General features: G+C 68.8%; 51 protein-coding genes and 1 pseudogene (2 of these 52 running past the window's edge). 25 read left to right on the forward strand and 27 right to left on the reverse strand.

Annotation, left to right across the window (positions count from 1 at the left end):
• Positions 1-391 carry the beginning of a DMT family transporter gene (locus tag ACXYX3_RS25120; RefSeq protein WP_458609445.1) on the reverse strand. Its footprint begins 536 nt before the window's first position, so only the first 391 of its 927 coding nucleotides appear in the window; it begins with the start codon at positions 389-391; its stop codon lies off the left edge, out of view.
• Between the two features lie 102 nt (positions 392-493).
• Here ACXYX3_RS25120 and ACXYX3_RS25125 point away from each other — a divergent pair, with 102 nt between their 5' ends.
• Complete coding sequence (locus tag ACXYX3_RS25125) at positions 494-832, forward strand: aminopeptidase (RefSeq protein WP_458609446.1); 339 nt, start codon at positions 494-496, stop codon at positions 830-832.
• A 7-nt stretch (positions 833-839) separates the two neighbouring features.
• Here ACXYX3_RS25125 and ACXYX3_RS25130 read toward each other — a convergent pair whose 3' ends face one another.
• Entirely contained in the window at positions 840-1,145 is a 306-nt protein-coding gene (locus ACXYX3_RS25130) for a hypothetical protein (RefSeq protein WP_458609447.1), read from the reverse strand.
• A gap of 47 nt (positions 1,146-1,192) precedes the next feature.
• Positions 1,193-1,981, reverse strand: a complete 789-nt coding sequence (locus ACXYX3_RS25135) for a hypothetical protein (RefSeq protein ID WP_458609448.1) — start codon at positions 1,979-1,981, stop codon at positions 1,193-1,195.
• 10 nt (positions 1,982-1,991) lie between these two features.
• Between ACXYX3_RS25135 and ACXYX3_RS25140 the strand changes: the two genes are divergently transcribed.
• Positions 1,992-3,911, forward strand: coding sequence for a potassium transporter Kup (locus tag ACXYX3_RS25140; protein ID WP_458612222.1), 1,920 nt, complete (start codon positions 1,992-1,994; stop codon positions 3,909-3,911).
• On the opposite strand, the gene ACXYX3_RS25145 is transcribed toward ACXYX3_RS25140, so the two are convergent.
• The 6 genes from ACXYX3_RS25145 to ACXYX3_RS25170 are packed head-to-tail and all read right to left on the reverse strand — an operon-like array spanning position 3,894 to position 13,909.
• The gene (locus tag ACXYX3_RS25145) at positions 3,894-6,266 is read right to left on the reverse strand and encodes a glycoside hydrolase family 65 protein (protein ID WP_458612223.1); all 2,373 of its coding nucleotides are present in this window, start codon (positions 6,264-6,266) and stop codon (positions 3,894-3,896) included. The genes ACXYX3_RS25140 and ACXYX3_RS25145 overlap by 18 nt on opposite strands.
• Positions 6,266-6,970 (reverse strand): beta-phosphoglucomutase family hydrolase, encoded by a 705-nt coding sequence (locus ACXYX3_RS25150; RefSeq protein ID WP_458609449.1) that lies wholly within the window; start codon positions 6,968-6,970, stop codon positions 6,266-6,268. The genes ACXYX3_RS25145 and ACXYX3_RS25150 overlap by 1 nt, the downstream gene beginning before the upstream one ends.
• A 9-nt stretch (positions 6,971-6,979) precedes the next feature.
• Positions 6,980-8,512 (reverse strand): NAD-dependent succinate-semialdehyde dehydrogenase, encoded by a 1,533-nt coding sequence (locus ACXYX3_RS25155; protein WP_458609450.1) that lies wholly within the window; start codon positions 8,510-8,512, stop codon positions 6,980-6,982.
• On the reverse strand, positions 8,509-11,397 hold the full coding sequence (locus ACXYX3_RS25160) for an FAD-binding and (Fe-S)-binding domain-containing protein (protein ID WP_458609451.1): 2,889 nt from the start codon (positions 11,395-11,397) through the stop codon (positions 8,509-8,511). The genes ACXYX3_RS25155 and ACXYX3_RS25160 overlap by 4 nt, the downstream gene beginning before the upstream one ends.
• Entirely contained in the window at positions 11,394-12,713 is a 1,320-nt protein-coding gene (locus ACXYX3_RS25165) for an aspartate aminotransferase family protein (protein ID WP_458612224.1), read from the reverse strand. Before ACXYX3_RS25165 ends, ACXYX3_RS25160 begins: the two co-directional genes overlap by 4 nt.
• Positions 12,714-12,745: 32 nt before the next feature.
• Positions 12,746-13,909: a phosphotransferase gene (locus tag ACXYX3_RS25170; RefSeq protein ID WP_458609452.1), complete on the reverse strand. Its 1,164-nt coding sequence runs from the start codon at positions 13,907-13,909 to the stop codon at positions 12,746-12,748.
• A 157-nt stretch (positions 13,910-14,066) separates the two neighbouring features.
• Between ACXYX3_RS25170 and ACXYX3_RS25175 the strand changes: the two genes are divergently transcribed.
• The 5 genes from ACXYX3_RS25175 (at position 14,067) to ACXYX3_RS25195 (ending at position 20,005) form a co-directional block, all read left to right on the forward strand.
• On the forward strand, positions 14,067-14,744 hold the full coding sequence (locus ACXYX3_RS25175; protein ID WP_458609453.1) for a GntR family transcriptional regulator: 678 nt from the start codon (positions 14,067-14,069) through the stop codon (positions 14,742-14,744).
• 195 nt (positions 14,745-14,939) lie between these two features.
• Entirely contained in the window at positions 14,940-16,373 is a 1,434-nt protein-coding gene (locus ACXYX3_RS25180; protein ID WP_458609454.1) for a gamma-aminobutyraldehyde dehydrogenase, read from the forward strand.
• A 39-nt stretch (positions 16,374-16,412) separates the two neighbouring features.
• Positions 16,413-16,757, forward strand: a complete 345-nt coding sequence (locus ACXYX3_RS25185; RefSeq protein ID WP_458609455.1) for a hypothetical protein — start codon at positions 16,413-16,415, stop codon at positions 16,755-16,757.
• On the forward strand, positions 16,754-18,493 hold the full coding sequence (locus ACXYX3_RS25190) for a phytoene desaturase family protein (RefSeq protein ID WP_458609456.1): 1,740 nt from the start codon (positions 16,754-16,756) through the stop codon (positions 18,491-18,493). Before ACXYX3_RS25185 ends, ACXYX3_RS25190 begins: the two co-directional genes overlap by 4 nt.
• Positions 18,494-18,520: 27 nt before the next feature.
• The gene (locus ACXYX3_RS25195; RefSeq protein WP_458609457.1) at positions 18,521-20,005 is read left to right on the forward strand and encodes an APC family permease; all 1,485 of its coding nucleotides are present in this window, start codon (positions 18,521-18,523) and stop codon (positions 20,003-20,005) included.
• 15 nt (positions 20,006-20,020) lie between these two features.
• Here the strand turns inward: ACXYX3_RS25195 and ACXYX3_RS25200 are convergent, their stop codons facing one another.
• Together ACXYX3_RS25200 and ACXYX3_RS25205 are read right to left on the reverse strand one after the other, a co-directional pair.
• Positions 20,021-20,881: a rhomboid family intramembrane serine protease gene (locus ACXYX3_RS25200; RefSeq protein WP_458609458.1), complete on the reverse strand. Its 861-nt coding sequence runs from the start codon at positions 20,879-20,881 to the stop codon at positions 20,021-20,023.
• Positions 20,878-21,264, reverse strand: a complete 387-nt coding sequence (locus ACXYX3_RS25205) for a VOC family protein (RefSeq protein WP_458612225.1) — start codon at positions 21,262-21,264, stop codon at positions 20,878-20,880. Before ACXYX3_RS25205 ends, ACXYX3_RS25200 begins: the two co-directional genes overlap by 4 nt.
• 287 nt (positions 21,265-21,551) lie before the next feature.
• Here ACXYX3_RS25205 and ACXYX3_RS25210 point away from each other — a divergent pair, with 287 nt between their 5' ends.
• The 3 genes from ACXYX3_RS25210 to lipE all read left to right on the forward strand — a co-directional run bounded on the left by ACXYX3_RS25210 (position 21,552) and on the right by lipE (position 23,714).
• Complete coding sequence (locus tag ACXYX3_RS25210) at positions 21,552-21,956, forward strand: heme-binding protein (RefSeq protein ID WP_241206725.1); 405 nt, start codon at positions 21,552-21,554, stop codon at positions 21,954-21,956.
• 94 nt (positions 21,957-22,050) lie between these two features.
• Entirely contained in the window at positions 22,051-22,476 is a 426-nt protein-coding gene (locus ACXYX3_RS25215) for a hypothetical protein (RefSeq protein ID WP_458612226.1), read from the forward strand.
• Complete coding sequence (gene lipE / locus ACXYX3_RS25220; protein ID WP_458612227.1) at positions 22,473-23,714, forward strand: lipase LipE; 1,242 nt, start codon at positions 22,473-22,475, stop codon at positions 23,712-23,714. The genes ACXYX3_RS25215 and lipE overlap by 4 nt, the downstream gene beginning before the upstream one ends.
• Here lipE and ACXYX3_RS25225 read toward each other — a convergent pair.
• The 3 genes from ACXYX3_RS25225 to ACXYX3_RS25235 are packed head-to-tail and all read right to left on the reverse strand — an operon-like array spanning position 23,689 to position 26,476.
• Positions 23,689-24,801, reverse strand: coding sequence for an FAD-dependent oxidoreductase (locus tag ACXYX3_RS25225; RefSeq protein ID WP_458609459.1), 1,113 nt, complete (start codon positions 24,799-24,801; stop codon positions 23,689-23,691). The genes lipE and ACXYX3_RS25225 overlap by 26 nt on opposite strands.
• Positions 24,798-25,670: a DUF1295 domain-containing protein gene (locus ACXYX3_RS25230; RefSeq protein WP_458612228.1), complete on the reverse strand. Its 873-nt coding sequence runs from the start codon at positions 25,668-25,670 to the stop codon at positions 24,798-24,800. Before ACXYX3_RS25230 ends, ACXYX3_RS25225 begins: the two co-directional genes overlap by 4 nt.
• Before the next feature lie 14 nt (positions 25,671-25,684).
• Positions 25,685-26,476 carry a glutaminyl-peptide cyclotransferase gene (locus tag ACXYX3_RS25235; RefSeq protein ID WP_458609460.1) on the reverse strand — a complete coding sequence of 264 codons (792 nt, stop codon included), beginning with the start codon at positions 26,474-26,476 and terminating at the stop codon, positions 25,685-25,687.
• A 30-nt stretch (positions 26,477-26,506) separates the two neighbouring features.
• On the opposite strand from ACXYX3_RS25235, the gene ACXYX3_RS25240 reads away from it, so the two are divergent.
• Positions 26,507-27,667, forward strand: coding sequence for a zinc-binding dehydrogenase (locus ACXYX3_RS25240; RefSeq protein ID WP_458609461.1), 1,161 nt, complete (start codon positions 26,507-26,509; stop codon positions 27,665-27,667).
• Here the strand turns inward: ACXYX3_RS25240 and ACXYX3_RS25245 are convergent.
• The 7 genes from ACXYX3_RS25245 to ACXYX3_RS25275 are packed head-to-tail and all read right to left on the reverse strand — an operon-like array spanning position 27,664 to position 33,706.
• Complete coding sequence (locus tag ACXYX3_RS25245; RefSeq protein WP_458609462.1) at positions 27,664-28,098, reverse strand: cupin domain-containing protein; 435 nt, start codon at positions 28,096-28,098, stop codon at positions 27,664-27,666. The genes ACXYX3_RS25240 and ACXYX3_RS25245 overlap by 4 nt on opposite strands.
• A gap of 14 nt (positions 28,099-28,112) precedes the next feature.
• Positions 28,113-29,321 carry an FAD binding domain-containing protein gene (locus ACXYX3_RS25250; protein ID WP_458609463.1) on the reverse strand — a complete coding sequence of 403 codons (1,209 nt, stop codon included), beginning with the start codon at positions 29,319-29,321 and terminating at the stop codon, positions 28,113-28,115.
• A complete protein-coding gene (locus tag ACXYX3_RS25255; protein WP_458609464.1) occupies positions 29,314-30,297 on the reverse strand; it encodes an amidohydrolase family protein in 984 nt (327 codons plus the stop codon). Before ACXYX3_RS25255 ends, ACXYX3_RS25250 begins: the two co-directional genes overlap by 8 nt.
• Positions 30,294-31,040 (reverse strand): ABC transporter ATP-binding protein, encoded by a 747-nt coding sequence (locus ACXYX3_RS25260; RefSeq protein WP_458609465.1) that lies wholly within the window; start codon positions 31,038-31,040, stop codon positions 30,294-30,296. The genes ACXYX3_RS25255 and ACXYX3_RS25260 overlap by 4 nt, the downstream gene beginning before the upstream one ends.
• A 16-nt stretch (positions 31,041-31,056) precedes the next feature.
• Positions 31,057-31,827: an ABC transporter permease gene (locus ACXYX3_RS25265; protein WP_458609466.1), complete on the reverse strand. Its 771-nt coding sequence runs from the start codon at positions 31,825-31,827 to the stop codon at positions 31,057-31,059.
• A complete protein-coding gene (locus ACXYX3_RS25270) occupies positions 31,824-32,660 on the reverse strand; it encodes an ABC transporter permease (protein WP_458609467.1) in 837 nt (278 codons plus the stop codon). The genes ACXYX3_RS25265 and ACXYX3_RS25270 overlap by 4 nt, the downstream gene beginning before the upstream one ends.
• Positions 32,657-33,706: an ABC transporter substrate-binding protein gene (locus tag ACXYX3_RS25275; RefSeq protein ID WP_458609468.1), complete on the reverse strand. Its 1,050-nt coding sequence runs from the start codon at positions 33,704-33,706 to the stop codon at positions 32,657-32,659. Before ACXYX3_RS25275 ends, ACXYX3_RS25270 begins: the two co-directional genes overlap by 4 nt.
• A 99-nt stretch (positions 33,707-33,805) precedes the next feature.
• Between ACXYX3_RS25275 and ACXYX3_RS25280 the strand changes: the two genes are divergently transcribed.
• Positions 33,806-35,443, forward strand: a complete 1,638-nt coding sequence (locus tag ACXYX3_RS25280; protein WP_458609469.1) for a helix-turn-helix domain-containing protein — start codon at positions 33,806-33,808, stop codon at positions 35,441-35,443.
• Positions 35,444-35,449: 6 nt separating this feature from the next.
• On the opposite strand, the gene hrpA is transcribed toward ACXYX3_RS25280, so the two are convergent.
• Entirely contained in the window at positions 35,450-39,358 is a 3,909-nt protein-coding gene (gene hrpA, locus ACXYX3_RS25285) for an ATP-dependent RNA helicase HrpA (RefSeq protein ID WP_458609470.1), read from the reverse strand.
• Between the two features lies 1 nt (position 39,359).
• A complete protein-coding gene (locus tag ACXYX3_RS25290; RefSeq protein ID WP_458609471.1) occupies positions 39,360-39,749 on the reverse strand; it encodes a VOC family protein in 390 nt (129 codons plus the stop codon).
• Positions 39,750-39,852: 103 nt separating this feature from the next.
• Between ACXYX3_RS25290 and ACXYX3_RS25295 the strand changes: the two are divergent.
• Both ACXYX3_RS25295 and ACXYX3_RS25300 read left to right on the forward strand, forming a co-directional pair.
• Positions 39,853-40,481: pseudogene (locus ACXYX3_RS25295) on the forward strand (MspA family porin).
• A 22-nt stretch (positions 40,482-40,503) separates the two neighbouring features.
• Positions 40,504-41,019 carry a hypothetical protein gene (locus ACXYX3_RS25300; protein ID WP_458609472.1) on the forward strand — a complete coding sequence of 172 codons (516 nt, stop codon included), beginning with the start codon at positions 40,504-40,506 and terminating at the stop codon, positions 41,017-41,019.
• Between the two features lie 60 nt (positions 41,020-41,079).
• Here the strand turns inward: ACXYX3_RS25300 and ACXYX3_RS25305 are convergent, their stop codons facing one another.
• Complete coding sequence (locus ACXYX3_RS25305; RefSeq protein WP_458609473.1) at positions 41,080-41,970, reverse strand: mycobacterial-type methylenetetrahydrofolate reductase; 891 nt, start codon at positions 41,968-41,970, stop codon at positions 41,080-41,082.
• A gap of 182 nt (positions 41,971-42,152) precedes the next feature.
• Between ACXYX3_RS25305 and ACXYX3_RS25310 the strand changes: the two genes are divergently transcribed.
• From ACXYX3_RS25310 to ACXYX3_RS25320, 3 genes are read left to right on the forward strand one after another with little or no spacing between them, the layout of a single operon-like run.
• Positions 42,153-43,298 (forward strand): hypothetical protein, encoded by a 1,146-nt coding sequence (locus ACXYX3_RS25310; RefSeq protein WP_458609474.1) that lies wholly within the window; start codon positions 42,153-42,155, stop codon positions 43,296-43,298.
• Between the two features lie 10 nt (positions 43,299-43,308).
• Positions 43,309-44,766 carry a protein adenylyltransferase SelO gene (locus ACXYX3_RS25315; protein ID WP_458609475.1) on the forward strand — a complete coding sequence of 486 codons (1,458 nt, stop codon included), beginning with the start codon at positions 43,309-43,311 and terminating at the stop codon, positions 44,764-44,766.
• A gap of 22 nt (positions 44,767-44,788) precedes the next feature.
• Positions 44,789-46,213, forward strand: coding sequence for a WS/DGAT/MGAT family O-acyltransferase (locus ACXYX3_RS25320; RefSeq protein WP_458609476.1), 1,425 nt, complete (start codon positions 44,789-44,791; stop codon positions 46,211-46,213).
• Between the two features lie 7 nt (positions 46,214-46,220).
• Here ACXYX3_RS25320 and ACXYX3_RS25325 read toward each other — a convergent pair whose 3' ends face one another.
• Positions 46,221-47,708 carry an HNH endonuclease signature motif containing protein gene (locus ACXYX3_RS25325; RefSeq protein WP_458609477.1) on the reverse strand — a complete coding sequence of 496 codons (1,488 nt, stop codon included), beginning with the start codon at positions 47,706-47,708 and terminating at the stop codon, positions 46,221-46,223.
• A gap of 72 nt (positions 47,709-47,780) precedes the next feature.
• Here ACXYX3_RS25325 and ACXYX3_RS25330 point away from each other — a divergent pair, with 72 nt between their 5' ends.
• On the forward strand, positions 47,781-49,169 hold the full coding sequence (locus tag ACXYX3_RS25330) for an aspartate aminotransferase family protein (protein WP_458609478.1): 1,389 nt from the start codon (positions 47,781-47,783) through the stop codon (positions 49,167-49,169).
• On the opposite strand, the gene ACXYX3_RS25335 is transcribed toward ACXYX3_RS25330, so the two are convergent.
• Positions 49,166-49,810, reverse strand: a complete 645-nt coding sequence (locus ACXYX3_RS25335; RefSeq protein ID WP_241204544.1) for a hypothetical protein — start codon at positions 49,808-49,810, stop codon at positions 49,166-49,168. The two genes, ACXYX3_RS25330 and ACXYX3_RS25335, sit on opposite strands and share 4 nt — an antisense overlap.
• A 61-nt stretch (positions 49,811-49,871) precedes the next feature.
• On the opposite strand from ACXYX3_RS25335, the gene ACXYX3_RS25340 reads away from it, so the two are divergent.
• From ACXYX3_RS25340 to ACXYX3_RS25350, 3 genes are all read left to right on the forward strand, one after another.
• Entirely contained in the window at positions 49,872-50,294 is a 423-nt protein-coding gene (locus tag ACXYX3_RS25340) for a hypothetical protein (RefSeq protein WP_241204543.1), read from the forward strand.
• 93 nt (positions 50,295-50,387) lie between these two features.
• Entirely contained in the window at positions 50,388-51,641 is a 1,254-nt protein-coding gene (locus tag ACXYX3_RS25345) for a metal-dependent hydrolase family protein (protein ID WP_458609479.1), read from the forward strand.
• Positions 51,638-52,393, forward strand: a complete 756-nt coding sequence (locus ACXYX3_RS25350) for an SDR family NAD(P)-dependent oxidoreductase (RefSeq protein WP_458609480.1) — start codon at positions 51,638-51,640, stop codon at positions 52,391-52,393. Before ACXYX3_RS25345 ends, ACXYX3_RS25350 begins: the two co-directional genes overlap by 4 nt.
• On the opposite strand, the gene ACXYX3_RS25355 is transcribed toward ACXYX3_RS25350, so the two are convergent.
• Entirely contained in the window at positions 52,344-54,023 is a 1,680-nt protein-coding gene (locus ACXYX3_RS25355; RefSeq protein WP_458609482.1) for a GGDEF domain-containing protein, read from the reverse strand. The two genes, ACXYX3_RS25350 and ACXYX3_RS25355, sit on opposite strands and share 50 nt — an antisense overlap.
• 75 nt (positions 54,024-54,098) lie before the next feature.
• On the opposite strand from ACXYX3_RS25355, the gene ACXYX3_RS25360 reads away from it, so the two are divergent.
• The 4 genes from ACXYX3_RS25360 to ACXYX3_RS25375 form a co-directional block, all read left to right on the forward strand.
• The gene (locus ACXYX3_RS25360; protein ID WP_458609483.1) at positions 54,099-55,109 is read left to right on the forward strand and encodes a CobW family GTP-binding protein; all 1,011 of its coding nucleotides are present in this window, start codon (positions 54,099-54,101) and stop codon (positions 55,107-55,109) included.
• Between the two features lie 16 nt (positions 55,110-55,125).
• Positions 55,126-55,512 carry a DUF2237 family protein gene (locus ACXYX3_RS25365; protein ID WP_458609484.1) on the forward strand — a complete coding sequence of 129 codons (387 nt, stop codon included), beginning with the start codon at positions 55,126-55,128 and terminating at the stop codon, positions 55,510-55,512.
• Entirely contained in the window at positions 55,512-56,162 is a 651-nt protein-coding gene (locus ACXYX3_RS25370; RefSeq protein ID WP_458609485.1) for an MOSC domain-containing protein, read from the forward strand. The genes ACXYX3_RS25365 and ACXYX3_RS25370 overlap by 1 nt, the downstream gene beginning before the upstream one ends.
• A 168-nt stretch (positions 56,163-56,330) precedes the next feature.
• Positions 56,331-57,098, forward strand: the 5' portion of a protein-coding gene (locus tag ACXYX3_RS25375) for a mechanosensitive ion channel family protein (RefSeq protein WP_458609486.1). 414 nt of this gene lie beyond the right edge of the window; the window shows 768 of its 1,182 coding nt (coding positions 1-768); the start codon lies at positions 56,331-56,333; its stop codon lies off the right edge, out of view.

A 57,098-nucleotide genomic window follows, 5' to 3' on the forward strand; every position in this document is an offset into this window, starting at 1 on the left:
CGTAGTCACCGGGGCTGGGTTTGGCGAGCACCACGAACACGGCCAGCGCCGCGGTGAGCAGCAGCGCCCACGCCCACTCCGCCCGGGTCACCCGGCGATGCGCCAGACGGGCCGACAGCGGCAGCGCGAACAGCAGTGCCGACACCAGGATCGGCTGCACGAGGAGCAGCGACCCGTTGGCCAGCGCGAGCGCCTGGAACACATAGCCGGCGACCGCCGCCGCGGTTCCCGCCCACCACAGCGGTCTGCGGATCAGCGTCAGCACCATCACCGAGCTGACGCCGTGCTCGGCCGGCACGTCGAGGGTGGCCCGCTGCCGCACCACGATGCCGATGGCCAGAAACACCGCCGCCAACAACGACAGCAGGACGGTCACACCATGGCCGATCACCCGACTAGGACAGCACATCGGAGGGCCTGCTGCCCACCCGGCTCGGCGCGTGCCGGAGATCGATCTTGTTTCAGCTCCGCGGAACTGGGCACTCCCTGCGCCATGAATCTGCGGAGATTGGTCATGCTCGTCGGCGCGGTGGTCTTGCTCGTCGGAGTCATCGCGCTGCTGGTGCCGGTGTCGGTGCCCGGGCCACAGGGTGACATCGGGTGTGGCAACGCGATCGCCTCGGATCTGTCGCAAGCGCGAGACGTCGACGGGCAGAACCCGGCCAACCTGCCCGTCTTGAACGAGCTCATCCCCCACAAGGATTTCGTCGCCGAGTGCGAATCGGCGCTGTCGTCGCGGCGCTCCTGGTCCATCCCGGTGGCCGTCGTCGGCCTGGTCGTGCTCGCCGGCTCGTTCTTCGTCGGCGGCCGGACCGGTCGCATGCGAACGTAGCCGGCTGCTAGCTGGCGCGCTCGCCCTTGACCACCCGCAGCCGGGGCCGCTCCTGCGGCGCCGGCTGCGCCTGCGGTTCCGGTGCGATCTTGTCGGTGACGGTGGCCGCCACGGAGTCGATCCGGTTGACCGCACGATCGCACAACCCGCGCACCCGATCCCCGGCGGTGTCCACGGCCGAATCGACGTCGTCGGCCGCGCTCAGTAGGTAGGCCCGCATGTTCAGCCGCCACCGCTCCCCGGCGCGCCGCATTCTGCGCTGGAGCCGGTCGTCCACCTCGACTGTGACATTCGGCAGCACTCGAAGCTTCATCTCCCGCGCCTCCCCTGTGTGGATGCCTGTGCCCAGGGTAGCGGGAATCAGCGGGCTGATCTCGCGGCCCTGACGGCCGCCGCGGCCTCCCGGCTCGCGTGCTTGCCGGTCGCGTAGGCGTCTTCTGCGGCGTGCAGCGCCGTTTCGGCTGCGTCAAGCGCCTCTTCGGCGGCGGCGAGGCGGCGCCGCGCGTCCTCGGCCCGCAACCGGGCCGCGGCCAGATCGGACTGCAGCTCCGGCAGAGCGGAGTCGGCGTCCGCCTGCCGGGCCAGCGCCGCTGTGAGCGCCGGCGACGTCACCGGCCGGGCCGGGGCGGCCCGCGGCACGGGTCGGCCCGGGCCACGCGTGGCCGTCACCGCCGTCGCGACGCCGAAGTCACCGAAGCCCGACCACTGCTCGGCCTTGGTCAGCCGACCCAATCGAGAGAGCACGTCCGGGTCGGCGACCGCGGCTTGCAGGGTGGACACGACGTCGTCGCGCATCCCTGGCGACGGCTCGGTGATCCCGGCGGCGGCGAAACCCGCCCGGCTCAGTTCCTCGACGAGGCGGCGCTGCTCGGAGGTCAGGGCGCGGATCGCCTCACCGTCCATCGCCGCGTGCGCATCCCGCAACCGCGCGCGCAGGTCGGCCAGTTGTGTTCGCGCCGTGCCCGTGAGCGCCAGCAGGTTCACCACCCACGCCGCGGCGGTGGGTTTACGGCTCCCGCCGATCTGTTTCGCGGCGGAGCCGTCACCGGCACGCTTGGCGGCCGCCGCCAGCTCTTTCCGGCGCGCGGCGAAGTCCTCGGGGCGCGCCGCATAGAGCGCATCGAGTGCGTCCGCCACCGCGTCAGTCACACTGTCCACTATCACCGAGAACACTGGTCGTCATCCACTCCGCCCGGCCATCGTGGTCGGCGCACTCGGTGTGGTGTTCGGCGACATCGGCACCAGCCCGATCTACACACTCGCCACCGTCTTCGACCCCCACGACCCGCACCCGGTGCCGGTGTCCCGCCCACATGTCTACGGCGTGGTGTCGTTGATCTTCTGGTCGGTGATGATGATCGTGACGTTCACCTACGTCACGCTGGTGATGCGCGCCGACAACCACGGTGAGGGCGGCATCATGGCGCTGATCACGCTGGTCAAGAAGTTCTCGAGGCCCCCCGAGTCGGGGGCGAGGCGAGTGTCCGCGGTGCTGGCCGCGCTGGGAGTGTTCGGCGCGGCGCTGTTCTTCGGCGACAGCATGATCACCCCGGCGATCTCGGTGCTCTCGGCGGTCGAGGGTGTCAAGGTGATCGACCCCGGGTTCGCCGACTTCGTGGTGCCGGTGACGGCGGTCATCATCGTGATCCTGTTCTCCGTGCAGCGGCGCGGCACCGAAACCGTGGGCCGGTTCTTCGGTCCGGTGATGATCGTGTGGTTCGCCGTGATCGGTATGTGCGGCATCCGCGGCATCGCCGCCAACCCCGACATCCTCTGGGCGCTGTCACCGACGCACGCACTGGAGTTCCTGTCCGAGCATTTCCACATCGCGTTCTTCGCGCTCGCGGCGATCGTGCTCGCGGTCACCGGCGCCGAGGCGCTGTACGCCGACATGGGGCACTTCGGCCGCAGAGCCATCACCGTGGGCTGGCTGGGGCTGGTGCTGCCGGCCTGCACCCTGAACTACTTCGGGCAGGGCGCCCTGGTGCTGTCCGACGAACGTGCCGTCGCCGCACCGTTTTTCCTTCTGGTACCGGGGTGGGGTCGCATCCCGATGGTGGTGCTGGCGACCGCGGCAACGGTGATCGCCTCACAGGCGGTGATCACCGGCGCGTTCTCGGTCGCGTCGCAGGCCGCGAAGCTGGGATACCTGCCGCGGCTGCGCATCCACTACACGTCGGCCACCGCGATGGGCCAGGTCTACGTGCCCTGGATCAACGGGATGCTGATGGTGGCGGTGCTGATCCTGGTGTTCGCGTTCCGCAGCTCCTCGGCACTGGCGTACGCGTTCGGGATGGCGGTCACCGGCACGATCACGATCACCACCCTGCTGTTCCTCTACCTCGCCCGGACCCGCGCCGGAGCACCGCTGTGGCTGGTGCTCGGCGGTGGAGCGGTGTTGCTGACCGTCGATCTGATGTTCTTCGCGGCCAACATGACCAAGCTGGTGCACGGGGCGTGGCTGCCGCTGCTGATCGCCGTCGTCGCGTTCGTGGTGATGACGACGTGGCAGCGGGGCCGGGGCATCGTGACCGAGGAACGGCGCCGCGTCGAGGGCCCGATGCAGGAGTTCATCGACGGGCTGGCCACGATGGATCCGCCGCTGGTGAGACTGCCCGGCACGGCGGTCTTCCTGAACAGAGGCGACGACACGGCACCACTGTCCATGCGCGCCAACGTCGAACACAACCACGTGCTGGCGACCCATGTGGTGATCATGACTCTCACCACCGAGCCGGTGCCGCGGGTCCCGGATTCCGATCGGATCACCGTCGACCGGCTCGGCGCGAGTGATGACGGGATCGTGCACGTGGTGGCCCGGTTCGGGTACATGGAACACATCAACGTGCCCAACGCGCTGAGCCTGGTCGAACCCGAGCAGACCGAAGGCCCGCTCGACCTGGCGCACGCGACCTACTTCTTGTCGAAACTCGAACTGTGCGAGGGACATCGGCGATCGATGGCGCGGTGGCGCACCCGGTTGTTCATCGCCACGTCCTACATCACCTCCGACACCGCCGCCTACTTCGGGCTGCCACTGGAGCGGACCGTCGTCATCGGCTCACGCCTCGAGGTCTGATTTCTTCACGTGCCTGCGCATGGGCTCGCGCCCGGGTGGCTGGGTGGGCGTCGGCAACAGCGGGGTGATCGGCTTGACGGACACCGTGGTGGGCGAGTCGGTGTTGATCTCCAGCGGTTCGCCGGCGTGGCTGATGGTCAGGCGATGATGCGGTCCGTCGCGCAGCGTGTAGGTGACCGACGAGTGGTCAGCCTCGACGGTGACGCGAAAGTTGCGCCAGCGCAAGCGGAACGAGAGTCGCTTGATCCCCGAGGGCAAATGCGGGTTGAGGCTCAGCATGCCTTCGTCGTCGCGCAGCCCGCCGAAGCCGCCGACGAGTGCGGTCCAGCTGCCCGCCAGCGACGCCAGATGGAGCCCGTCACCGGTGTTGTGGTGCAGGTTGCGCAGATCGATCAACGCGGCCTCGTAGGCGTAGTCGTGCGCGAGCTCGAGATGGCCGACCTCGGCGCACATCACCGCCTGGGTGCACGCCGACAGCGACGAGTCACGAGTGGTGCGCTTCTCGTAATAGTCGACATTGCGCGCCTTCTGCTCGATGGTGAACGCGTGGCTCTGCCACTGCATGGCCAGCACCAGGTCGGCCTGCTTGACCACTTGCGACGGATAGAGGCGTACGTACGGTTCGTGCAGCAGCAGGGGGTATTCGGCGTTCGCCGAGAAATCCCACTCCCGCAGCGTCGTGAAGCCGTCGCACTGAGGGTGCACGCCGAGCTCGTCGTCATACGGGATGTGCACAGCCTCGGCGGCGTCGCGCCACGCCGCGGTCTCCTCGTTGTCCACGCCGAGTTCGCGGGCGGCGTCGGGGTTTCGGTGGCACGCGTTCGCCGCGATGCGCAGGTTGTTCGCCGCCATCAGGTTGGTGAACACGTTGTCACGCACCACCGCGGTGTACTCGTCGGGGCCGGTGACGCCGTCGATCCGCCAGAGCCCGTTGCGATCGTGATGCCCCAGTGACAACCACAGCCGCGCGGTCTCCACGAGAACCGCCAGCCCGCACTCCTTTTCCAGCGAGTCGTCACCGGTGACCACCCGGTAGCGGTCGAACGCCATCGCGATGTCGGCGTTGACGTGGAATGCGGCGGTACCGGCGGGCCAGTAGGCGGAGCACTCCTCGCCGGCGATGGTGCGCCACGGGAAGCTGGCGCCTTTCAGGTCGAGTTCGGCAGCGCGGTCACGGGCCAGACCCAGCGTCGAGGAGCGCCAACGCAGTGCATCGGCGGCGGCGTGGGGCGCGGTGTAGGTGAGCACCGGCAGCACGAATCCCTCTGTGTCCCAGAAGGCGTGGCCGTCGTAACCGGTCCCGGTGAGGCCCTTGCCCGCGATCGCGCGACGTTCGGCGCGGGCACTGGCCTGTATCACGTGGAACAGCCCGAACCGCACCGCCTGCTGGCAATCGGCGTCACCGTCGACCTCGACGTCCGCGCTGTCCCAGAAGTCGTCGAGGTACTCGCGCTGGGAGGCGAGCAGACCGTCCCAGCCGGTGTAGCGAGCTCCGGCGATGGCCGCGGCCACCTGATCGCGCAGTGCGGGCCGGGACCTGATGCTCGACCAGCCGTACGCGAGATACTTGACCAGGCGCAGCTTTTCCCCGGGCTGCAGTCCGCAGACCACGGTGGTACGGGCCCAGTCCCCTCCGGCGTCACCGCTGATGTCGACGCGGCCGGGGGCGTCGACGACGTGGTCCATCGCCGCGGCCATCATCAGGTTGCTGGTCCGGGTGCGGTGGATCAGGACCGCACCGTTGTCGCTGACCTCGTGCTGGATCGCCTCGAGCGGCTTCCTCAGCACCGACGCGACCCGCGGATCGTCGGAGGGCTCGGGCTGGTCCTCGTTGGCCACCAGCTCGGACTGCAGGGTGACACGCACCGGATCGTCGACCGCCTCGACGATGTACTCGATCGCGGCCAGCCCACGCTGCGCCAGTGACACCAGCCGCACCGAGGTCACGCGAATGTGCTTACCCGCGGGCGATTTCCACTCGACGTCCCGGGTCAGGGTGCCCGCCCGCATGTCGAGCACCCGCTCGTGGGACAGCAGGTGGCCGTAGCGGACGTCGAACGGTTCGTCCTCGACCAGCAGGCGGATCAGCTTCCCGTTGGTCACGTCGACGATCGACTGACCGTCCTCGGGATAGCCGAACCCGGCTTCGGCGTAGGGCAGTGGCCGTGTCTCGTAGAACCCGTTGAGGTACGTGCCGGGCAGCCCGAAGGGTTCGCCCTCGTCGAGGTTGCCGCGTAAGCCGATGTGGCCGTTGGACAGGGCGAAGATCGACTCCGTCTGCGGCAGCAGATCGAACACGAGCTGGGTTTCGCGGATCTGCCACGGCTCGACCGGGAAGGCCTCGTCGGTGATCATCATCGGTCGAGCAACTCCTCGAGGTCGGTGACCACCGTGTCGGCACCGTGCTCGCGCAGTTCGTCGGCCTGCCCCACCCGGTCGACGCCGATGACGACGCCGAAGTGTCCGGCGCGGCCCGCGGCCACACCCGACTGAGCGTCCTCGAACACCGCGGCCTCGGCCGGTGAGACGCCGAGCAGCTCGGCGGCCCGCAGGAAGCTGTCGGGTGCGGGCTTGCCGGGCAGATGTTCCTCCCGCAGCGTCACGCCGTCGACGCGCACCTCGACGTACTGCGCCAGGCCGGTGATCTGCAGGACCTGCTCGGTGTTGGCGCTCGAGGACACCACGGCGCGGCGCAACCCGGCCTCCGCGACGGCCTCCAGGTACCGCCGCGAGCCGTCGAACACCTCGACCCCGTCCTTCTCCAGCGTCTGCTGGAAGGCGGTGTTCTTCTTGTCGCCGAGGGCACGCACGCAGTCGTCGTCCACGTCGATGTGTCGGCTCTGCAGGAACGAGCGCACCCCGTCCCCACGCGGTTTGCCGTCGACGTAGTCGTCGTAATCGGAGCCCACGTCGAACGGGGTGAAGTCGTCGCCGTCGCGCTGCCGGAGGAACTCGTCGAACATCGCCTTCCATGCCCGCTTGTGCACGCTGGCGGTGTCGGTGAGCACGCCGTCGAGATCGAACAGGCAGGCACGGATCTGATCGGGTAAGCCGAACACCCTCCCTTTCTACCCAGACGGACGATTTTCCACGCCGCCCGTGGCCGGCACGACGGTAGGTATGTCCGCCCTCCCCCGGCGCCGGGGGACCGACAGGTACTTGTACTCGAGGAATTCGTCGATCCCCACCTTGCCGCCCTCGCGTCCCAGGCCGGACTGCTTGACACCTCCGAAGGGTGCGGCAGGGTTGGACACCACTCCGGTGTTGACGCCGACCATGCCGACGTCGAGACGTTCGCTCAGGTCGAAGGCGCGATCGATGTCCTGGGTGAACACGTATCCGACGAGACCCCAGTCGGTGTCGTTGGCCCGGGCGATCACGTCGTCCTCGTCATCGAACGGGATGACGGGTGCGACCGGACCGAACACCTCTGTGGTCATCAGTTCGGAATCGGGCGGCACGTTCGCGAGCACTGTGGGTGGATAGAAGTATCCCGGTCCGTCGGGAAGGTGACCCCCGGTCAAGGCGGTGGCACCGCGGGCGAGCGCGTCGTCGACGAGGTGCTGGACTTTGGCCCGGCCCCCGGCGTCGATGAGCGGCCCGACGTCGGTGCCGTCCTCGAGGCCGTTGCCCACGTGCAGTTCGGCCATCCTCGCTGCGAGTCGCGCGCCGAAATCCTCGGCGAGAGAACGGTGGACGTACAAGCGGTTCGCCGCGGTGCACGCCTCCCCCATGTTGCGCATCTTGGCCGCCATCGCGCCGTCCACCGCGGTGTCGATGTCGGCGTCGGCGCAGACGATGAACGGTGCGTTGCCGCCCAGTTCCATCGACGATCGCATCACCGTGTCGGCGGCCTGGCGCAGCAGGACCTTGCCGACCCCGGTGGACCCGGTGAAGCTGATCTTGCGGGCTTTTCCGCTGCTCATCCAGCGCTGCACCACCGCCGCTGCATCGGTGGTGGTGACGACGTTGAGCACCCCCTCGGGCAGACCGCTCTGCTGCAGGATCGCCGCCAGAGCCAACGAGGTCAGCGGAGTCTGCGGCGCGGGTTTGAGGACCATCGTGCAGCCGGCGGCCACGGCGGGCGCGATCTTTCGGGTGCCCATCGCCAACGGGAAGTTCCATGGCGTGATGAGCAGACACGGTCCCACCGGTTCCCGCGTGACGATGATGCGGTTCGCACCGTCACCGGTCGTGGTGTGGTCGCCGGAGATCCGGACTGCTTCTTCGGAGAACCACCGCAGGAACTCTGCGGCGTAGGCCACCTCGCCTCTTGCCTCCGCGAGTGGCTTACCCATCTCGCAGGTCATCACCTCGGCCAGCCAGTCCTGCCTGGACATCACCAGATCGTATGCGCGCTTGAGGATTTCGCTGCGGACGCGCGGGGCGGTGCGAGCCCATGCGCCCTGCGCCGCGACTGCGGCCTCCAGCGCCGCGTCAGCGTCCCCGGGCCCGGCGTCGGCAACGCTGGCCAACAGCTCTCCGGTGGCGGGGTTCTCCACCTCGAACACGGTCCCGTCGCTCGCGGCGCGCCATTCCCCACCGATCAGAAGCCCGGTGGGTATCCCTTCGAGACCGGGCTGCAGCGTGGTCGACGTCATCGTTGGTTCTCCAGTGTCGGGTCGAGGATCTGGGCGAGGTGCAGGGAGCTGCGGGTCGTCGGAGCGTTCGCCAACTGCCTGGCCTGCATGTGGCAGCTGAAGCCATCGGTGAGCACCACCGCGTCGCGGTCGGCGCGCAGCGCCGGAGCCAGAGCCAGTTCGGCGACCGCCATGCTGACGTCGTAGTGCCGGCGCTCGAAGCCGAAATTGCCTGCCACCCCGCAACATCCGGTTGCCTCACGTACCGTGTCGACGCCGACAGCGGCAAGAGCGCGGCGCTGGGTGGCCGCGCCGAACACGGCGTATTCGTGACAGTGGGTCTGCAGGGTGACAGCTTCGGGCAGAACCGGTTTCGGCGTCCAGCCGCTCTCGCTCTGCGCAGTGATCTGCTCGGCGAAACTGCGGATACGCCGCGACACCCGTCGGGCGGCGTCACCGGGGACGAGTTCAGGGAGGTCCTTGCGCAGCGCGGCCGCACAGCTCGGCTCGGTGACGACGATCGGCCGGTCGGTGCGGTCGTCGAGGGCGGCCGCGGTGCGCGTCAGGCGTTTCCGGGCGTGGCGCAGTTGTCCGGTGGAGATCCAGGTGAGGCCACAGCACACGTCGGTGCGCACCTCGGCACGGTGGCCGGCGTCCTCGATGACCCGACGCGCCGCTCCGGCGACCTCGGGGCGAAACCCCTTGGTGAACGAATCCACCAGCAGGACCACATCAGCGGAGCCGCCACTCGGCGCGCCGACGTGGGCGAGCAGCTCGCGGCGAGACGCGAAGGTGGGTAGCGGTCTCTGCGCGGTCAGGCCGCCGAGGCGCAGCGCCGGCGATCGCAGCGGGCCGGCCAGGACGGCGTTGACGGCGGGGGCCGTCCGCGATGTGATGGCCAACCACCGCGGTAGCCACCCCAGCGAGTAGTGCGACATCGGGCGGATACGTCCGCGGTAGTGGTGGTCGAGGAATTCCGCCTTGTAGGTGGCCATGTCGACACCGGTCGGGCAGTCGGTGGAGCAGGCTTTGCAGGACAGGCACAGGTCCAGCACGTCGCGGACGTCGGTGGAGGCCCAACCCTGTTCCGTCGTGCGGGCGCCGCGCACCATGTCCTGCAGAACGCGGGCGCGTGCCCGCGTCGAGTCCTTCTCGTCGCCGGTGGCCCGGTAGCTCGGGCACATCACGCCGCCGCTGTGCGAGCGGCACCTGCCCACCCCGATGCAGCGCTGGACGGCCTCGGCGAACGGGCTGGAACCTGGCTCGGCGGAGTCCTCGAGGGTGAAGGTCGTCTGCCAGGGCAGTGCCGGGATGCCGGCCAGTGCGAGCTGCTCGGTGACCGGTTCGGGCGCCACGATCATGCCGGGGTTGAGGATGTTCGTCGGGTCGAACAGATCCTTGAATCGCGCGAACGCCTCCATCATCGTCGGCGAGTACATTTCGGGCAGCAGCTGCGAGCGGGCGCGTCCGTCGCCGTGTTCGCCTGAGAGCGTGCCGCCGTGTTCGACCACCAAGCGGGCTGCGGCGGTGAGGAATTGCGCCATCACCTGCCGCCCTGCCGGGGTGCGTTGATCGAACGTGATGCGGATGTGCATGCAGCCGGCGCCGAAGTGGCCGTACATCACGCCGATCAGCCCGTGTCGTTGGAGCAGGAGCCGGAAATCGGCGAGGTAGTCGGCGAGGTTCTCCGGGGCGACGGCGGAGTCCTCCCAGCCGGGCCACGAGGTCACGGTGGTGCCGTCGGCCAGTTGCAGTCGAGACGACAAGCCGGCTCCGTCCTCTCGGACGCGCCACAACGTCGCACGTTCGGCGGGATCGCGGACTTCCCGGGACTGCCGAGCGCGTCCGTTGACATGGAGTTCGGCAGCGAGGCGCTTCGCGTGGTCGGCGACGGTTTGGTCGTCGTCACCGTCGAGATCGATGTAGAGCCAGGCGCGGCCGGCGGGCAATGCGGCGACGGAAGCGTCGCCGCGCCGCGCTCTCATCGTGGCGACGATCTGTTCGTCGATGCCTTCGATCGCCGCCGGCGAGTACTTCAGGATCGTGGTGACGTCACGGGCGGCGTCGACGATGTCGTCGTAGGCGACGATGAGCAGCAGCGCCGAGGGCGGCACGTCGACCAGGCTGACCGTCGCCCCGACCACGACGGCGCACGCACCCTCGCTTCCCACCAGTGCACGCGCGACGTCGAAGCCGTTCTCCGGCAACAGATGAGCGAGATGGAATCCTGACACCTGCCGGGGGATGCGACCCAGTTCCAGCCGGAATTGAGCCATGTACCGGGCTGCCAGGGTGCGCAGGTCGGCGGAGAGGGCACTGGCTCGCTCAGCGGCGAGGGTGTCCGCCGGATCGGTGGCATGCAACCCGGCGCGGGTGGCCGTCACGCGGGTGCCGTCGGCGAGCACCAGGTCCAACGACACCACGTGGTCGCCGGTACGCCCGTAGCGGACCGAGTGGTTTCCGCAGGCGTCGTTCCCGATCGAGCCCCCCACGGTGGCGCGGTTACGGCTGGACGGGTCCGGTGCGAACGTCAACCGGTTGGAGGTGCTCTGCTGCACGGCCGCCGCCAACTGCGCCACGACGACGCCGGGCTCGACGACGGCGGTTCTGGTGGCGGCGTCGATGGTCACGACACGGTTCATGTGACGCGACAGATCCAAGACGACTCCGCGGCCGACGGCGTTGCCTGCCATCGACGTGCCGCCACCGCGCGCCACCAGGGGGACGCCGAGTTCCGCACAGAGGCCGACGGTCTCGCTGACCTCCGCCGCGTCACGGGGAAAGACGACGGCCGACGGCACCACCCGATAGTTCGAGGCGTCATAGCTGTACTCGGCCAGGCGCCTGCTGCTGGTGTCGACCTCGACGGAACGGGCGCTCAGCCGCTGCACGAGCGTGGAGGTCAATGCAGTTCCTCGGCGAGCACCGCCGCAAGATTCTCCAGCAGACGGTCGGCGTCGGACATCGAGAAAGGCAGTGGCGGGCGGACTTTGAGGACGCTACCGCGCGGTCCCGACGCCGAGATCAGCACGCGGCGCCGACGCATCTGGTTGACCACACGTAACGTCGCGTCTCCGTCCGGGGTGTGGGACTCACGGTCGGTGACGATGTCCACCCCCACGAACAGGCCGGCTCCGCGAACCTCGGCGATCTGCTCGTAGGCGGCAGCCATGGTCGCGATCTCGGCTGCGATGTAGTCACCCACCGTGTCGGCGTTGCGCATCAACTGTTCGTCGTTGATCACGTCCAACACCGCCTGGGCCGCCGCGATCGACACGGAGTTGCCACCGAAGGTGTTGAAATACCGGATGTTACGGCCGAACTCCACGAGCAGTTCGGGCCGGAAGGCGGCGGCGGCGATGGGAATGCCGTTGCCCATCGGTTTACCGGTGGTCACGATGTCGGGGGTGAGGCCGTGACGCTGGAAACCCCACCAGTGCCGGCCCGTGCGGCCGAAGCCGGGTTGCACCTCGTCGGCGATGAACAACGCGCCGGCGCTGTGGATCTCCTCGATGACGGGCTGCAGGAAGCCCGCGGGGTCGGCATAGATCCCGTCGGAGGAGAAGATCATGTCGGCGATGAAGGCCGCCACACCGAACCCGTGACGCTCCAGATCCGCGATCGCCTCGCGCACCTCGCTGCGCATCTGCGCGACCAGATTCTCATTCCCGCCTCGGCGCAGGCGATCCGGTGCGCTGACGGTGCGCACGTGCGGTCCGAGGGGGACGCCGACACCGAGGGACGGTGAGAAGGCCGACACGTCCGAGGTGAGTCCGTGGTAGGCGCCGGAGGTGACGATGATGCCCTGGTTCCCGGTGTGATACCGGGCCACCCGCATCGCGAGATCGTTGGCTTCAGAACCGGTGCAGGTGTACATGACGTGCCCGATCGCGGCGGGCATGGTGGTCAGGAACTGCTCGCTGTATTCCAGTATCGACTGCTGGATGTAGCGGGTGTTGGTGTTCAGCGTCGACAGCTGCCGGTGGATCGCGTCGACGACATAGGGGTGGCAGTGCCCGACGCTGGCCACGTTGTTGTAGACGTCGAGATAGTCGGTGCCGTCGGCGTCGAAGAGCAGCGTCCCTTCCCCGCGCACGATCTCCACGGGGTCTTCGTAGAACAACCGGTAGCCCGGCCCGAGGAGACGATCCCGGGCCTGCACCTGGCCGCGGGTGCGCGGGGGAAGCTCGTCGATGCGCGACCTGTCGAACCCGTTCACCATCGGCTCGGATGCTCGCGGCGTGAACGCCTGTCTCATCGTCGGTGTGCTCCTGTCTGGGTCGGCGACGTGCCGGTGGTCGATAGCAGTTGCTGCACGGCGGGTGTGGCCATCGACAGCGCAGATCGCAGTCTGCTCCAATCTCGCGCCGAATGGGACAACCCGTAGTCACGGCTGCGCGGATCGACCGCCGCCCGCCAGCCGAAGATCAAGGCGCGTAGGAGAAGCCGCGCAGGTCCGGCGATCGCCAGCAGCGCCACGTCGCGCTCGGGCATCGGTCGGACCGCACGGTAGCCGCGGACGATCTCGAGCGCACTGTCCCAGGGCCGCCGGTCGTCGATGCCGATGTGGTTGGCGACCGCAACGGCCAACTCGAACACCACGGGACTGCGTACGACATCACCGAAATCGATGACGCCGACCACGAATTCGTCTGCCGTGGGGTCGACGACCACGTTGAAAGGGCTGAAATCACCGTGGATCATCTGTGTCGCGAGGGTGCCGAGCCGGGGTGCGACCAGAGCGTCGAACTGATCGAAGATCCACGACGCCATCGTCACATCGTCGCGGTCGTTGACCAGCTCCAGTAGCGGCCGCATGTGCATGAAGTTCTTCAGATCCCAGATCAGCGACCGTGATTCACCGGGATGACGGAAGTTGATCAAGCCCGTGTCGAGACGCGCCAGCGTGGCGCCGACTTGCTGGAACTGGGTCGTGCTGGGAGTGACCGACGAGAGAAGTGCGCCGTCGAGATAGCTCATGACCCGCATGATGCGCGACCTCCCGCCCGGATCGATCACGCTGGATTCGACTTGGCCGTGCACTCCGCGGATCAGCCGCTGGGCGCGAATGGGCGGACGACTCTTCTCCAGGTGCAGCATGACCGCGGACTGCAGATTGACGATCTGGGCGGTCTCGGTCGCGGGAGCGATCTTGACCAGGAATCGTCCGACGTCGGTGTCCAGCCGGAACGTGTCGTCCTTCTCGGTGGGGATGCGGGTCAGCTCACCGGCGAGCTGATACTGGCGCTGCAGTTCGGCGTCGACTCGATGCTCCGGGAAGCGCTGCTCCGTGGACTCACCGAGCGCACTCTCCCGTGCGATGCGATCCAGTGCCGCTGAGCCCTTGATCACCTCCACATCCCGCGCAGGCGCCCACACCGGGGCGACGAGGGCCCCGTCGTCGAAAGCGTCCGTCATTGGAATCCTGTTCTCCTGCCGAAGGGGGCCGCAGTCTCAGAGCGCACCGGAATCTGTGGCTGAACTGTAGAACATTAGAGCAGGGCACGTCCAGCCGCCCAGCGTGCCGCGCCGACGAGCGATCAGAATGGCTGTTCAACAGTTGTACGCTGAGGCCATGTCCATCGCCGAACGGATTCAGATCGTCGGGCGCAGTAGTGCGCAGCAGATCGCCGATGGATTGATGGACATGATCCTCGAAGGCGAACTCAAACCCGGTGAGCGCATCCGGGAAGCCGTGGTCGCCGACGCCCTGGGCATCTCTCGCAACACCGTGCGAGAAGCCGTGCGCCTCCTGCAGGGCACCGGGCTGGTGCGCTACACCTTCAACCGCGGCCTGGTGGTGTGGGACCCCTCCGATGAGGAGGTTCTCGACATCTACCGCGCTCGCCTGCACTTGGAGACCGCGGCCGCGGCGTCACTGGGACCCGACACGGATCTCGAGCCGTTGCTCAACGCCATGGAGGCGCTGAAAAGTGCCATGACGACCCACGATCCGCGCATCATCGTGGAGAAGGATCTGGACATCCACCGCGCCATCGTCGGTCTCATGAACAGTCCGCGGCTCGACAAGTTCTACTCCGAATTACTCGGCGATCTCCGCTATTTCCTGCTGGTTCTCTCGCTGGATCACCACGAGTACGAGACCGGATCCGGACTCGAAGACGAACACCAGCGCATCGTGGCGGCCTTCACCTCCCGGGATCCCGTCGCAGCTCGCGACACGATCGCCGAGATCATCACCGAGAACCGTGACGAGGTTCGCGAGATCCTCGCCGCCCGCAGTGCGGGCTGAACCGGACTCGCGTCGGTAGTCGCCGCGCCGGCGCGACGCCCGCGCTGATGACGCCCGTATCACCACCACGATTTTTCTGACCGCTCGTCTTGCGGACACCTGAACCCTGTGCTTAAGTTCTCCATGTCAACTGTTCAACACTTGAGCATGTCCGCTCGGCGGGCCTCCCTCTCTTTGACTTGGAGAAGAACTTCCATGGCCGACGGCCCACTCATGTACGTGGCAGGAGAGCATGTCCCCGCCGCCAGCGGCGCACTCGAAGCCGTGATCAACCCGGCGAACGGCGAACAGATCGCCACCGTGCCACTGGGCGACGCGGCGGATGTCGGTCGCGCGGTCAGCGCGGCCGAGAAGGCGTTCGACGATTGGGCGGCGACCACACCCGGCAAGCGCGCCGAACTCCTGTTGAAGCTGGCCGATCGCCTGGAGGCCCACGCCGAGGAGTTCGCCCAGCTGGAGTCGCAGAACGTCGGCAAGCCGATTTCCGTGGCGCGCGAAGAGATCCCCTTCGGGGTGGACAACATGCGGTTCTTCGCCGGCGCCGCACGCGTGCTGGAGGGCCGCGCCGCGGGTGAGTACTCCCCCACCCACACCAGCATCATCCGGCGCGACCCGCTCGGCGTGGTCGGCAGCGTCGCGCCGTGGAACTTCCCCCTCGTCATGGCGATCTGGAAGATCTGCCCGGCGCTGATGACCGGAAACACGCTGGTGCTCAAGCCCAGTGAGCAGACGCCGCTGACCACGTTGCGCCTCGCCGAATTGGCCGCCGACCTGTTCCCGGCCGGCGTGTTGAACGTCGTCACCGGCCACGGCGACACCGTGGGCGCGGCACTGACCGGTCATCCACGGGTCCGGATGAGCTCGCTGACCGGCGACACCGCCACCGGAAAGGTCGTCGCCCGCACCGGCGCCGACAACCTCAAACGGCTCCATCTGGAACTCGGCGGCAAGGCGCCGGTGCTCGTCTTCGACGACTGTGACGCCGAACTCGCGATCGCGAAGATCTGCGAAGGCGGTTACGGCAATTCCGGTCAGGACTGCATGGCCGCTTCTCGCGTGTACATCGCCGACGGCATCTACGACGAGTTCGTCACCGAACTGACCCGCGCCGTGAGCAAGGTGGCCATGGGTGCGCCCGCGGACGAATCGACCGAGATGGGCCCGGTCATCTCCGAACGCCAGCGCGACCGGGTGGCCGGCTTCGTCGATCGCGCAGTCGCCTCCGGCCCGGCTTCGCTGGCGGTCGGCGGCATCGGCTCAGGCCCCGGATTCTGGTACAAGCCATCCCTTGTCGTCGACGCCGCGCAGGACTCCGAGATCGTCCAGAAGGAAGTCTTCGGCCCGGTGGTCACCACCACCCGGTTCAGTAGCGAAGAGCAAGCCTTCGCCTGGGCCAACGACATCGAGTACGGACTGGCGGCGTCGGTCTTCACCCGCGATGTCGGCCGGGCGATGCGCGCCGCGCGCACGCTGCAATTCGGCACGGTCTGGGTCAACGACCACCTGCCCATCGTCTCGGAGATGCCGCACGGCGGATTCAAGCAGTCCGGGCACGGCAACGACATGTCGATCTACTCCGTCGAGGAGTACACCGAGATCAAGCACATCATGATCAATCTGGCGAGCTGACCGAATACCAAGCTGCACAACGACTTCAGAGGTCCTGCGATGACTGTTCCCAACCGCACGGTAGTAGCGGTGAATCTGTTCTCCATGTTGCCCGGCGTCGACCCGGCCGAGTTCGAGCGGTTCTCCAACGAGCTGGACCGGCCGACGTGCCTCGCCCGCGGTGATCTCGTTCGGCGCTTCGAAGCGTTCCGCGTCAACGATGCACCTGACGGTGCTCCGGCCGACATCCTGGAGGTCATGGAGGTCACCGACTGGGCCGATTGGGAGCAGTTCCGCGACCACCACCCGAGCATGAAACCCGTCATCGCGGGGTTCGACCGACTCGTCGACCCGGCCACCGTCCGCACCTACTTCACTCACGCCATCCCGGGAGAACACCAATGACATCCACCACCGCCCCCGACTACGACGCCATTGTCATCGGCGCGGGCCACAACGGTCTGATCACCGCCGGATACCTGGCCCGTGCGGGCAAGAAGGTCCTGGTCCTGGAGGCCCGCGATGTGGTGGGTGGCGCGTGTACGAGTGAGGAACTCATCGCCGGCGCCACCTGGTCGTCGTGTGCGTTCATCGCCAGCCTGCTGCGCCCGGAGATCATCGCCGATCTGGAACTGGAGCGCTACGGCTTGGAGATGTATCAGACCGCAGCCAGTGAGGTCAGCATCTTCCCGGACGGCAGCCATCTGTTCGTGTGGAAGGACATGGACAAGACCCTCAGGGAGATCGAGAAGTTCTCCGCGCGCGATGCCGCCGCCTTCCTCGAATTCGGTTTGCGTGTCAAGAAATTCGCGTCCATTCTCACGCCGTTCCTGCTCTCGCCGGCTCCCAGCCGCTCGCAGGTGCTGGCCGCCTTCGAGGCCGCCGGCGCCGAGGATCTCTTCAACGAGATGGTGTTGCTCTCGACGAAGGATCTGCTGGACCGGTACTTCGAGAACGAACACATCAAGGGTCTGTTCACCTTCTTCGGCATGATCTCCGTGTGGGGCGGCCCGTCCACCCCCGGCACCGGCTACGTCTACGGCCATCACTCGGTCGGAGAGTTCAAGGGCACGCTCGGCCAGTGGGGTTTCGTCAAGGGAGGCATGGGCGGTATCACCCAGGCCATGGCCCGCAGCGCACAGGCACATGGCGCCGAGATCCGGCTCTCCTCCCCGGTCGAACAGGTCGCGGTCAGCCGAGGCCAAGCCACTGGCGTGAAACTGGCTGACGGACAGATCATTTCGGCGCGCACGGTGATCTCCAACGCCGATCCGCAACGCTCCATGCTGCAGCTGTTACCGGCCGGCACCGTGGACGCCAAACTCACCGCCAAGCTGGCTGACTACGACGCCCGCGGCTCGATGGCTCGCATCCACCTGTTGATCGACGAGCTCCCCGACTACATCGGCTTCCCCGCCGGCGTGCAGGGGCCCCAGCACCAGGCGCAGGCGATCATGGGTGCCTCGATCGAGAACTTCGAGCGCGCCTGGGAGGCCGAGCGGCGCGGTGAGATCCCGGACGACTTCGTGATCGAGGCTGTCATCCAGTCCACGCACGATTCGACCCTGGCTCCCGAGGGCAAGCACACGATGACGCTGGGCGTGCAACAGCTGCCGTTCGAACTGGCCGGCACCGACTGGGACACCATCCGCGAGGACTGGGCGGACCGTGTGCTGGAGGTGCTGTACAAGTACGCGCCCAACCTGCGCGGCCACATCCTCGAGCGGGTCATCATCACCCCGAAGGACCTCGAACGCGACTACGGGCTGACCGGCGGCAACATCTTCCACGGCGCGATGTTCTTCGACCAGCTCTTCAACAACCGGCCCACTCCCGAACTGGCCGACTACCGCACCACGGTTGACAACTACTACCTCTGCGGCTCCGGCACTCACCCCGGCGGCGGAGTGATGGGCGCCAACGGCCACAACGCCGCTCAGGTCGTCATCGCCGACCTGAACGGAACCCCCGCACCGACTGCGCAGCGCGTCGGCCCGGCGCCCAAGGCCGGCGTCATCGACCGCGCCATGGAGACCGTCATGGACACCAAGACCGGCAAGAAGCTCGGCTACACCGTGGCGAGCAGCCCCGCCCTGCGCAAGGTCGTGAAGTTCGCCGCCCGCAGCAAGACCACCCGTTAACCGACCACCTCACCACGAAGGACCGCCATGCTGCACCAGGATGACCCCCAATCGCTGGCCACCCTGAAGGACGCGCCTGACGGGTCGAAGGGTCTGGCCCGCAACCAAATCGGCGTTCTCGGCATCGTGTTCTTCGTGGTGGCCGCCGCCGCCCCGCTGACCGTCGTCGTGGCGTTGTTCCCGGTGATCATCGGCTCCGGCAACGGCGTGGGAATCGCCGGCGCCTTCGTCGCCGTGGCGGTCGTGTTGACCGTCTTCGCGGTCGGCTACGTCGCCATGAGCAAGCACATCACCAACGCCGGCGCCTTCTACGCGTTCATCACCCGGGGTCTCGGCAGACCGATGGGTCTCGGGTCGGCCTCCCTGGCGATCTTCGCCTACAACGCCATCCAGCTCGGAGTCATCGGCGGCTTCGGCTACTACGCAGCCGAATTCACCTCTCGGCACACCGGTGTCGGCGTCCCGTGGTGGGTCTTCTCGGCTCTGGCCATGGGTGCGTCACTGTTCCTCGGCGTCCGCCAGATCCACGCGGGTGCCCGCGTACTGGCGGTGCTGTTGACCCTCGAGACCGGTGTCATCTTGGTGCTCAACATCGGCATCCTCGTGAACTCACCCAATCCCCTCAGTGACTATTCGCTCGAACCGTTCGCTCCCTCGGCGGTGTTCGCCGGTGCGATCGGTGTCGCGCTGATGTTCGCTCATGCCTCGTTCATCGGCTTCGAGGGCACGGCCATCTACGGCGAAGAAGCCAAAGACCCCAAGCGCACCGTCCCGCGCGCCACCTACGCCGCGGTGATCTTCATGGGGGTGTTCTACGCCGTCACCGCATTCCTCATCGTCAACGCCGTGGGCGTCGGGAACATCGTCGAGCTCGCCGGAACCGAAGGCGGCAACCTGGTCTTCGCCGTGAGCGACAGCGTCCTCGGCCGCGCCGGCACAGAGGCCTTTCAGCTCCTGGTCATCACCAGCCTGTTCGCCGCCATCCTGACGTTCCACAACAACGTCGCCCGCTACCTGTACTCACTGGGTCGTCAGGGCGTCATCTGGTCGCGGCTGGGCACGACCCATCCGACACGCAAATCGCCGGCACTGGCCTGTTACGTGCAGATCGCCATGGTCGCTGTCGTCGTCGCCGTCTTCGCGATCTTCCGGCTCGATCCCTACGCCACCCTGTTCACCTGGTGGACCGGCGTCGGCGCCGCCGGCATCATCTTGCTGCAGACGATCGCCAGCATCGCCATCTTCGTGTTCTTCCGCCGGTCGACTGTCGACAAGCGGCCCTGGAACACCTTCATCGCCCCCCTGCTCGGCGTCGCCGGACTGCTGCCGTTCCTCTGGTACGCGATCACGGGCATGGACGTCCTGCTCGGCGGAGGAGGATGGCTGCAGATCACCTTCACCACCATGCTGTTCGCATCCCTGATCATCGGCATCATCGGCGCGTATGTCATCCGCGCGCGCTCCCCGCACCGCTATGCAGAGCTGAACTCCACGCTCGGCGACCGCATCTAGCCGGCCGCCGATCGGCTACAGGCCGAACGTCGCCCGCAGGTCAGCCGTGCGCCACAGCACGACGGCGACGATCAGCACCAGGATCGCGGCGCTCGCGCCCAGCTGCACAGCCGTGCGCTGGGCGCGCGGCGCGTAAGCGTAGGCGGCGGCCACCGCGGCTCCGGTGATCAGCCCGCCGATGTGGCCCTGCCAGCTGATGTTCTGCCCGCTGATCAGAGGGAAGACGAACGTGAACGCCAGGTTCAGCACGATCACCGCCATCACACCGCGGACGTCCATGTTCAGGCGCCTGCCCACCACGAACGTCGCGCCGAACAGACCGAACACCGCCCCCGAGGCCCCCGCGGTCAGCGCGTTGAGCGTCAGCAGATACGCCAGCGCGGCGCCACCGAGAGCACTGAGCAGATACAGCGCGGCGAAGCGCAACCGGCCCAGTGCGATCTCCAGGGGCGGACCCACGAAGTACAGCGCAAGCATGTTGAACGCGATGTGGGCGAACCCGAAGTGCAGGAACGCCGACGTCAGCAGCCGATACCACTCACCGTCGGCGACGGCGACCGGCCAGAGCGCCAGGGCGCGCTCCAACCCCGGCAGAGCCATCTGCAGGACGAACATCGCGACGTTGATCCCGATCAGCGTGTACGTGACCACCGGCGTCGTCGACCGGCGCGCCACCGCGCCGAACGGAGTGGTCGCCTGACGCACCGATCGGGCGCCGGCGCCGACACAGTCGGCACACTGGTGTCCCACTGCGGCACTGTGCATGCACTCGCCGCAGATGGGGCGGTTGCAGCGGGCGCAGCCGACGTAGGTCGGCCGGTCCGGGTGGCGGTAGCACACCGCCGGCGGCGGGGGTGGGTAACCGGGCTGACTCACAGGGTGCCGAACAGCTCGATGTGGTTGCCGTCGGGGTCGGCGACGAACATGAACCCCATCCCGGGCACCGGCGCGAACTCGGTCGGTGGCTCGACGATCTCGTAGGGCGACGCCTCGAACGCGTCCGCGACGGCGCGCAGCCCGGTGACCCCGATCGTGAAATAGCGCAGGCCGGCTTGGGTCCGGCCGCCGCCGGGCACGGCCGGTGCCGGCGGGGTGGTGTAGGTGACCAGCTTGAGGACACACGCCCCCAGGGAATAGCGGCGCTGAGACCCGCCCGAGAACTCGATCTCGCCCTGCGGTTCGAGTTCGAGGAACCCTTCGTAGAACGCGGTCATCGCGTCGAGGTTCGTGGTGACGAGTCCCACCTCGATGCCGGGCATCAGCAATTCCAACTTCACGCCACCAAATTAGCCGTCGGCGCATAACGATTCGGACACAACCCAAATCACGATCAGCTAAGAGTGTGCTTCGAATTCTGAGAAACCTCACCGAGCACCCAATCTCCCACGCCGTTTTGTTGCCGATGTCACGCCCAGGGGTGTAACACCGCGGCACCCCCGCCGACCACCGTTCCCTTCTCCTGTTTGAGCCCCTCGGCGCGCGGCTACCGTGGTTTACGGGCGGGGACGAGCAACACGATCGACATTCGAAGAAGGACCACAACACCATGAATTCCAGTGCTATCAGCGTGCGCAAGAACCTGGCTCGCGTCGGGGCGGCATGTGTCTTCGGCGGGTTGGCCGCAGCAGGCGTGGCCGCGCCGGTCGCGTCGGCCCAGCCGGCCCCGGGCTGCACCGCCAGCCAGGTCGCGGGCACCGTGGGTTCGGCGACCACCGCAGCGCGGCAGTACCTCGACAGCCATCCCGGCGCCAACCAGGCCGTGACCGCCGCGATGAGCCAGCCTCGTCCCGAGGCCGAGGCAAACCTGCGTGGCTACTTCACCGCGAACCCGGGCGAGTACCACGATCTGCGGGGCATCCTCGCGCCGATCGGCGACACGCAGCGCACCTGCAACGTCACCGTGCTGCCCGCCGATCTGCAGTCGGCCTACGACACCTTCATGGCCGGCTGACGCCGGGCAGTACACCTGAGGCTGCGGCGGCGGGTTCACGCCCGCCGCCGCAGCACTTAGACTGGCTTTCTATGAGGCTGTTCTCATGACATCGATGCGTCTCGCCACCGTCGGCATCGCTCTCGCGTGCTCCTGCGTCGTGGCCCCCCTGGCTCACGCTCAGCCTGCCCCGCCCGCGCCCGCACCTGCCGGCGAGGGCCCGAAGACCACTATCGACGCCAACGGGTCGTACGCGGTCGGCAAGGACATCGTCCCCGGCGTGTACTCCTCCGCCGGCCCTGTCGACAACGGTGCGTGCTACTGGAAGCGCTCGGCCGGAGACAAGCTGGTCGACAACGCGTTGACGAAGAAGCCGGCGTTCGTCCAGATCGACGCGACCGACACGACGTTCACCACCAGCGACTGCCAGACCTGGCAGCTCACCAATGCCCCGATGCCACCCCAGCCGGGTCCGGGCGACCTGTTGGGCGCGCTGACGCAGGCGATCGGCAGTGGCATGTTCAACGGAGGGCCTCGCTGAGCTCCGCCGCGGACGGCCGGATCGCGGTCCCCGACGACCTCGATGCGATCACCTCAGTGGGCACCGAGGACCACACGGGCGTCGACCCCGCCGCGGTCGAGCGCATCTGGCAGGCCGCCCGGCACTGGTACGCCGCGGGAATGCACCCGGCGATCCAGGTGTCCATACGCCGCGACGGCCGCGTCGTCCTCGACCGGGCCATCGGCCACGCCTGGGGCAACGGCCCCGCCGATCCGCCCGACGCGGGGAAGATCGTCGTCGGTACGGACACCCCGTTCTGCGTGTACTCGACGGCCAAGGCGATCACCACGACCATCGCGCACATGCTCATCGAGCGCGGAGTGTTCTCCCTCGAGGACCGGGTCTGCGACTACCTGCCGACCTACACCAGCCACGGGAAGGACCGCACCACGATCCGGCACGTGATGACGCACAGCGCCGGGGTGCCCTTCGCGACCGGTCCGCGGCCCGATCTGAAACGGATGGACGACAGCGACTACGCACGCGAGATGCTCGGCCAGCTCAAGCCGATCCATCCTCCCGGGCTGGTGCACATCTATCACGGCCTGACGTGGGGGCCGCTGATGCGCGAGATCATCGGCGCCGCGGCCGGACGGAACATCCGCGACATCCTGCGCGACGAGATCCTGGACCCACTGGGATTCCGGTGGACGAATTACGGCGTTGCACCGCAGGATGTTCCGCTGGTGGCACCCAGTCACGTCACCGGCAAGCCGCTGCCGGCACCGATCGCCAAGGCGTTCAAGATCGCCGTCGGCGGCACGCCGCAGCAGATCATCCCGTTCTCCAATACCCCGGCGTTTCTGACCAGCGTGATCCCGTCGTCGAGCACGGTCTCGAACGCCAACGAGTTGTCCCGGTTCGCCGAAATCCTCTGCCGTGGCGGTGAACTCGACGGCGTTCGGGTGATGTCGCCGGCGACGCTGCGCACGGCGACCAGAGAGGCGCGCCGGTTGCGACCCGACCTGGCGACCGGGTTGAAGCCGATGCGGTGGGGCACCGGATACATGCTGGGCTCCGGGCGGTTCGGCCCGTTCGGCCGCGACGCGGTAGGCGCCTTCGGCCACACCGGCCTGACCGACATCGCGATGTGGGCCGACCCGGACCGCGCGCTGTCGGTCGCGGTGGTCAGCAGCGGCAAGCCGAGTGGCCACAAGGAAGCCAAGCGCTACCCGCAGCTGCTGGACCGCATCAACGCCGAGATGCCCCGGGTCTGATCCCCCGGTAGATGCCCCGCGCCACGATCCAGGGCATCAACACCCGCTCGAACGACCACGCCGGAACACGGAACGCACGCCCGTTCGGGGCGAACACCTCCAGGCCGTCCGGTTGGATGCCCAGCACCGAACCCCAGCGCCGGGTGGGCGGTTTGTACTCACCGAGCTCGCCGCCGTCGAAGAACGCACGCACGTTGCGGGCCAGTAGGCCGTCGGCACGGTTGCGCGCCGAGCTGCGCAGCGGATCCGTGGCGGCGACGTCGCCGATCGCGAACACCTCCGGATGCCCGGGCACCTGCAGTGTTGGTGTCACCCGCACGAAGCCCTGCTCGTCGAGCAGCTCGGCGGGCAGCCAGCCCGTGTTGGGGACGACTCGCCCGATCGCCCACAGCACCACCTCGGCGGTCGCGGGTGGCTGGCCGGTGCGCCAGCGCACCGGCTCGGTCGTCAGCTCGGCCGGGGTCTGGTCCACCTCGGCCCGATGGCCCGGGTGCAGCCGCACTCCCGCATCGGTGAGCCTGCGCTGCACCGTCTTCCAGGTCCGGGGGTGATGCCCGACGAGCGCGCGCTGCCCCGGGTAGTACAGATCCACCCGGGTCCCGGGCCAGGTCGTCGCGATCTGCGCGGCGCTGCTGACCGCGGCCGCACCGCCGCCCACGACGATCACCGACTGCGCCTCGGCGAGCTTCTGATGGGGTGCGCGCAGATCCGCGTCGACCTCGTCCGCAGCCTGGAGCACGGGCGTGCGCCAGAACCCGTTACGCACCCCGGTGGCGATGACGAGCGCGTCGTAGGGCACCTGCTGTGCGGTGCCGTCGGCGAGTTCCACGGCGACGCAGCGGGATTGAAGGTCCAGCGCGGTGAGCGTGCCGTGCACAGTGGTGACCCGGTCGAGACCCCGGAACCGTCGGTACGGGATCCAGTTGTGGCGGGCCCACTCGTCGGGCCGGGCCAGCCGCCAGCCCAGCTCCTGCCCACTGACGAGGCCTGGCTTGCTGCAGATTCCGGTGACCTGTGCGTGGCGGGCCAGCTTGATCGCGGTGAGCACGCCGGTGTCGCCGAGGCCGGCGATCACCACCCGCTTCACGCGCGCACCTTCGCCGGCGGCCTGGGCACGAACCGGGGGACACGGTCCATCACCGCTCGGTAGTCCGGCCGGCGCGCCAGGCTGCGCTCCTCCATCATCGGGATGCTCGCGCCGAGGAACATCGCGAGCATCGCGGCCGCGCCCGCGAACAACCACCACGCCGTCGGCCATGCCGCCACGCCGAACAGGGCCACCGCGAACCAGAACCCGAACTCCCCGAAGTAGTTCGGATGCCGCGACCACGCCCACAGCCCGCGGTCCATCACCTGACCGGGCCGCCGGTCGCGCACGAAGCGGTGCATCTGCGCGTCGGCGACGAATTCGAGTGCCACCGCGGCCATTCCGAGCACGAACGCGACGATGCTGAGCCACGCCAGGCCGCGCTCCGGCCTCGTCACCGCGATGTAGGCGGGGACCATCGCGAGGAACACCTGCAGCGTCGGGATCAGGTGGATCGCCACCAGGTCGACCACGAACTCCCAGCGTCCCGCCTTCTCGCGGAACATCGGATAGCGCCAATCCTCGTGGTGCAGACCGGGGAACGCGTACAGCCAGTTTCCCGTCAGGCGCACCGCCCACACGACGACCAGTACCGCGAGCAGCCATGACCGCAGCGGGTCCCCCTCACCCTGGCTCCACCAGAAGAAGAGCAGCAGCGGGGGGATCACGCTCCAATACGCGTCATAGAAGCTGGAATTGCCGTAGGCGCGGCTGAACGCGGACACCACCAGCGTGGCCAGCACGTCGGCGATCAGTGTGTCCAGCCACAACCGCCCGGTGCCTGGTCCCCACAGCAGCCACGCCCCGGCCACGGCGACCGCCAGGACGTAGGCCACGGTCACGATGGACAGCGAGCGCACCTTGCTCATCTCGGTCACCGGCGTCACCCCAGCCTGACCCGGAAGGTGGTCGGCCAGTACTTGCCGGTCAGCAGGAACTCGTCACCGGCGACATGCGCGATACCGTTGAGGACCTGCGCCGTCGGCGGGATGCCGCGCGCACGCAACCCGCTCGCGTCGACCGCGAGATCCACCACGCCGGTGGCCGGATCGATCCGCACGATCTGGTCGGTGGGCCACACGTTCGCCCACACCCGGTCGCCGACGCACTCCAGTTCGTTCAGGCCGGTGACCGGCCTCCCGTCCTTGGTGACGTCGACCCCGCCCGTCTCGGTCAGATCGGCAGTGGTCTGGAAGCGCAGCCGGGCGGTGCCGTCACTGCGGATCAACCGGTCGCCGTCGCGGCAGAGCCCCCAGCCCTGCGGTGTGAGCGGGACTTCCCGGATCGGGGTCAGCGTGGCGCGATCCCATTCGACGGCCACGCCGTCGGTGTAGGTGAGCTGCCAGATCTTGTCACCGACGACGGTGACGCCCTCGCCGAAATAGCGGCCGGGCATGTCGACGGCCTTGCGGACAGCGCCGGTGTCGGGGTCGAGCTCGCGCAGCTGGGAGGTGCCGACCTCGCCGGTGCCCTCGTACAGCACGCCGCCGTCGATCTCGAAGCCCTCGGTGAACGCCATCGGGTCGTGCGGCATCTCGCCCAGCACGACGGGCTCGACGATCGGCACGGCGGCGGTCCCCGGTGGCGGCTGAGGCTCGGCGTGCGCGCCCGGCACGACGGTGACGACGGCCAGCACCGCCAGTGCGATACCCGCCCACTTCTGCCGTCTGGTCATACCGTTGTTCTACCGTGCGACGATGGGCCGATGAAAGCGGTCTCCTGTGCGCACGGTTCCCTCGACGTGGTCGAGGCGCCCGATCCCGTCCCCGCCGAGGGCCAGCTGGTCCTCCAGGTGCTGCGCTGCGGCATCTGCGGATCCGATCTACACGCCAGGAACCACGCCGACGAACTCACCGAGGTGATGGCCGAGGGCGGCTACACCGACTTCATGCGCAGCGACACCCCGGTCGTGATGGGCCACGAATTCTGCGGCGTGGTCGCCGAGCGCGGCCGCAAGGTGGGCAAGGAGTTCGCCCCCGGCACCACGGTGGTGTCGTTCCCGCTGCTGCGCGCCCACGGCGGAGTGCACCTGACGGGTCTCTCGCCGCTGGCGCCGGGCGCCTACGCCGAGCAGGTGCTGGCCGAAGCCGCGATGACGTTCGCGGTGCCCAACGGGCTGGACCCGGCGACCGCGGCGCTGACCGAACCGATGGCGGTGGCGCATCACGCGGTGCGGCGCAGCGAGATCGCCACGAAGGACGTCGCGATCGTGCTGGGCTGCGGGCCCGTGGGCCTCGCGGTGATCTGTCACCTCAAGACACTCGGCGTCCGCACGATCGTCGCCAGCGACTTCTCCCCCGGCCGGCGGGCACTGGCCGCCCGCTGCGGCGCCGACGTCGTCGTCGACCCGGCCGCGGACTCGCCCTATGAGGCGGTGCCCGCCAAACAGCGCGGGATGACCGAACTCCCGGCGCTGTACGAGTTCGGCATGGGCTCGATGGAGAAACTGCGCAAGGTGCCCGGTTGGTCGCACGTCTACCGGTTGGCCGACCGCCTGGGCGGGACGGCGCCCAAGCCGCCGGTGATCTTCGAGTGCGTCGGAGTGCCCGGGATGATCGACGGCGTCATCGGCGCCGCCCCGCTGGCGTCGCGTATCGTCGTGGTCGGCGTGTGCATGGGCGACGACAAGATCCGGCCGGCCATGGCGATCGGCAAGGAAGTCGACGTCCGGTTCGTGTTCGGCTACACGCCGCTGGAGTTCCGCGACACCTTGCACATGCTCGCCGACGGCAAGCTCGACGCCTCGGCGCTGGTGACCGGCACGGTGGGCCTCGACGGGGTCGCCGCGGCGTTCGACGCCCTCGGCGATCCCGAGACGCACGCCAAGATCCTCATCGATCCGGCGAGTGCTGCCGTCACCCCCTAGAGGGGCAGCGCCGCGTTCTCCGAGTCGAGGTGTTCGACGGTGGTGAACACCAGCTCGGTGTCGCCGACGTTCTCGATGTCGTGCAGCAGGAATTCCCCTGCGGCAAAACGGAAGTGGCGGGTCTCGCCGGCGGCATAGGACACCTCGCGGGTGGTGCCGTCGGCAGTGTGCTGCCTGCTGGTTCCGGCGTTGACCGCGGTCCAGAAGTAGTCGAGCACGTGGCGGTGCGCATGCCAGCGTTCGCCCGGTGCGAGCCGGATCTCCCAGACCCGGACGCGGTCGTTCTCGCTGAGCAGCCGGGAGCCGACATGCCCGTCGTGCGCGTGCTCGGCGAACTCGGCGCGCAGGTCGTCGCTCCAGCCGTCGAAGTCGGTACCCACCAACGTCCCCGCCAGCGGGGCTTCGGTGAGGAACTCGCGGGTACTGGTCATGGTCTCTCCTTGAGTCAGTGGCCCGGGCCGTACAGGCCGAATCGGTTGTCGGGGTCGCCGGGCACCCAGGTGCAGTCCACCTGCGAGCGGGTGCCCATCTCCTTGACGCGGCGCAGCAGCCGCTGCCCCAGCTCGAGCTGGCCGGGCTCCCATTTGGCCAGCGCCTCGGCGATGTCGGCGCTGTCGGAGAGTGCGTCATACAGAGCCCACGCGTTCGCGGCGGCCTTGGCGGTACCCGCCGCGGCGTGCGGCCGGGCTGCGCTGGCCGCGTCGCCGACGAGCGCCACTCTGCCCAGTGTCATCTGGGAAACGCCGACGTCATAGACGGCCTGCAGGTAGGGCTGCTCGGTACGCAGCACCACCTCGGCGGCGGCGGGGGCGAGCAGTTCGGTTGCGGCCGAACGCATCTCGTCGACGAACCGGTCCTGCACCTGACCGGGATGCAGCGACACCCCGGCGACGAAGCCCCGCTTGTCGGTCATCAGCTCGTCGAGCTGATGCCCCTCGGGGACGTTGCGGTACCAGACGTAGTTGAGCAGCCGCTCCCCCACGGCCAAACCGCCGCCGGGCGCGGGAATCGGATAGACGTTGATGTGCGTGTGCGGCGCGACGCTGTAGCTGATCGAGTCATGCAGCAGCTCGAACGTCTCGGCTGACACCTCTCGCTCGGGCACCGTGCCGCGCCAGCCGACGTACCCGGAGTACTCCATGCGCGCGTCGGGCGCGATGCGTCGCCGGCTCGGTGACCCGATGCCGTCGGCGAACACGACGATTTCGGCGGATTCGATTCTGCCCGAGGCGAACCGCACCGTCACGGCGTCGGCGTCCTGGTCGAAGCCGGCGGCGTACTCGCCGAGGTGATAGTGGCCCGTGCCCGCCGCATCGGTGAAGTCGGTGAGCAGGGCCCGGTAGAAGGTGCCCCATGACGTGTAGCTCCACGGCGCGTCCTCACGATGGACGACGGTGTTGTCCGGTCCCAGGTACTGCACGAAATGTGTTCTGGTGCTCACTGTCTCCGGGTGCTGGGTGCTGCATTCGGCGAACCAGCGCAGTGTGTCGGGCTGCAGGACGATGCCGCCGCCGCGGCCGTCGAGATCGGTCGGCGTGCGCTCGTACACGTCGACGTCGAAGCCGAGGCGGCGCAGCAGCAGCGCGGCTGTCAATCCTCCGATCGATCCGCCGATCACCAGCGCCCGGTGACCACTCCAACTCACGTCACTCATGGTGTTCTCCTGTGTCGAGCCCGAGGAACGCTCGGGCGTTGGCCTCCAGTGCGGCGTCGTCGATGCCCGCCGCATGCGGGAGGTCGAGAGGGGTGGGGGTGCCCATGTCGAACGGATAGTCGCTGCCGCACATCAGGCGGGCAGGGTCGGCGTGCGCGCGCAGCAACTGCAGTGCCGGCACGTCATGGGTGAGCGTGTCGAACCACAACTGCGAGAACATCTCCCGGGGTGGCCGGGTGCCGGCACCGCGCACGTCGGCGCGCTGCTGCCAGCCGTGCGCCCAGCGACCCACCAGGGCGGTTGCGCAGCCCCCACCGTGCACCAGGCAGATCCGCAAGGTCGGGAACTCGTCGAGGACGCCGCCGAGGGTGAGTGCGGCTGCTGCCGTGGCGGATTCGACGGGGTTGCCGATCAGGTTCGCCAAATAGTGCGACGACCATTCCGGCCGGGGGAGTTGCATCGGGTGCACGAGTACCGCCAGACCGAGATCCCCTGCGGCGCCTACGATCTCCCGCATGGGGTCGACATCGAACGATGCCGTGCCCAGCAACGGCGGCATGGCGATCCCGCACATCCCGTCGACGCCGGCCAGCGCCGTCATCTGCTTGGTGGCCGCCTCCGGATCGTGCAGTGACACCAGCCCGAGACCCACCAGCCGCCCATCGCTGTCCCGGCAGACCTTGGCGAGGTCGTCGTTGTAGGTACCGACGAACTCGTCAGCGTCAGCATCGGCGACCGGGAACGCGAACGGCGGGGCGGACAGCACGCGAGCGCCCAGGCCGGCGGCGTCGGTGTCCGCCAGCACCCGGGACACGTCGCTCATCGCCTCGGTCTCGATGGACAACGGCAGCTCGCCCAGGTGCAGTTCGCCGTAGTGGTCGCGCAGCGGGGGCAGCGGGGAACCCGGAGCGAGCCCGAACAGGTGCTGCGGCAACCAGTGTGCGTGGACATCGATCGGTCCCGAGCGCACGGTCATGCCGCAGCACCCATCGCCTCGAGTGCTTCGAAGCGGGCCAGCACCTCGGCCTGCAGCAGGGCCACCGCCGGATCGGAGGCGCGGCGCGGCCGCGGCAGGTCCACGTCGATGATCTCGTGCACCCGACCGCCGGGGGCGAGCACGACGATGCGGTCGGAGAGCTGCACCGCCTCGGTGACGTCGTGGGTGACGAACATGACCGTGCGGCGCGACTCCAGCCAGATCCGTTCCAGATGCTCGCGCAGGGTGCGCGAGGTCATCGCGTCGAGGTGGCTGAACGGCTCGTCCATCAGCAGGATGTCGGGCTCTACGGCGAACGCGCGGGCGATGCCGATGCGCTGCTGTTGACCACCGGAGAGCTGCGCGGGGAACCGGTCGGCGCAGTGGCTCAGGCCGACCAGGTCGAGGTAGTGCCGGGCGCGGTCCTGCCACCCGTCGCGCTCGTGCTGGACGAAGCCGAGGTTGGCCATCACGGTGCGCCACGGCAGCAGCCGCGGGTCCTGGAACACATAGCCGACCCGGGCGTCGCGCGAGCCGGCTCGCAGCGACACCGTGCCGGATGTGTGCGACTCGATGCCGGAGACGATGTTGAGCAGCGTGGTCTTTCCGCTGCCCGACGGGCCGACCACCGAGACGAAGGTCTCGCCCGAGATCGTCAGGTCGACCTCGTCGATGACCCGGGTGACCGCTCCGCGGCGGTCGGTGAATTCTTTGACCAGCTTCCGGATTTCGATTGCAGCCATGAACTTTTCTCGCTTTCTAGACGGTGCGCCAGCGGGTGGTGCGGCGCTCGATGGGACCCAGGATCAGCAGATCGGCGACCACCAGCAGGGCGATGAACACCAGCACCCAGGCGAGGAAACCGTCGAGTTGATTGGCGTCGTACCAGTAGCGGGCGCGCCAGCCGACGCCCGAGGTGGAACCGAACCATTCGGCCAGCAACAGCCCGTTCCAGGCGCTCATGATCGCGAAGCGCACGGCGGCCACGGTGGACCCGGCCACCGCCGGTGCGACGATCTGGCGCAGCACCTTCGCCCGTGACACCCCGAACGCCCGTGCCATCAACACCAACTCCGCGGGCACGGCCCGGGTGGCCTTGGCGATGTTGACCACGACGAAGGGCAGCCCGGACAGGAACACCGTCATCACCGGGGTGAGCCAGCCGAAACCGAACCACATCGTGGTCAGCAGCGCCCAGATCACCGCGGGGATGGCGAGTCCGGCGGCGGTCAGATCGGAGAAGGCCAGATCCGCCACCCGGGACAGTCCCATCAGCACGCCCAGCGCGGCGCCCACCACCAGCGCGGCCGCGAGCCCGAGCACGAATCGGTTCATGCTGATCGCCAGGTTGCCCCAGAGTTCGCCGGCGGCGGCTTCAGAACCCAGCCGGGTCACCGCGTCTGGTAGTGATGGCACGCGGTTGCCGAGGACGACGGCCAGCTGCCAGGCGGCCAGGATGCTCGCCACGGCGGCCAGAACCGCTGTGGCCGAGAGTGATCCGCTCGAGATCCGGCGGGTCATGGTGGTCATGCGATCTCCTTGCGCCAGGCGAAGAAGCGATTTTCCAGCGCGGCCAGCCCGCGCTCGATCAGCACCATCGCGACGATGAAAAGGGTTGTCCAGGCGAGCATGTCGTCGACGCGGAACTCTTGGTAGGCCTTGCGGATCATGAAGCCGACGCCGCTGCCGGCGCCGAACACCTCGGTCAGCGCCTCCACCTTCCAGGCCATCGCGAACCCGTATCGGACGCCGGCGAAGACGAACGTCGTCACTGCAGGGAGGTAGAGGTGGCGCAACACGTCGGTGCGGCTGCGGCCGAAGGCCTGGCACATCGACAGCAGCTTGCCGTCCACCGAGCGAACTCCCTCGGCGACGTTGATCGCGATGAACGGCAGTGCCACCAGCGCAGAGACCACGATCGGACCGCCTGCGCCGACACCGAAGATGAGCAGTCCGAACACCGCGTACGTCAGCCCCGGCATGTTGCCGAGAACGAACAGCGGCAGCGAGAAGTACGCCGTCATGAATCGGCTGCGGCCCATCAGGAATCCGATGACCAGGCCACCGGCCATCGCGATCACGAACCCGGCGGCGATCTTGGCGATGCTGACCGTGAAGTTGGACAGCGCCTCGCCTGAGACGACGATCGCGCCCACCTGCTCGGCAACCCCGGCGGGCCGGGGGACGATCGGGTCGTCGATCCACGCGGCGACGGCCGCCCAGATCGCGACCGCGAGGACCAGTGCGGCGCCCGAGGCCAGCCACCGCAGGTTCGCGGTCAGGCCGGGACGCCGCCGGCGGGGGCGCCGGGTGGCGGACGCCGGTACGGACGGCGAATCCGGCGGGGCGACGGTCGAGGTCACGGCTGAACTCCTTCGGTCGGCAGGAACTTCGGATCGGTGACGTCATCGCCGATGACGCCGGTGGCGCGCATCAGGTCGAAGACGGAGCTCTCGTCGGCGGCCCACTTCGGGTCGAAGCGCACCTCGTCGACCACCCAGTCATGTTCGGCGACATAGGCCTTCATCCACGCGATGTCTTCGGGCGTGCTGACGGCGAAGTGCTGGGGGTAGCGTTCGATCATCTCGTCGCGGTGGGCCTGCCATTCGGCCAGGCCGCGGTCCCACAGGTCGAGGAAGGCCGACACCTCACCCGGGTGGGCGTCCACCCAGTCTTTCCGGCCGACGAAGACGTTGCCCATCGGGCCGTCGTGGCCCGGCGCGTTCAGTTCGGCGAACAGATCGGCCGATGACTTCCCGTCGTAGAGCGGGCGCACCGAGCCGTCTCGCAGCTCGCGGGCCGACAGGTCCGGATAGCAGATGCAGGCATCGATCTCGCCGCGGGCCAACAGGTTCGACAGGTTCTGGATGTCGGCGACGATGACCTGGTAGTCCCCGTCGACCAGCTGGGCGTTATGCATCTGCTTGACCAGGGCGCTCCACACCAGCGTGCCCGACACCGTGGTGAACACTCCTAGCCGCTTGCCTTTAAGGTCGGCCAGCGTCTGCGCGGGATCGTCGGCGCGCACCAGGATGCGGCTGCGTTCGGCGTTGTAGCGGCCGATGATGACGGTCTCGCGCCGGGTCTGCTCTTCGAGGCCCGGCACCTCGAACGACGCGGTGGAGATGATGTCGGCATGACCGCCGGCGAAGAGGCCGAACTCGTCCCACGTCGCGCTGGTCTCGATGCGGTAGCCGGTGTCGCGCTCCCACTGCGCCACCACGCCGGTCTCGTTCATGTAGTCCCAGATCGGGTCGGGGGCGAAGGTGAAGCGGATGACGCCGTCACGGGCGGTGCGTGACGATGCCGGCCCGCCCAACCCGGCCGCGCAGCCGGTGGCGGCCAGCAAGACCGCGCTGACGACCAGGGCGAGCACCGCGCGCGCCCAGGTCCGAATCGAAAGTGTCACCGGCTACCTCCTTGGTCTGTGACCGCGGTCACGACTCTCACTGTGGAGGTCGGCGCCGGCAGAGGCAATGTCTTGACAGACATACTTACGCTGATTCTCATGTCAGTTGACACATACAGCGGAGAGAGTCAGCTGGAGGTCTGGCTGGCCGCCCTGGCGGACATCGGGGAAGCCGTCGGCGGGAACACCCCGGTGGAGGCCGTCCTGGACAGAGTGGCCGAGACCGCCTGCACGCTGCTCGGGTACGACTTCTGCGCGGTGTTCCTGCCGACCGCCGATCGCACTGCCCTGACGATCGTCGGCTCGCACGGACTGTCGCCGGACTACGTCGCCCAGGTCAACGCCGACCGACCGATCCTGCTCGACGTGCGTGACGAGTCCGAGGCACCGACCAGCATCGCGTTTCGGACGGGCGAGGTGGTGACGGTCGACGACATCGATCGCAAACCGCACTTCACCTGGAGTGGGGTGGCGCACGAGCAGGGCTATCGGGCACTGATCTCGGTGCCGCTGCGCCGCTCGGGTGCCGTGGTCGGGGCACTCAACGGATACCGCGCCGGCCCGCACCGGTTCGATCGAGCGGAGATCGGCCTGGTCAGCACGCTGGCCACCCAGGTCGCCGTCGCGCTCGGCACCGCCCAACTGCGCGCCGCCGAGCAGGCGACGATCGCCGAATTGCGGCGCGCCGCGGAGGTGCACTCTTTGCTGACCGCGACGGCCCTCCGTGGTGAGGGGGTCACCGGTGTCGCCGAGGCACTGGCCGGACTGCTGGGGCGGCCGGTGCTGATCGACGACGTCTATGGCGAACAGCTGGCCGCCGCCGGCTCGGCCATGGACACCGAGCCCACGACCGTCACCGACGTGATCCTCGACGGCGCCCCGGTGGCGCACATCCACGTCGCTGCGACGGACGAGCCGTTGTCTGCCGTGGACGTTCGCGCGGTCGAACAGGCCGCGGTCGTCACCGCACTCGAGCTGCTACGTGCGCGCACAGCGGCTGAAGTCGAACAGCGCCTGCGGGGTTCACTGGTGGCCGACGTACTCGGCACCGATCCCGGCGGGCTGCCCGCGATCATCGACCGGGCCCGGCGGTTGGGCTGGGATCTCGCCGGCACACAGACACTGATCGCGTTGCGCTGCAACGACAGTGAGACCCTGCTGGCCGCGGCCGACCGCTTCTTCCGGCACACGACGCAGCGCCCGCTGTCCGCCGTGCACCGCGGCGACGTGATCCTGCTCTGGCCCCACGGAAATGCCATGGAGACAACGCGCCGGCTGCTCGACACCGTCGCCGTCCCGGGGGTGATCGCCGCTGTGTCGAGAACAGTCGACGCCGCGGGATTGCCCGCCGCATTCCGCGCCGTCCGTGGCGCCCTGGACCTGGCCGCCGGCGCAGGGGGCCCGGCCGTGATCGACCTGACCCAACTGACGGTCGATCAGCTGCTGCTCGAGCTGGGAGACTCGGCGCGCCTGACCGAATTCGCGACCTCCGTGCTGGGCTCCGCCATCGAGTACGACCGCACTCGCTCGACGGCGCTGCTCGAGACCGCCCGAGTGGTCATCGACGCCGGGCTCGACCGGCGCGCCGCCGGCGCACGGCTGCACCTGCATCCCAACACGGTGGCCCAGCGGATGCGCCGCCTGGAAGAACTGACAGGGTTGGCGATGTCGCGTCCTGCCGACCTGCTGCAGCTGACGTCGGCGTTGACGGTCGCCCGAATCGCCGCGCTGGGGTGAGCAGTGTCAGGCCGTGATCGCGTCCAGCGCGCGGTGGATCCGCTGCTCGCTCACCGGGCGGGGCGTACCGAGTTGCTGCGCCCACAGGCTGACCCGCAATTCCTCGATCATCCAGGCGATGTCGCGCACGTCGGCCGCGGCCGCCCGGGTCGGGGACAGCGCCGCGACCACCTCGTCGTAGGCGTCCTGCATCGCATCCACCCGGGCCATCCGTTCGCGGTCGGCGACCGGCGCCTGCGGTAGCCGCTCGAGCCTGCGGCTGATCGCGGTCAGATATCGGGTGAGGTCGGCCAGCCGCGGCGCCCCCGCCGCTGCCACGAAGCCGGCGGGCACCAGCCGCGCGAGCTGGGCACGGATGTCGGCGATCGCATCGGCCTGCGCCGCCGACGGCGTGTCGGGCAGCGCGAGCGACACTTCGTGCAGGGCGGTGACCACCTTCTCCGCCCGGCGCGCCACGTCGAGGGTGGTGGGCACCAGCTCCCGGGTCACGCGGCTGCGGGCCTGCTCGAATTCTGTTCTTGTCCATAGGGGTTCGGGTACCAGCAGCTGCATCGCGGCGTCGGCGCAGTCCTCGATCAACGCCGCCAGTGAGCCGTCCGGGTTGGTCCCCAAGGACAGCCGGGTTCGCATGTCGAGAGCCTTCTCGACCTGCTTGGCCACCGATGGCCCTGTCAGCCGCAGCAGGCGCCGGGTACCGGCAGGCGCCGCGACGGCCTGCTCGGCGGCGCTTGCGAACACCCGCACCGCCACCGACGCTCCCTCGTCGACGAGCGCGGGGTAGCCGCGCACCGTGTTGCCGGAACGCCCCGGTCGTTCCACCACGCGCGGCAGCTCGTCAGTGTCGGGCCATGTCCGTAGGCCCGTGCGCTCCAGGTCACCGGCCGCGGCCGCCACCGCATCCCGGGCCGGCGCGGCCAGCGTGTGCTGCAGTTCGGTGAGATCCTTTCCGCGAGCCACCACCGTGCCGTCGGCGGTCTCCACTGCGAACGTCACCCTCAGATGCGCCGGGATCTTGTCCAGGTCGAATGCGTCGATCGGAACGAGAACACCGGTGCGGCGCCGCAATTCGCGCTGGACCGCGTCGAGCAGCGGGCCGTCATCGGGCGTGATCGACGACAGCAGCGCGCGGGCGGTGTCGGGCGCGGGCACGAAATTGCGACGAAGGTCCTTGGGCAGCGACTTGATCAGCGCGGTCAGCAGTTCCTCGCGCAGGGCCGGTACCTGCCAGGCGAACTCGTCACCACCCAACCGGGCGAGGACGTCGACGGGCACGTGGACCGTGACACCGTCGTCTGTGGCACCGGGATCGTACCGGTAGGACAGGGGCAGCGCGACGTCGTCGGCCTGCCAGGCGTCGGGCTGATCGGCACCGGACTCGTTGCGCAGCAGGTCGTCTCGCGTCAGCGTCAGCAGCTCGGGGGTACGGTGCCGCTGTTTGCGCCACCACCCGTCGAAATGCCGTGCCGACACCACGTCGGCGGGGATCCTGGCGTCGTAGAACGCGTAGATCTCCTCGTGACCGACCAGCAGGTCACGACGGCGGGCGCGCTCCTCGAGATCGGCGAGTTCTGTTCTGAGCCGGGCATTGTCGGCGAAGAAGTGGTGTTTGGTGCGCCACTCCTGGTCGACGAGGGCGTGGCGGATGAACAGTTCGCGGGCCACCTGCGGATCGATCTGCGCGTAGTTCACCCGCCGGCGCGCCACCAGCGGCAGCCCGTAGAGCGTCACCTTCTCGTATGCCATCACCGCGCCGCGCTCGGCATCCCAATGCGGCTCGCTGTACGTGCGGACGACCAGGTGTGCCGCCACCCGCTCGACGGCCTCGGGATCGATGCGGGCCGCGATACGCCCGTAGAGCCGGCTGGTCTCTACCAGGTCGGCCACCACGACCCACCGCGGTGGGCGGCGGGTCAGCACCGAGCCGGGTGCCAGCACGAACCTGGCGTTTCGCGCGCCCAGATAGTCCCGGGCGTCGCCCTCGCGCATCCCGATGTGCGACAGCAGGCCCGCAGTCAGTGCCGCGTGCACCTGCGCCACGTCGGCCGGCTCGTCGGATTCGGTGATGCCCAGATCGCGGCAGATGCCCCGCAGCTGCCCGACCAGGTCCTGCCACTCCCGAATCCGTAGGTAGTGCAGGAACTCATCGCGGCACATCCGCCGGAAAGAGCTGCCGGAACGCTCCTTTCGCTGCTCGCCGAGGTAGCGCCATAGGTTCAGGAACGACACGAAATCGGAGTGTTCGTCGGCGAAGCGCGCGTGTTTCTGCCGGGCCGCCTCCTCCCGATCGCTGGGCCGCTCCCGCGGGTCCGGGATGGACAGCGCTGCGGCGAGCACCAGCATCTCTCGCACACAGCCCTCCGCATCGGCCTGCAGGATCATCCGGCCCAGGCGCGGATCCACCGGGATCTGCGCCAGCCGGCGGCCGAGAGGAGTGAGCTCACCGTCGGTGAAGGCGCCGAGTTCGGTCAGCAGCGCGATGCCGTCACGGATACTGCGCGCGTCGGGCGGGTCCAGGAAGCCGAACCCCTCGATGTCGCCGAACCCGAGTGCGGCCATCTGCAGGATCACCGCGGCGAGGTTGGTGCGCAATATCTCCGGATCGGTGTAGCGGGGCCGGGATTCGAAGTCCTGCTCCGAGTACAGGCGGATACACACACCCGGAGCGGTACGCCCCGATCGGCCGGCCCGCTGCGCGGCCGACGCCTGGGAGATCGGTTCGATCGGCAACCGCTGCACCTTGGTCCGCCGGCTGTACCGCGAGATCCGTGCGGTTCCGGGGTCGACGACGTAACGGATGCCGGGCACCGTCAGCGATGTCTCGGCGACGTTGGTGGCCAGCACCACTCGCCGGCGGGCCCGGCTCGGGGTGAACACCTTCTGCTGCTCGGCGGTCGGCAGGCGGGCGTAGAGCGGCAGGATCTCGGCCCGCTCGCCGAGGTCAGCGCGCAACGCCTCTGCGGTGTCGCGGATCTCGCGTTCGCCGGACAGGAACACCAGGACGTCGCCCGGGGGCTCGCTCGCAAGCTCGGCGACGGCGTCGACGATCGCCTCGGTCGGATCGCGCACCTCGGTGCGCACCACCTCGTGGTCGGGATCGTCGGGATCCTCATCGTCGATCACCACGGGGACTTCCAGTGGGCGATAACGGATTTCGACGGGGTACGTGCGTCCGCTGACCTCGAGGATCGGGGCGGGTAGGCCGTCCGTGGCGAAGTGTTGGGCGAAACGCTCCGGCTCGATGGTCGCCGATGTGACGATCACCTTCAGGTCGGGCCGACGGGGCAGCAGCTGACGCAGATACCCGAGCAGGAAGTCGATATTGAGGCTGCGCTCGTGCGCTTCGTCGATGATCAGGGTGTCGTAGCGCAGCAAGCGGCGGTCACGCTGGATGTCGGCCAGCAGGATGCCGTCGGTCATCAGCTTCACCAGCGTGCGGTCACTGGCCTGGTCGGTGAAGCGCACGGTGTAGCCGACCGCCTCACCCAGCGGGGTGCCGAGCTCGTCGGCGATCCGCTGCGCCACCGTGCGCGCGGCCAGCCGGCGCGGTTGCGTGTGCCCGATGGTGCCGCGGATCCCGCGACCGAGCTCGAGGCAGATCTTCGGCAGCTGCGTAGTCTTGCCCGACCCCGTTTCGCCGGCCACGATCACCACCTGGTTCGCCGCGATCGCAGCGGCGATGTCATCGCGGCGCTCGCTGACCGGCAGATCCGGGTAGCTGATCGTCGGAACCGCAGCCATGCGGGTGGCGACCAGCGCCTCGGCGGTCGCGATCTGCTGGGTCAGCCGGTCCAGCTGGTTGGGTTCGGGAGATCTGAGCTGGCGCAGTTTGCGACCCAACCGCGACGCGTCCCGCAGCGTCAGGCCGTCGAGCCGGGCGCGCAGGGCGCGCACCTGCTCAGGTTTTGACTCGGGCATCTCAGCCGGCGGTCACCGCGGTCAGGCAGAACGGATGACCGGCCGGGTCCAGCATCACCCGCCACAGGGTCGGCTGAGGCTGCACCTCGGCCTGGCGTGCGCCGAGTCGCTGGGCGGCTGCCACCGCGGCCTCGACATCGGTCACCGACACATCGAGATGCATCTGGGCCGGCACCTTTAGGTCCGGCCACGTCGGTGGGACGTAACCGTCGACACGCATCAACGCCAGGATGGCCTTTCCGTCGGTGATCGCCACGACGCCGCCGTCGGGCGTCTCCACCAGCCGTCGCATGCCGAGCAGGGCCGAGTAGAAATCGGCCAGCTCACCTGGGTTCGGGCAGTCGATCGACGTCGAGCCCAGCGTGCCGACGGGGGTCTGCGCAGGGATCATGACCTCCACTCTGGCATGCGGCGACCGGTGCGAGCGCGCGCGGCGCCCGTTCGTCTGCTTAGCTACACGCGTGCGTTGGGGTGCGGGGGTGCTCGCTGCTGCGATGACGGTGATGTTCTGCACGACAGCGTTGTTCTGCACGGCGGGGACGTTCACCTCCGCCCAGGCCGAACCGGTGGCGATGCGGCCGCAGACCTACGACAAAGTGTCGCGCGACGGCTGGCACCTCAACATCCGGATCGACAACGAGGTGGTCAACTCGGTGCCGAATCTGGCCAATGCCAATGACTCCCGCGAGGGCTTCGTCACGGCGTCGGCGACCGCCACGGCCGTCGGCGGGTCGAGCCCCATCACCGACAGCATCTTCATCCTGGGTTATCAGCTCGGCTGCCAGTCCGATGTGTCCGCGGGGCTGCAGTACGGCGGCACGGCCGGCGTCGCACCCCAGGGGGCCGTCGGCATCGGCGGTGACTCCGGGGTGTCCGTCGGCGGCACGGGCGGCGTCGCGGGCTTCGTGCAGACGGTGCTGCAGCCGGGTGTGATCGTCGACCTCCCGCTGTCGAACATGACGCTCAGCCAGGACGGCAGGGCAATGATCGACATCGACAACATCCACATCAAGGCCGATGCGTGCGGCGGCGACGTGACCGTGCGGTCGTATGCGTACCTGCGAGTATCGACCGACGTCGCGCACACGCATTCGCGGTCTACGGCGACCCGATCAAGATCTGAGACAGCGATGATGCGTCGGACGATGAGCTCACTGCTGGCGGCGGTGGCGCTCCTCGCCGCTCCGACGGCGGCCGCCCAGCCGGAGTTACCCGACCCGCCGCCGTGGGTACCGCTGGCGCCGGACGTCGAACCGGGCAGCTTCGACTACCCCTACAACGTCATCGCCGTCGAACCGCCGCCGCTGACCGACTCACGCGGGGTCCGTATCGCCGCGACCGTGGACACGCCGTCGCAGTCGGAGGGGCTGCCCGGCAGCGCCCGGGGCAACGCACCCCAGGACGAAGGACCGCTGGTGACCTCCAACACCCGTTACGGCATCTCCGCCGGTCTGGAACCGCCGGGCACCCCGACCCCCGGCGTGGCCGCCGGAGCCGGCGTCGCGACGCCGCCGGCTGCGGAAAGCCCGACCGGCACCCCGCCGTCGACCATCCCGCAGCCCGAGTCACCGCTGCCGGACGACCTTCCCGTCTACCCGCTGCCGGTCATCGAAGAGCCCGGCAACCCACACGAGCCGATCTACGGCCGACCGTTGCCCTAGGCCGGACGACGATCGAAGGACGAGTGCACACGCAGCGTCCGAGCAGGACTGCGGTGACGGTCAGGCGTCGGGCGCCCAGTGGGCGAGCATTTCGGCGAACGTCTCGAACGCCGGGGTGTTGATGCCGTAGGTGGCCTCGAAGTGAATGCTGAGCGGGAAACCGAGCTCGCCCACGCCGTCGACCACGCGCTTGTACAGGTCGACCATCAGCTTGCGCCGCTGCACCGGCTCCGCCCCGGCCAGCTGCTTGACGAATTCCTGCTCTGCCGCGACGGCGGCGTTACCGGGGTCCTGGATCAGCCAGTTGATCAGGCCGACCTTGGTCTCCACCGCCGGCACGAACCCGAACGACAGCAGGATCTCGGGCCGGTGCTCGCTCGTCGCGGCGAACTCGGTGAGGAAGCCGACGATCGTGTCGGAGTACAGCAGCTGCGTCATGCCGTAGGTGGCGCCGCGGTCGCACTTGAACGTGAACCTGCCCTGCTCGCCGTCGCGGGTGGGGATGAGGATGACCCCGCGGTTGTCGACGACCTCGTCGAACATCGTCAACGCGTCCGTGGGGGCCACCCCGGAGCCCTCGCCGTCGCTCAGCGTGCGCGGCACCCCGACGAAGGCGATGCCGTCGAATCCGCTGTCACTGAGCTCGGTCAACCGGCCGCGCAGTGTCGGCTCGTCCATGAACGCGGTGACCTGAGTGCACAGCCCCCGCACATCGGGCAGTTCGGGCTTGATCATCGACCAGAACTCGAGGACGTCCAGTTTGGGCTTCATCTCGAGGGGACGGTCGTCGTCCTCCTCGATCATGCCGGGGATCATCACGTGCCGTACCCGACCGCCGACGCCCGCCTCGGCCGAGCAGCGCAGCACCTTCTCGGCGTCGGAGAGAGCCTGCTCGCGACCGCGGTCGACGTTCGGCGGCACCAGCTCCAAAGCGATGGTGTTCAGACTCACAGCGTTGCTCCACATCTGAGGTTCTCGAGTCCGGCTGTCCGGCCGACGTTGCTCGTCAGCCCACGATTCCCCCGTCGCCGGCGAGCAATCACCATACCGAGCGGGGCGGTGTGGGGCGCGCCGCGCACCCACCCCGCGGCCCCGGTCGCCCTTTCTTCGGCTTACATGGAGAGCGATCCCCTATGAGAAATTCGTTCCGTCCCGCCCTCACCGCCGCGCTGTTCGCGCTGTTGACCGTTCTGGTCGCGGCGTGCAGCGGCCTGCAGTCACCGCCCGGGCCGACGTCATCGACCAGCACCGACCCTGCTGCGCCGCAAGTCACCTCGCCGTTCGATCCGTCGACGACCCCGACCGCACCCACCGGCCCGATGCTGGCCTACCGTGCCGCCGACGAGATCGGCCTCGTCGACGGCACCACCAAGATCGCCACGGTGGCCGGCGCCTTCACGCCCAACAACGATCTGATCACCACCGAGGACGGCCGATTCGTCTTCGCCCGCACCGTGGACAACCACGTCGCCGTCATCGACGTGCAGAACCGGCGGGGCGGTATCCGCCAGGTTCCGGTGGGCCCGACGCTGGGTACCGCGGGCGGCAGCACGATCGTGTGGTGGGAGCAGCCGAACCGGCTCATGAGTCTCGACCTGTCCGCATCCGACGCGACACCGCGGCTGCTGCAGACCGTCGACCTCCCCCCCGTCCCGGCGGGCGACCCCCGACTGATCGTCGCGCGCGCCGGGACCGCGGTGCTGGCCCGCGTCGAAGGCACGCCGTCTCCGTTCGGCGGCCCGGACACCCTCTATGCGGTACGCGGCTCCGGCCCCCCGACGTCGCTGGGACAAGTCGACGCGAACAGCCCGGTCTCGGTCGCTCGGCTCTCCCCCGACGGCGGGTCGCTGGCCTACGCGGTCTACCGGGCGACCGGCGATGCCTGCGGAACGGCGGCGGTGGTGCAGTCCGACGCCGACGGCAACCAGCAGACGTTCGACGTCGCCGCCACCGACCCGGCGGCGGGATTCCGGATCACCAAGCTGTGGTGGCCCCGCGAGGGTCCGCCGAAGCTGAGCCTGACGACGTGGCGCTGCGGCCAGTCGCAGGCCGCGTCGCCGGTGGTGTGGCAGTTGACGGGGGATCACATCGCGCAGGTCACCCCGCCGACGTCGGCATTGCAGACCACCGAGCTGGCTCCGGGGCAGCGGGCGCTGGTACTGCCGCACAGCGACGGGTACGGCGATCCGGCCGGTGCGCTGGTCGTCGAGGAGAGTTCCCGCAGGATCCCCGTCGAGGACGACGTCGACGCCATCGCGCTGGTCGAGCCGTCTCCGTAGGCTGGGAAGGATGAGTATCGCGCTGCAGGACACGTTCGTTCGCGACCTGCCCGAACTCGCGGTGCGATGGCAGGCCGAGAACGCGCCCCACCCGACGCTGCTGGTGCTCAACGAGGCGCTGGCCGCCGAGCTGGGTGTGGACCCGGAATGGTTGCGCGGGCCCGAGGGGGTGCGGCTGCTCGCCGGTACCGCGGTCCCTGCCGACGCGACGCCGGTGGCGCAGGCCTACGCGGGTCATCAGTTCGGCGGCTTCGTCCCACGGCTCGGCGACGGGCGGGCGCTGCTGCTCGGCGAACTCGTCGACGCCGACGGACAGGTGCGCGACCTGCATCTGAAAGGGTCGGGGCGCACCCCGTTCGCGCGCGGCGGCGACGGCCTGGCGGCGATCGGACCGATGATGCGGGAATTCGTGATCAGCGAAGCCATGCATGCGCTCGGCATCCCGACCACCCGTTCGCTGTCGGTGGTGGCGACCGGACGGCCGGTGTACCGCGAGACCGAGCTGCCCGGGGCCGTCCTCGCCCGGGTCGCGGCCAGCCATCTACGTGTCGGCAGCTTCGAGTACGCGTCGCTGATCGCCCGCCAGACCAAGGACATCGGTGTGCTGCGCCGGCTGGCGGACTACGCGATCGCGCGTCATCACCCCGCCTGCGCGGACGCGGAGGTTCCCTACCGAGCCCTGCTCGAGGCGGTCATCGATGTGCAGGCCGACCTGGTGGCACAGTGGATGCTCGTCGGCTTCGTGCACGGCGTGATGAACACCGACAACATGACGATCTCGGGCGAGACCATCGACTACGGGCCGTGCGCGTTCATGGAAGCCTTCGATCCGCAGACGGTGTTCAGCTCGATCGACCACGGGGGCCGCTACGCCTACGGCAACCAGCCGGGCATCGCGCTGTGGAACCTGGCGCGCTTCGCCGAGGCACTGCTGCCGCTGCTCCACGCGGACATCGACACGGCCGTGGGCCAGGCCGAGGAGTCGCTGGGGCGGTTCCGCGACCGTTACCTGGCGCGGTGGAATCGGGGCATGCGGGCCAAGTTGGGGCTCGCCGGCGCACCTGCTGATGCAGCCGATGCGCTCAGCGAAGAGCTGCTCGTTCAGATGCAGAACAGCGGCGTGGACCACACGTCGTTCTACCGGCGGCTGGCCGAGGCGGCCCGCGGGAACGCCGAGCCGGTGCGCGGTGAGTTCGTCGATCTCGCCGGGTTCGACGTCTGGCTGGCCCGCTGGCGCGCGCTGGATCCCGATCCGGCGGCCATGGACGCGGTGAATCCCGTTTACATCCCCCGCAACCATCTGGTGGAGGAAGCCCTGGCCGCCGCCACCGTCGGCGAGCTGGGCCCGGTGGAATCGTTGCTCGCCGCGGTGCGCTCACCGTTCCAGCCGCGTCCGGATCTGCAGCGCTACGCAGAGCCCGGCCATCAGGAGTTCTCCGCCTCGTTCCGAACATTCTGTGGGACCTGAGAACACCGCGTACCGTGGCGGCGTGAGCGCCACCAGCAAGAGGCTCGGTCTGCAGGACCTGCTGTTCATCTACGGGGAAACACCGAGTTCGAAGATGCACGTGGCCGGCCTGCTGCCGTTCACGCCGCCGCCCGACGCGACGGTCGGCTACCTGCGCGAGATGATCGCCGAGGCGCGCCGCCAGGAGGTGATGCGGCCGTGGAACCTCAAGCTCGCCCACCCGCGGTTGCAGTTCAGCCCGTTGCACAGCTGGGTCGAGGACACCGATTTCGACTTCGACTACCACGTGCGCCGCTCGGCATTGGCGAGCCCCGGTGACGAACGCGAGCTCGGCGTCCTGGTCTCGCGGCTGCACAGCAACCACCTCGACCTGACCCGGCCGCCGTGGGAGCTGCACGTGATCGAGGGCCTCGAAGGCGGCCGGTTCGCGCTGTACATGAAGATCCACCACGCCTTGGTCGACGGCTACAGCGCGATGCGGATGCTCGCCCGCAGCCTGTCCACCGACCCGGAGTCGCGGGACACCCGGATGTTCTTCAACGTGCCGCTGCCCGCCCGTGAACGGCCGCTTCCCAGCACCGAGACGGTGAACCCGATCTCCGCGACGCTGCGCGCGCTGGGCGGCATCGGCTCGACGGTCACCGGCGGCGTGAGCTCGGCGGTCGACCTCGCGACCGCGGTGGTGAACACGCAGATCCGCCGTGACGGGGAGTACGCCCAGATCGCCGGTTCGGCGTCGGCGCCGCACAGCATTCTCAATGCGCGCATCAGCCGCAATCGACGGTTCGCGACGCAGCAGTACGACTTCGACCGCCTCAAGAAGCTGAGCTCCCAGCACGGCGCGACGATCAACGACGTGGCGTTGGCGATCCTCGGCGGCGGTCTGCGCAAGTTCCTCTCGGAGATCGACGAACTGCCGGACCGGTCGCTGATCGCCTTCCTGCCGGTCAACGTCCGACCCAAGGGCGATGAGGGCGGCGGCAATGCCGTCGGTGCGATCCTCGCGCCGATGGGCACCGACATCGCCGATCCGGTGGAACGGCTGAGCACCATCACCGCTGCGACGGGAGCGGCCAAGGCGCAGCTGCAGAACATGTCGCCGGCGGCGATCATCGCCTACAGCGCCGCTCTGCTGGCGCCCGCGGGCACCCAGATCGCCGGCGCCCTGACCGGCGTGAAGGCGCCGTGGCCCTACACGTTCAACCTCTGCGTCTCGAATGTGCCGGGTCCGCGGGAACCGTTGTGGTTCAACGGCTCTCGGCTGGAGGCGACGTATCCGGTGTCCATCCCGATCCACGGCATGGCGCTGAACATCACGCTGCAGAGCTACGCCGACACCCTGAACATCGGGTTCGTGGGCTGCCGCGACCGGCTGCCCCATCTGCAGCGCCTCGCCGTCTACAGCGGCGAGGCGCTGGCCGAGCTCGAGGCGGCCTCCGAGGGCTAGTCGGCACTCACGCCGCTTCGTTATCGGGTGGTGCGGGTCCGCCGGGTTCTGATGGATCGCCGCTCGGGGATGGTGGGCAGGCGTCGGCCTCGCTGACCGGTTTTGTCCCGTCAGTGTCGGTCTCCTCGTCGTCGGGCGGGCGGAGGAGTCGTTCGGGGGTGTGGTGGGTGTTGATGCGGATTTGGCCGGTGTCGAGGTTCGGCGGTGGGGTCCATTCGACGTCGTGGCGGGTGTTCATCGACGTGGTCCAACCGCCGGGTCCGACGCTGCGGTTGTCGGGTGGGCAGGCCAGGCCGAGGTCGTCGATGTTGGTGAGCCCACCATCAGCCCAGTCGGTGGTGACGTGGTGGACCTGGCAGCCGTAGGCCCCGACGGGGCAGCCGGGTTTGGTGCAGCCTCCGTCGCGGGCGATCAGCATGATCCGCTGCGCCGCTGACGCCACCCTGCGGGTGCGGAACAGGTCCAGGGCGGAACCGGTCGCCCGGTCGAACACCGCCAGATAGTGGGAGGCGTGGGCGCCCATGCGGATCACGTCCTTGATGGGCAGCCGGGTGCCGCCACCCGTCGTCCCGATTCCGGCGCGCGATTCCAGGTCCTGCAGGGTGGTCCGCACAATGACGGTCACCGGTAACCCGTTCAACTGACCCAGCTCACCGCTCATCAGGGCGATGCGTCCGACCGCGACCAGTGCGTCGTGCTGGCGTTGGGCCAGGCTGCGATGATCACCGTCGATCTGCGCCTGCGTCGGAGTCCCCGACGTGCACGGCTCGGGGTCGTCGGGGTTACACATGCCCGGGGCGGCGTACTTGGCGAAGATCGCCTCCCACACCGCCGCCGCCTCCGGGGTCAGATCAGCCCGCCACGCGGTCATCCCGTCCCGACCCTGCCGCGACTTGCTCAGAGCCCGTTTCCGGGTGCGTTCGGTGTCGTCGGGTTCGGGGCCGTCCTGATCAAGCAGGAACAACTCCAAATCCGCAGCGTCGCGCGTCTCTTTCGGGCCGGCGCCGGTGGCGATGCGCACTACATCGGCTTCGAACTGCTCCCGCGTGGTCAGGTCGCAGAAGCCGGGCAGCTTGTCCACGGCTTTCCGGATGATCTCGACGTGCTCGGGCGTGATGCGCCCCTGCGCCTGCGCAGAGGCGGTCTCCGCGAGCACCGGCGGCAGCGGTGTCCCCGTCATCGACCGCCGCGGGGCGAGCAAGGAGGCCTCAGTCAGGCGCCGATGCGCCTCCGACCCGCTGATCCGGTAGCGGGTCGCGAGGACGTCGCGCCAGTTCTTCGCCCCCATCTGCACCGCAGACGTCTCCTCCTGCAGCCGCGCCAGGGCGCGGTGCCGGGCCGCAGGCAGGCGGCAGCCGGCGGATTCGAGCTCGTCGAGCAGCTCGGTGATCTCCGGGGCGGTCGACAGATCGAGATCGGCGGCGAGCACGGCATCGACGGCAGCCCGTAGCCCCGCCACCGCCTCCCGCGCCTCCGACATACTTCGAACGTACATTCGACCCCCGACAAATTCTCTTGCCTCCCGTGGCCATAGCAGGCGGCCAGGAACACCGACTACGGTTTACCCGTGGCCAATCCGACCTTGCATGAATCGACGTTGCCCAACGGCCTGACCGCCGACGAAGCCCGCGCCGAGGCCGTCCGCGCCTACGAGCTCGACCGTGCCCACGTGTTCCACTCGTGGTCGGCACAGGCCGAGATCGCGCCGATGACGATCACCGCGTCGGAGGGCTGCCACGTGTGGGACGGCGACGGCCACCGGCTCCTCGACTTCTCCTCGATGCTGGTCAACACCAACATCGGTCATCAGCACCCCAAGGTGGTCGCGGCGATCGCCGAACAGGCCGCGAAGCTGTGTACGGTCGCGCCGCAGCACGCGAATGCCGCCCGCTCCGAAGCCGCCCGCCTGGTCGCCGAGCGCACCCCGGGCGAGCTGAACAAGATCTTCTTCACCAATGGCGGCGCCGACGCCGTCGAGCACGCGGTACGCATGGCCCGCCTGCACACCGGTCGCTACAAGGTGCTCTCCCGTTATCGCTCCTACCACGGCGGTACCGAGACCGCGATCAACCTGACCGGCGACCCGCGCCGCTGGCCCAACGACCACGGCAACGCCGGCATCGTGCACTTCTTCGGTCCCTTCCTGTACCGCTCGCAGTTCCACGCCACCTCGGAGGAAGAGGAATCCGAGCGCGCGCTGGCGCACCTTCGCGACATCATCCGCATGGAGGGTCCGTCGACGATCGCCGCGATCATCCTGGAGTCCATCCCCGGCACCGCCGGCATCATGGTGCCCCCGCCCGGCTACCTCGCCGGCATCCGCGCCCTGTGCGACGAATACGGCATCGTCTACATCGCCGACGAGGTGATGTCGGGCTTCGGCCGCAGCGGAAAGTGGTTCGCCATCGACCATTTCGACGTCGTGCCCGATCTGCTGACCTTCGCCAAAGGCGTCAACTCCGGCTACGTGCCCCTCGGCGGGGTGGCGATCTCCCCACACATCGCCGAGACGTTCGCCCACCGCGCCTACCCCGGCGGGCTCACCTACTCCGGTCATCCGCTGGCGACCGCCGCCGCCGTCGCGACCATCACCGCGATGGCTGACGAGGGCATCGTCGACAACGCCGCGCGTATCGGCACCGAGGTCCTCGGGCCTGCCCTGCGCGACGTCGCGGCGCGGCATCGCAGTGTCGGCGAAGTCCGAGGCACCGGTGTGTTCTGGGCCGTCGAACTCGTCGCCGATCAAGACACCCGCGAGCCGTTGGCGCCCTACGGAAGCTCCAGCACGGCAATGAATTCCGTCATCGGCGAATGCAAGAAGCTCGGCATGCTGCCGTTCGCCAACTACAACCGGATCCACGTCGTGCCGCCCTGCATCATCACCGAGGACCTCGCACGCGAAGGTGTGGCGATCCTCGACCGGGCGCTCGACGTCGCCGATGCTGCTGTCGGCTAATCGCCTAGCTCACCACTGATCCCGCGTTCCAACTCGTGGCGGGCACGCTCCGGCAGCACGAGCAGTCCGTCGAGTTCGCGCTGCGCCAGCCGGTAGGCGCGCTCGCGCTCCTGCGGGGTGGCGGCGGTGTCGGCAGCGACCCGGAGTAGTCGTTGTGCGCGCGTCAGGCGGTCCTGCTCATCCGTGCTGAAGGCGGCTCGTTTGCGCCGCCGCGCTTCGGCTTCGGCGATGTCGAACGCCGTCGCGTACTCACCGACCGCATCGACATAGCTGCGCAGCGCTTCGCGATCCTCCAGTAGATCGCCGATGTCGGCGGGCCGGAGAAAATCAGCGCGCAGCTTGGCTCGGTGGAACCGTTCGGTGAGGGGATCGCGCAGGTCGGTCATCAACGGGTAGTCGAGCACCTTCGCGGCGTCCAGTTCGTATTCCAGCCACCGGGTGTCGGTGCGGTCATGCTGTTCCACCGTCCGCAGCACGGTGCGACGCTGGGCTGCGGTGGCGGACCGCGCAGGAGGCGCCGGAGGCAGCTCCGGGTCGCGTTGACGGCGCGTCGCGGCGATGCCGCGGTAGGTCGCGTACGCGACGCCGACCACCGGCAAGAGCACCACCAGCAGCTCGGCCAGCCGAAAGATCAGACCCATCCCGCCAGGATGCCACCATCGGCTGGTTTCGATTCTGCAGCAATCGGGCAACTACTTAGCCATGCGACACAAGACACTGAATCTAGGTTCCTTGATCTTCGCGGGCGCGGCGGCGACTGCAATCGCAACGGCGCCCCTGACTTTCGCTCAGCCGGCTCCGCCGCCCTGCTTCAATCCCGACGGCACTCCCTGCGCCTCGGTGGGCACCGCGGGTCCCGGCGGCGCCACGGGTGGCATTCCCGGCGGCCCCGCGGGCACGGCAGGCCCCGGTGGCGCGAGCGGTTCCACCAACCCCGGCGGCGTCGCCGGAGCGGCCGGACCTGAGGGTGCCAGCGGGTCGATCCCCGGCGGCCCGTCCGGTGCGGCAGGCCCCGGTGGCGCCAGCGGCTCGACCAACCCCGGCGGTGTCGGCGGTTCGGCCGGACCCGGTGGCGTCTCGGGCTGCATCCCCGGCGTCGGCTGCGCCTCCATCCCAGTTTCGTAAACACTGACCACCGAACCCCAGCCGGGCCCGCAATGCGGGTCCGGCTTTTCGGTGTCCGCTTCTGGGTGTCTGTCACCGGCTAGCGTGAGCGCCATGCCCCTGCTGATCAAGAACGTGCGGATTTTCGACGGGCTCTCCGATCGGACGACCGACGGGCACGTGCTGATCCAGGGCCGCACGATCGCCGCAGTGGAACGGTCACCCATCGCCGAGAACGACCACACCGTCGTGATAGACGGCGCCGGACGCACCCTTATGCCCGGCATGATCGACGCGCACGTGCACCTGGTGGGCATGTCGAACTCGCTGCTGAACCTCGCCATGGGCTCGCAGACACTGCTCGCCGCCACGGCGCTGGCCGGCGCCACCGACACCCTGATGCGCGGCTTCACCACGGTGCGCGACATGGCCGGCGACACCGCAGGCCTCAAGGCGGTGATCGACGCCCGTCCTGCGCTGGGGCCGCGCATCTATCCCAGCCAGGCTGCGCTGTCGCAGACCGGCGGCCACGGGGATTTCGGTTTCGTCTACGAACGGCCGACTGCGCTGGGCGGCAATGAATCCCGCGCCGAGCAGATCGGCTTCATGCGCGTGGCCGACGGGCCTGACCGCGTACTGGCCGCGGTGCGCGAACAGCTCAAGCTCGGGGCCAGCCAGATCAAACTGATGGTCGGCGGCGGCGCGGCCTCGCTGTACGACCCGCTCTACACGGTGCAGTTCACACCTGCCGAGATCCGGGCCGCGGTGCAGGCCGCCGAGGACTACGGCACCTACGTCGCCACGCACGTCTACAACGTCACCGGGATCCGCCGCGCCGTCGAGGCGGGGGTGAAGTCGATCGAGCATGGCCACCTCGCTGACGAACCCACCATCGCGATGCTCGCCGAACGTGAGGTGTGGCTGTCCACCCAGCCCTTCGCCGAACACGATCACACGTTCGCGAACCCGGACAGCGCCGAGAAAAACCGCGAGATCTGCGCCGGCACCGACCAGCTCTTCGGCTGGGCCGCCACCCACGGTGTGCGGCTCGCCTGGGGTACCGACCTGCTGTTCGAGCCCGAGCACGTCGGTCTCCAGAGCGCGATGCTGGTACGGCTCGGCGAGTACATGAGCGCCGTCACCGCCCTCAAGCTCGTCACGTCAGGCAATGCCGCGCTCCTTCGCATGGCCGGTGACCGGGACCCCTACCGGTCGGCCCGGCTCGGTGAGATCACCGTCGGCGCATGGGCCGACGTGCTGCTGGTCGACGGAGACCCGACGACCGATCTGACTCTGCTGGGTGATCCGGCGGCGAACCTGCACACCATCGTCAGGGACGGAGTGATCGTGAAGGGAGCGCCGGCATGACGGAACTGGCCGGACGGGCCGTCATCGTCACAGGCGCCGCCCGCGGCGTCGGCAAGGGCATCGCCAGGGCGCTGACCACGCGCGGCGCGTCGGTGCTGCTGGTGGACCGCGACGAGGAGCTGCTGCGCGCGACGGCCGCGGAGCTGTCCGAGGGTTCCGTCGATTCGCTGGCCGTGGACCTGCGCGAGAGCGACGCCGCCGAGCGCATCGTGGCGGCGGCCGTCGACGCCTTCGGCACGGTGCACGCCCTGGTGAACAACGCGATTGCGACCAACGAGCCCACGGCTTTTCAGGACATCACCGAGCAGGACTACGACCTCGTGTTCGACGTCGGGCCGCGAGCCACCTTCAGGCTGATGCAGGCGGTGTATCCCGTGTTCGCGAGCAACGGCGGCGGCAGCATCGTCAACCTCGGCTCGGGGTCGGGGACCCAGGGCCTGCCGCGGTTCGGCGCCTACGGCGCGGCGAAGGAAGCCATCCGGGGGATGTCGAAGGTCGCAGCGCTGGAATGGGGGCGTCACCGCATCCGCGTCAACGTGGTCTGCCCGTACGCCGAGACCGAGAGCATCAGGGCGTGGCGGGAGATGGACCCGCAGACCTACGAGCGCACCGTGCGCGCAGTCCCGCTCGGCCGGCTCGGCGACGTGGCGACCGACATCGGCCCCGTGGTGTGCTTCCTGCTGAGCGACGATGCCGCGTTCGTCACCGGTCAGACACTGATGGCCGACGGCGGCTCGGCTGGTTACCGCTGACGCGAGTGACGCAGTATGCGGCGAGAACCCGTGCCAGCGGTGCTATCTCGGCCAGATCGGTATACCCGTCGTGGGAATAGATCTCCAACAGATAGCCGGTGTCCCCGGCGGGCACGCCGACGCCGAGCACCGCCCGGTACCCCAGCTCGCGCAGGAGGGCGATCTCATCGGGATCGGCGGATTCCATCCCCACCGCCGCCAGAAACGTCGAACCGTCGGCGATCGCGCGCGCCGACGCGGGGTAATCGGCGAGGGCGTAGTGCGGCGGTCCGTAATCGACGAGCACGGTCAGCCCCGCCTCCCGCTTGCGCACACTCGCGACGTTGCTGACCATCCGCAGCATCGTCCCTCCCCCGGCGGTCTCCGAGATCGCCCACGCTGCGGCGTCGAGAGCCTGCGCGAGGGCGACGGCCAACGCCTCCAACGCAGAAGCAAGCGTCATGTCGGGCTGTTCGTCGAGCATCCGCACCACATCGGAGGCCAACCGGTCGACGGCGCGCCGCGGACCCGAGCGCCGGTCCCAGCCGGTGAGATCTCGCGCATCCGGTGACGGGGACGCACCGGTGCTGTAGCGGGCCGGTCCTTGCCGCTTGGCATGCAGCAGCGCGGCATCGGCGGCGGCCAGCAACTCTGCGGCGCTGCGCACGTTCGGGCCCGTCGTCGCGGCGCCCCAGCACAGACTCACCTCGCGATCGACGACGTCGTGCAGCGCACGGGTGGCATCGGTGGCGAACACCTGCGCCGACGCCAACGTCGCATCGGGAAGCACGATGCAGAACTCGTCACCTCCCAGCCGGGCGGCGATGGCACCCTCGACGGTGTCGGCCTGACTGCCGAGCACTGCTGCGACATCACGCAGCAGCTGGTCCCCCGCGGGATGTCCGTCCCGGTCGTTGATCCGCTTGAAGCCGTCCAGATCACACAGCATCACCACTGGAGTCGATGTCTCCCAGTCCAATTCGGCGAATCGCTGATCGACTGCGCGTCGGTTGGCGATGCCGGTGAGTGGGTCCTGCATCGCGTAGCCCCACACGGTGTTCAGCGTCTCGGAGCGGTTGAGCGCCACCGTGATGTACGCGGCGATGGCCGACAGCAGCTGCGCGTCACCGAGGTCGAAGCGTCGGCCGTCGTCACCGGAGGCCCAGATCTCGCCCCACATCGAGTCGCCGCTCATGATCGGCACGGCGATCTCGCTCTCCTTGCCGATCTGCTCCAGCCAGGCGACGCAGTGCGGCGGGCAGTCGGGCTCGTCGAGGGCGTTGAGATAGGGGCGGCCGTGTAGCAGCAACTCCGCCACGTGCGGGTCGCCGCCCATCGGGTAGTACTCGTCGGTGGGCCAGCGGGTCTCGCCGGGGGCCAGATCGCCGACGTTGATGATCGTCCGCAGCGATGCGAGGTCGGCCTCCCAGCGGCTGATCGACAGCGACGACGCCCGCACCGCGGCGAGCGCCTGCTCGGCGATCACCTCGAGGGCCTCGTCGAACCCGTCGGCCCGGGCGACCGCCTCGGCGATACGCAGCAGGGCCCGGAGCACCTGCAGGTCAGAGGCGGCATCGGGGAGCGACGGCTCGTCGGCCGTGCCACCGTCCATATCGCCGCGCACCCGTTCCACCCCACGATCCGCGCTCACGGCGCGGACGCTGATGCTACCGGCGAATCCTGGACGCCGTCATTTCTTCCCGCCACCCCGGTAGCCTGCCCAGCTGTGCAACCGATCCCCGTCATCGCGCTGACCGGCTATCTCGGCGCCGGCAAGACGACGTTGCTCAACCACGTGCTGCGCAGCCCCGACGCTCGAATCGGCGTGGTGATCAACGACTTCGGCGAGCTCAACGTCGACGCCGGCCTGGTCACCGGCCAGGTCGACGAACCCGCATCGATCGCGGGAGGGTGCATCTGCTGCCTGCCTGATGACGGCGGTCTCGACGTGGCGCTGACCCGGCTCGCCGATCCGCGGCTGCGCCTCGACGCGATCATCGTGGAGGCGAGCGGACTGGCCGACCCGGTGGCGATCTCCCGCATCATCCGGTTCAGCGGCGTCGACGGGAGCCGCTCGGGCGGCGTGGTCGATGTGCTGGATGCGGTCACCCACTTCGACACCGTCGACAGGGATGCCGCACCGCCGGCACGCTACGGGGCCGCGACGCTGGTCGTGGTCAACAAGCTCGACCGAGTCGCCGATCCGGACGCCACGCTGCGACGGGTGGCCGAGCGCGTGCGCGGGACCAACCCGCATGCGCAGATCGTGGGCGCCACGGCCGGGCGGATCGACCCCGCGCTGCTGTTCGACGTCGCCGCCGACGAGCAGATGGGGCAGCTGAGCTTCCAGGAGCTGTTGAAAGCGGGCGAGGACGACCGTCCGCACGACCACACGCATGCCGACTCGGTGACCGTGCTCAGCGACGGGTGTGTGGATCCCGGCGCGGTGTTGGATCTGCTCGAGGAACCGCCGGCGGGCGTGTACCGGATGAAGGGCACGGTCGCGGTCCGATTCCGCGGCGCGGTGCGCCGCTACGTGGTGAATGTCGTCGGTGCGTCCGTGCACGTGGCACCCGCCCCCGCGCAAGCTCCCGCCAACTCCCTGGTCGCGATCGGCATGCACCTCGACACCGAGAGCGTGCACGCTGCCGTGTCGGCCGCGCTGGCGCCGAAGGACGGGACCGCGCCGGCGCCTGCCATCCGGCGGCTGCAGCGCTACCGCCGACTCAGCATCTGACACCTAGGCTGAGTCCGTGGCAGATCTCAATGTGCTCGGCGAGCCGCTGGACCCCTGCGGCACCGAACCTCTGACCGGGTTCTATCGCGACGGCTGTTGCAGCACCGGCGACGACGATGCCGGCCTGCACACCACCTGCGCCGTCGTGACCGCGGAGTTCCTGGCTCATCAGCGGTCCATCGGCAACGATTTGAGTACACCGATGCCCGCCTACCGGTTTCCCGGCCTCGTGCCCGGTGACCGCTGGTGCGTGACGGCACGCAACTGGCTGCGGGCACACCAGGACGGGCAGGCCTGCCCCGTGGTGCTGGCCTCGACGAACGAACGCACCCTCGACGCCGTTCCGCTCGAGGTGCTGGCGACCTACGCCGTCGACGTTCCCGACGATCTGGCGGACCTGTGATGGCCTCGGTGTTGACGGTGAACACGGCGCCCGTGCCCACCGATTTGGGCGAGCTACGCACCGGAATCGACAAGCGGCCGAGTGCCGAGGCTCTCGAGGTGCGGGCTCCCGGGCCGCGCAAGGACGGCTTGGGCAGCGGCGTCGTCGGGGACTCGATCTGCAATCGCCGCTACCACGGCGGCGACGACCAGGCGGTGTACGCCTATGCGCGTGAGGACCTCGACCGGTGGGCGGCTGAACTCGACCGCGAGCTGACCAACGGGATGTTCGGCGAGAACCTCACCACGAGCGGCGTCGACGTGACCGGCGCACTGGTGGGTGAGCGGTGGGTGATCGGCTCGGACGGCCTGGTTCTCGAAGTCACCAGCCCCCGCACGCCGTGCCGGACGTTCACCACCTGGCTGGGCATCCGCGGGTGGATGAAGACGTTCACCGCCGCCGCGTTACCCGGCGCGTACTTCCGCGTCATCACCCCCGGAACGGTGCGCGCCGGCGACCCGATCGAGATCGTCTCGCGTCCCGATCACGACGTCACGGTCGAGCTCGTGTTCCGGGCGTTGATGACCGAGCCGGAGCTGCTCCCCCGACTCGCGGCGGCCGATGCCCTGCCGGACAAGATCAAACGCCAGGTCGCCAAGCGTGTGAATTGAATCGCAATCACCCGACAGATTGCGTGAGGCTGTTTTGCACTGCCCCGGAGCCGGGAACGCGACGGGTGCGCCGCCGATGTCGATGACGATGTCTTTCCGGCGCCGTGTCGCGGCGTCGTTTCCGGCGTTCCCGCGTTTCCACCCCGATCCCGAGGAGTCCGACTTCCTGTGGACGATGCAAACTTCGCGCCCGCAACACACTTCGCCACCACTGCGGCATGGGTGGCCGGCGCCGTCGCCGTCGCGTACGTGCTGGGACTCGCGGTGTCCTGGCTGCTGCAACGGCTGGGCCGGCGCAGCCGCGTGCTGCACGACATCGCTGAGCTGACCCGCATGCCGCTGCGAGCGACGCTGGTGGTGATCGCCGCCACCGCGACCATCAAACGCACCTCCGACGACCAGTCATCGTGGCGGGGCTGGTTGGACCATCTCCTGCTGATCGCGTTGATCGGTGCCATGACCTGGATGGTGGCCAGCCTCGTGACGGTGGCCGAACGGCAGATCATCGACCGGTTCGCCGGCGGGGACACCGGCCTGACCGACGCCGACCGGCACCGCCGCAAGATCCGCACCCAGGTCACCACGCTGCGCCGCCTGGCGGTCGCGATCATCGTGGTGCTGGGCGTGGCGGCGGCCCTGATGACATTCCCGTCGTTCAGCGACATCGGTCGAACGGTGTTCGCCTCGGCCGGAGTGTTGACCGTGGTCGCCGGTCTGGCCGCGCAGACCTCGCTGGGGTCGGTGTTCGCCGGGATCCAGATCGCGTTCTCCGACGCCATCAGGGTCGGCGACGTCGTGGTCCTCGAAGAGGAATGGGGCCGGATCGAGGAGATCACCCTGACCTACGTCGTGGTCCATCTGTGGGACGAGCGCCGGCTGGTGCTTCCGTGCACGTACTTCACCACGACCCCGTTCCAGAACTGGACCCGCAACGCC

Source organism: Mycobacterium sp. Panama NTM2, from assembly GCF_054355555.1.

Coding starts and splice junctions, on each gene's coding strand:
- ACXYX3_RS25125 (WP_458609446.1), top strand. CDS start 494: ATGAATCTGCGGAGATTGGTCATGCTCGTCGGCGCGGTGGTCTTGCTC.
- ACXYX3_RS25130 (WP_458609447.1), bottom strand. CDS start 1,145: ATGAAGCTTCGAGTGCTGCCGAATGTCACAGTCGAGGTGGACGACCGG.
- ACXYX3_RS25145 (WP_458612223.1), bottom strand. CDS start 6,266: ATGATCACCGACGAGGCCTTCCCGGTCGAGCCGTGGCAGATCCGCGAA.
- ACXYX3_RS25155 (WP_458609450.1), bottom strand. CDS start 8,512: ATGACGTCGACCACGCTGCAGCCCGGTCTCGAAGGGATACCCACCGGG.
- ACXYX3_RS25165 (WP_458612224.1), bottom strand. CDS start 12,713: ATGGTGAACGGGTTCGACAGGTCGCGCATCGACGAGCTTCCCCCGCGC.
- ACXYX3_RS25170 (WP_458609452.1), bottom strand. CDS start 13,909: ATGACGGACGCTTTCGACGACGGGGCCCTCGTCGCCCCGGTGTGGGCG.
- ACXYX3_RS25175 (WP_458609453.1), top strand. CDS start 14,067: ATGTCCATCGCCGAACGGATTCAGATCGTCGGGCGCAGTAGTGCGCAG.
- ACXYX3_RS25180 (WP_458609454.1), top strand. CDS start 14,940: ATGGCCGACGGCCCACTCATGTACGTGGCAGGAGAGCATGTCCCCGCC.
- ACXYX3_RS25185 (WP_458609455.1), top strand. CDS start 16,413: ATGACTGTTCCCAACCGCACGGTAGTAGCGGTGAATCTGTTCTCCATG.
- ACXYX3_RS25190 (WP_458609456.1), top strand. CDS start 16,754: ATGACATCCACCACCGCCCCCGACTACGACGCCATTGTCATCGGCGCG.
- ACXYX3_RS25195 (WP_458609457.1), top strand. CDS start 18,521: ATGCTGCACCAGGATGACCCCCAATCGCTGGCCACCCTGAAGGACGCG.
- ACXYX3_RS25205 (WP_458612225.1), bottom strand. CDS start 21,264: ATGCCCGGCATCGAGGTGGGACTCGTCACCACGAACCTCGACGCGATG.
- ACXYX3_RS25210 (WP_241206725.1), top strand. CDS start 21,552: ATGAATTCCAGTGCTATCAGCGTGCGCAAGAACCTGGCTCGCGTCGGG.
- ACXYX3_RS25215 (WP_458612226.1), top strand. CDS start 22,051: ATGCGTCTCGCCACCGTCGGCATCGCTCTCGCGTGCTCCTGCGTCGTG.
- ACXYX3_RS25230 (WP_458612228.1), bottom strand. CDS start 25,670: ATGAGCAAGGTGCGCTCGCTGTCCATCGTGACCGTGGCCTACGTCCTG.
- ACXYX3_RS25235 (WP_458609460.1), bottom strand. CDS start 26,476: ATGACCAGACGGCAGAAGTGGGCGGGTATCGCACTGGCGGTGCTGGCC.
- ACXYX3_RS25240 (WP_458609461.1), top strand. CDS start 26,507: ATGAAAGCGGTCTCCTGTGCGCACGGTTCCCTCGACGTGGTCGAGGCG.
- ACXYX3_RS25245 (WP_458609462.1), bottom strand. CDS start 28,098: ATGACCAGTACCCGCGAGTTCCTCACCGAAGCCCCGCTGGCGGGGACG.
- ACXYX3_RS25250 (WP_458609463.1), bottom strand. CDS start 29,321: ATGAGTGACGTGAGTTGGAGTGGTCACCGGGCGCTGGTGATCGGCGGA.
- ACXYX3_RS25255 (WP_458609464.1), bottom strand. CDS start 30,297: ATGACCGTGCGCTCGGGACCGATCGATGTCCACGCACACTGGTTGCCG.
- ACXYX3_RS25260 (WP_458609465.1), bottom strand. CDS start 31,040: ATGGCTGCAATCGAAATCCGGAAGCTGGTCAAAGAATTCACCGACCGC.
- ACXYX3_RS25265 (WP_458609466.1), bottom strand. CDS start 31,827: ATGACCACCATGACCCGCCGGATCTCGAGCGGATCACTCTCGGCCACA.
- ACXYX3_RS25280 (WP_458609469.1), top strand. CDS start 33,806: ATGTCAGTTGACACATACAGCGGAGAGAGTCAGCTGGAGGTCTGGCTG.
- hrpA (WP_458609470.1), bottom strand. CDS start 39,358: ATGCCCGAGTCAAAACCTGAGCAGGTGCGCGCCCTGCGCGCCCGGCTC.
- ACXYX3_RS25290 (WP_458609471.1), bottom strand. CDS start 39,749: ATGATCCCTGCGCAGACCCCCGTCGGCACGCTGGGCTCGACGTCGATC.
- ACXYX3_RS25300 (WP_458609472.1), top strand. CDS start 40,504: ATGAGCTCACTGCTGGCGGCGGTGGCGCTCCTCGCCGCTCCGACGGCG.
- ACXYX3_RS25310 (WP_458609474.1), top strand. CDS start 42,153: ATGAGAAATTCGTTCCGTCCCGCCCTCACCGCCGCGCTGTTCGCGCTG.
- ACXYX3_RS25315 (WP_458609475.1), top strand. CDS start 43,309: ATGAGTATCGCGCTGCAGGACACGTTCGTTCGCGACCTGCCCGAACTC.
- ACXYX3_RS25325 (WP_458609477.1), bottom strand. CDS start 47,708: ATGTACGTTCGAAGTATGTCGGAGGCGCGGGAGGCGGTGGCGGGGCTA.
- ACXYX3_RS25335 (WP_241204544.1), bottom strand. CDS start 49,810: ATGGGTCTGATCTTTCGGCTGGCCGAGCTGCTGGTGGTGCTCTTGCCG.
- ACXYX3_RS25340 (WP_241204543.1), top strand. CDS start 49,872: ATGCGACACAAGACACTGAATCTAGGTTCCTTGATCTTCGCGGGCGCG.
- ACXYX3_RS25345 (WP_458609479.1), top strand. CDS start 50,388: ATGCCCCTGCTGATCAAGAACGTGCGGATTTTCGACGGGCTCTCCGAT.
- ACXYX3_RS25350 (WP_458609480.1), top strand. CDS start 51,638: ATGACGGAACTGGCCGGACGGGCCGTCATCGTCACAGGCGCCGCCCGC.
- ACXYX3_RS25370 (WP_458609485.1), top strand. CDS start 55,512: ATGGCCTCGGTGTTGACGGTGAACACGGCGCCCGTGCCCACCGATTTG.